Origin of the sequence: Ensifer sp. ENS09, assembly GCF_014852425.1 — a bacterium.
Taxonomy (GTDB): domain Bacteria; phylum Pseudomonadota; class Alphaproteobacteria; order Rhizobiales; family Rhizobiaceae; genus Ensifer.
In genome coordinates, this window is sequence record NZ_JACVBP010000005.1 from 114,442 (window position 1) to 170,051 (window position 55,610).

The 55,610-nt window shown below is 64.4% G+C and carries 54 protein-coding genes and 1 pseudogene (2 of these 55 only partly in view); 28 read left to right on the top strand and 27 right to left on the bottom strand.

What is annotated here, in order from left to right:
* Window positions 1-1,215, top strand: partial view of an adenosylmethionine--8-amino-7-oxononanoate transaminase gene (locus tag IB267_RS25110; RefSeq protein ID WP_192450139.1) — the 3' portion only. 54 nt of this gene lie to the left of the window's left edge; 1,215 of the gene's 1,269 nt are visible here — the last part of the coding sequence; its start codon lies beyond the left edge, outside the window; its stop codon occupies window positions 1,213-1,215.
* Window positions 1,212-2,201: a beta-ketoacyl-ACP synthase III gene (locus tag IB267_RS25115; RefSeq protein ID WP_192450140.1), complete on the top strand. Its 990-nt coding sequence runs from the start codon at window positions 1,212-1,214 to the stop codon at window positions 2,199-2,201. Before IB267_RS25110 ends, IB267_RS25115 begins: the two co-directional genes overlap by 4 nt.
* A 47-nt stretch (window positions 2,202-2,248) precedes the next feature.
* Here the strand turns inward: IB267_RS25115 and IB267_RS25120 are convergent, their stop codons facing one another.
* Window positions 2,249-3,250 (bottom strand): LacI family DNA-binding transcriptional regulator, encoded by a 1,002-nt coding sequence (locus IB267_RS25120; protein WP_192450141.1) that lies wholly within the window; start codon window positions 3,248-3,250, stop codon window positions 2,249-2,251.
* Window positions 3,251-3,544: 294 nt separating this feature from the next.
* On the opposite strand from IB267_RS25120, the gene IB267_RS25125 reads away from it, so the two are divergent.
* The 4 genes from IB267_RS25125 to IB267_RS25140 all read left to right on the top strand — a co-directional run bounded on the left by IB267_RS25125 (window position 3,545) and on the right by IB267_RS25140 (window position 7,793).
* Window positions 3,545-4,477: a sugar ABC transporter substrate-binding protein gene (locus IB267_RS25125; RefSeq protein WP_192450142.1), complete on the top strand. Its 933-nt coding sequence runs from the start codon at window positions 3,545-3,547 to the stop codon at window positions 4,475-4,477.
* A 117-nt stretch (window positions 4,478-4,594) separates the two neighbouring features.
* A complete protein-coding gene (locus IB267_RS25130) occupies window positions 4,595-6,157 on the top strand; it encodes a sugar ABC transporter ATP-binding protein (protein ID WP_192450527.1) in 1,563 nt (520 codons plus the stop codon).
* Window position 6,158: 1 nt separating this feature from the next.
* Window positions 6,159-7,172 carry an ABC transporter permease gene (locus IB267_RS25135; RefSeq protein ID WP_192450143.1) on the top strand — a complete coding sequence of 338 codons (1,014 nt, stop codon included), beginning with the start codon at window positions 6,159-6,161 and terminating at the stop codon, window positions 7,170-7,172.
* Window positions 7,173-7,316: 144 nt separating this feature from the next.
* Window positions 7,317-7,793: an RbsD/FucU family protein gene (locus tag IB267_RS25140; protein WP_192450144.1), complete on the top strand. Its 477-nt coding sequence runs from the start codon at window positions 7,317-7,319 to the stop codon at window positions 7,791-7,793.
* Window positions 7,794-7,835: 42 nt separating this feature from the next.
* Here the strand turns inward: IB267_RS25140 and IB267_RS25145 are convergent, their stop codons facing one another.
* The 4 genes from IB267_RS25145 to IB267_RS25160 form a co-directional block, all read right to left on the bottom strand.
* Window positions 7,836-8,882 (bottom strand): glutathione synthetase, encoded by a 1,047-nt coding sequence (locus IB267_RS25145; protein ID WP_192450145.1) that lies wholly within the window; start codon window positions 8,880-8,882, stop codon window positions 7,836-7,838.
* An 8-nt stretch (window positions 8,883-8,890) separates the two neighbouring features.
* Window positions 8,891-10,768 carry a flavohemoglobin expression-modulating QEGLA motif protein gene (locus IB267_RS25150; protein ID WP_192450146.1) on the bottom strand — a complete coding sequence of 626 codons (1,878 nt, stop codon included), beginning with the start codon at window positions 10,766-10,768 and terminating at the stop codon, window positions 8,891-8,893.
* A complete protein-coding gene (locus tag IB267_RS25155) occupies window positions 10,765-11,589 on the bottom strand; it encodes an N-formylglutamate amidohydrolase (protein ID WP_192450147.1) in 825 nt (274 codons plus the stop codon). The genes IB267_RS25150 and IB267_RS25155 overlap by 4 nt, the downstream gene beginning before the upstream one ends.
* Before the next feature lie 131 nt (window positions 11,590-11,720).
* A complete protein-coding gene (locus IB267_RS25160; RefSeq protein ID WP_192450148.1) occupies window positions 11,721-12,620 on the bottom strand; it encodes a LysR substrate-binding domain-containing protein in 900 nt (299 codons plus the stop codon).
* Window positions 12,621-12,726: 106 nt separating this feature from the next.
* On the opposite strand from IB267_RS25160, the gene IB267_RS25165 reads away from it, so the two are divergent.
* The 3 genes from IB267_RS25165 (at window position 12,727) to IB267_RS25175 (ending at window position 14,013) form a co-directional block, all read left to right on the top strand.
* Window positions 12,727-12,921: a hypothetical protein gene (locus IB267_RS25165; RefSeq protein WP_043612968.1), complete on the top strand. Its 195-nt coding sequence runs from the start codon at window positions 12,727-12,729 to the stop codon at window positions 12,919-12,921.
* 211 nt (window positions 12,922-13,132) lie between these two features.
* Window positions 13,133-13,348, top strand: coding sequence for a hypothetical protein (locus tag IB267_RS25170; RefSeq protein ID WP_371742633.1), 216 nt, complete (start codon window positions 13,133-13,135; stop codon window positions 13,346-13,348).
* A gap of 62 nt (window positions 13,349-13,410) precedes the next feature.
* The gene (locus IB267_RS25175; RefSeq protein ID WP_210336006.1) at window positions 13,411-14,013 is read left to right on the top strand and encodes a nitroreductase family protein; all 603 of its coding nucleotides are present in this window, start codon (window positions 13,411-13,413) and stop codon (window positions 14,011-14,013) included.
* A 49-nt stretch (window positions 14,014-14,062) separates the two neighbouring features.
* Here IB267_RS25175 and IB267_RS25180 read toward each other — a convergent pair whose 3' ends face one another.
* A complete protein-coding gene (locus IB267_RS25180; protein ID WP_192450149.1) occupies window positions 14,063-14,380 on the bottom strand; it encodes a potassium channel family protein in 318 nt (105 codons plus the stop codon).
* 415 nt (window positions 14,381-14,795) lie between these two features.
* Between IB267_RS25180 and IB267_RS25185 the strand changes: the two are divergent.
* Window positions 14,796-16,357 (top strand): annotated as a pseudogene (locus IB267_RS25185) (SulP family inorganic anion transporter).
* Window positions 16,358-16,516: 159 nt separating this feature from the next.
* Here IB267_RS25185 and IB267_RS25190 read toward each other — a convergent pair.
* A complete protein-coding gene (locus IB267_RS25190; RefSeq protein ID WP_192450150.1) occupies window positions 16,517-16,951 on the bottom strand; it encodes a GFA family protein in 435 nt (144 codons plus the stop codon).
* A 280-nt stretch (window positions 16,952-17,231) separates the two neighbouring features.
* Between IB267_RS25190 and IB267_RS25195 the strand changes: the two genes are divergently transcribed.
* The 10 genes from IB267_RS25195 (at window position 17,232) to IB267_RS25240 (ending at window position 29,389) form a co-directional block, all read left to right on the top strand.
* Window positions 17,232-17,756: an RNA polymerase sigma factor gene (locus tag IB267_RS25195; RefSeq protein ID WP_192450151.1), complete on the top strand. Its 525-nt coding sequence runs from the start codon at window positions 17,232-17,234 to the stop codon at window positions 17,754-17,756.
* A complete protein-coding gene (locus IB267_RS25200; protein ID WP_192450152.1) occupies window positions 17,753-18,694 on the top strand; it encodes a FecR family protein in 942 nt (313 codons plus the stop codon). The genes IB267_RS25195 and IB267_RS25200 overlap by 4 nt, the downstream gene beginning before the upstream one ends.
* 92 nt (window positions 18,695-18,786) lie before the next feature.
* Window positions 18,787-21,279 carry a TonB-dependent receptor gene (locus IB267_RS25205; protein WP_192450153.1) on the top strand — a complete coding sequence of 831 codons (2,493 nt, stop codon included), beginning with the start codon at window positions 18,787-18,789 and terminating at the stop codon, window positions 21,277-21,279.
* Window positions 21,280-21,584: 305 nt separating this feature from the next.
* Window positions 21,585-22,721: a transporter substrate-binding protein gene (locus tag IB267_RS25210; RefSeq protein ID WP_192450154.1), complete on the top strand. Its 1,137-nt coding sequence runs from the start codon at window positions 21,585-21,587 to the stop codon at window positions 22,719-22,721.
* Window positions 22,718-23,299 (top strand): ANTAR domain-containing response regulator, encoded by a 582-nt coding sequence (locus IB267_RS25215; RefSeq protein ID WP_192450155.1) that lies wholly within the window; start codon window positions 22,718-22,720, stop codon window positions 23,297-23,299. The genes IB267_RS25210 and IB267_RS25215 overlap by 4 nt, the downstream gene beginning before the upstream one ends.
* Window positions 23,299-24,147: an ABC transporter permease gene (locus IB267_RS25220; RefSeq protein WP_192450156.1), complete on the top strand. Its 849-nt coding sequence runs from the start codon at window positions 23,299-23,301 to the stop codon at window positions 24,145-24,147. Before IB267_RS25215 ends, IB267_RS25220 begins: the two co-directional genes overlap by 1 nt.
* A gap of 1 nt (window position 24,148) precedes the next feature.
* On the top strand, window positions 24,149-25,069 hold the full coding sequence (locus tag IB267_RS25225; protein ID WP_192450157.1) for an ABC transporter permease: 921 nt from the start codon (window positions 24,149-24,151) through the stop codon (window positions 25,067-25,069).
* Between the two features lie 29 nt (window positions 25,070-25,098).
* The gene (locus tag IB267_RS25230; protein ID WP_192450158.1) at window positions 25,099-26,718 is read left to right on the top strand and encodes an ABC transporter substrate-binding protein; all 1,620 of its coding nucleotides are present in this window, start codon (window positions 25,099-25,101) and stop codon (window positions 26,716-26,718) included.
* 59 nt (window positions 26,719-26,777) lie between these two features.
* On the top strand, window positions 26,778-27,722 hold the full coding sequence (locus IB267_RS25235; protein ID WP_192450159.1) for an acetamidase/formamidase family protein: 945 nt from the start codon (window positions 26,778-26,780) through the stop codon (window positions 27,720-27,722).
* The gene (locus tag IB267_RS25240) at window positions 27,719-29,389 is read left to right on the top strand and encodes an ABC transporter ATP-binding protein (RefSeq protein WP_192450160.1); all 1,671 of its coding nucleotides are present in this window, start codon (window positions 27,719-27,721) and stop codon (window positions 29,387-29,389) included. Before IB267_RS25235 ends, IB267_RS25240 begins: the two co-directional genes overlap by 4 nt.
* 70 nt (window positions 29,390-29,459) lie before the next feature.
* Here the strand turns inward: IB267_RS25240 and IB267_RS25245 are convergent, their stop codons facing one another.
* Both IB267_RS25245 and IB267_RS25250 read right to left on the bottom strand, forming a co-directional pair.
* Window positions 29,460-30,833, bottom strand: coding sequence for an ATP-binding protein (locus IB267_RS25245; RefSeq protein ID WP_192450161.1), 1,374 nt, complete (start codon window positions 30,831-30,833; stop codon window positions 29,460-29,462).
* Entirely contained in the window at window positions 30,833-31,495 is a 663-nt protein-coding gene (locus tag IB267_RS25250) for a response regulator transcription factor (RefSeq protein WP_192450162.1), read from the bottom strand. Before IB267_RS25250 ends, IB267_RS25245 begins: the two co-directional genes overlap by 1 nt.
* 115 nt (window positions 31,496-31,610) lie before the next feature.
* Between IB267_RS25250 and IB267_RS25255 the strand changes: the two genes are divergently transcribed.
* Window positions 31,611-32,369 carry a L,D-transpeptidase gene (locus IB267_RS25255; RefSeq protein WP_192450163.1) on the top strand — a complete coding sequence of 253 codons (759 nt, stop codon included), beginning with the start codon at window positions 31,611-31,613 and terminating at the stop codon, window positions 32,367-32,369.
* A gap of 185 nt (window positions 32,370-32,554) precedes the next feature.
* Entirely contained in the window at window positions 32,555-33,271 is a 717-nt protein-coding gene (locus IB267_RS25260) for a L,D-transpeptidase (RefSeq protein WP_192450529.1), read from the top strand.
* Window positions 33,272-33,319: 48 nt separating this feature from the next.
* On the opposite strand, the gene IB267_RS25265 is transcribed toward IB267_RS25260, so the two are convergent.
* From IB267_RS25265 to IB267_RS25280, 4 genes are all read right to left on the bottom strand, one after another.
* Window positions 33,320-34,159, bottom strand: a complete 840-nt coding sequence (locus IB267_RS25265; RefSeq protein WP_192450164.1) for a L,D-transpeptidase — start codon at window positions 34,157-34,159, stop codon at window positions 33,320-33,322.
* Between the two features lie 83 nt (window positions 34,160-34,242).
* A complete protein-coding gene (locus tag IB267_RS25270; protein ID WP_192450530.1) occupies window positions 34,243-35,232 on the bottom strand; it encodes a murein L,D-transpeptidase family protein in 990 nt (329 codons plus the stop codon).
* Between the two features lie 333 nt (window positions 35,233-35,565).
* Entirely contained in the window at window positions 35,566-35,820 is a 255-nt protein-coding gene (locus IB267_RS25275) for a hypothetical protein (protein WP_034805462.1), read from the bottom strand.
* 129 nt (window positions 35,821-35,949) lie between these two features.
* On the bottom strand, window positions 35,950-36,858 hold the full coding sequence (locus IB267_RS25280) for an SDR family oxidoreductase (protein WP_192450165.1): 909 nt from the start codon (window positions 36,856-36,858) through the stop codon (window positions 35,950-35,952).
* An 89-nt stretch (window positions 36,859-36,947) separates the two neighbouring features.
* On the opposite strand from IB267_RS25280, the gene IB267_RS25285 reads away from it, so the two are divergent.
* Window positions 36,948-37,520, top strand: a complete 573-nt coding sequence (locus tag IB267_RS25285; RefSeq protein ID WP_192450166.1) for a TetR/AcrR family transcriptional regulator — start codon at window positions 36,948-36,950, stop codon at window positions 37,518-37,520.
* A 97-nt stretch (window positions 37,521-37,617) separates the two neighbouring features.
* Entirely contained in the window at window positions 37,618-38,667 is a 1,050-nt protein-coding gene (locus IB267_RS25290) for a serine hydrolase (RefSeq protein ID WP_192450167.1), read from the top strand.
* A gap of 37 nt (window positions 38,668-38,704) precedes the next feature.
* Here the strand turns inward: IB267_RS25290 and IB267_RS25295 are convergent, their stop codons facing one another.
* From IB267_RS25295 to IB267_RS25315, 5 genes are all read right to left on the bottom strand, one after another.
* Window positions 38,705-39,517 (bottom strand): arginase family protein, encoded by an 813-nt coding sequence (locus tag IB267_RS25295; protein WP_192450168.1) that lies wholly within the window; start codon window positions 39,515-39,517, stop codon window positions 38,705-38,707.
* Between the two features lie 333 nt (window positions 39,518-39,850).
* Complete coding sequence (locus IB267_RS25300) at window positions 39,851-40,867, bottom strand: zinc-binding alcohol dehydrogenase family protein (RefSeq protein ID WP_192450169.1); 1,017 nt, start codon at window positions 40,865-40,867, stop codon at window positions 39,851-39,853.
* 41 nt (window positions 40,868-40,908) lie between these two features.
* Window positions 40,909-42,009: an alkene reductase gene (locus IB267_RS25305; protein ID WP_192450170.1), complete on the bottom strand. Its 1,101-nt coding sequence runs from the start codon at window positions 42,007-42,009 to the stop codon at window positions 40,909-40,911.
* Between the two features lie 59 nt (window positions 42,010-42,068).
* Window positions 42,069-42,740, bottom strand: coding sequence for an SDR family oxidoreductase (locus tag IB267_RS25310; RefSeq protein ID WP_192450171.1), 672 nt, complete (start codon window positions 42,738-42,740; stop codon window positions 42,069-42,071).
* Between the two features lie 2 nt (window positions 42,741-42,742).
* Complete coding sequence (locus IB267_RS25315; RefSeq protein ID WP_192450172.1) at window positions 42,743-43,135, bottom strand: glyoxalase; 393 nt, start codon at window positions 43,133-43,135, stop codon at window positions 42,743-42,745.
* 91 nt (window positions 43,136-43,226) lie between these two features.
* Between IB267_RS25315 and IB267_RS25320 the strand changes: the two genes are divergently transcribed.
* On the top strand, window positions 43,227-44,135 hold the full coding sequence (locus tag IB267_RS25320) for a LysR family transcriptional regulator (RefSeq protein WP_192450173.1): 909 nt from the start codon (window positions 43,227-43,229) through the stop codon (window positions 44,133-44,135).
* A gap of 141 nt (window positions 44,136-44,276) precedes the next feature.
* Here the strand turns inward: IB267_RS25320 and IB267_RS25325 are convergent, their stop codons facing one another.
* Entirely contained in the window at window positions 44,277-44,570 is a 294-nt protein-coding gene (locus IB267_RS25325) for a hypothetical protein (protein ID WP_192450174.1), read from the bottom strand.
* Window positions 44,567-45,589 (bottom strand): GlxA family transcriptional regulator, encoded by a 1,023-nt coding sequence (locus IB267_RS25330; RefSeq protein ID WP_246810836.1) that lies wholly within the window; start codon window positions 45,587-45,589, stop codon window positions 44,567-44,569. Before IB267_RS25330 ends, IB267_RS25325 begins: the two co-directional genes overlap by 4 nt.
* A 105-nt stretch (window positions 45,590-45,694) precedes the next feature.
* Here IB267_RS25330 and IB267_RS25335 point away from each other — a divergent pair, with 105 nt between their 5' ends.
* Window positions 45,695-46,312 carry an isochorismatase family protein gene (locus IB267_RS25335; protein ID WP_192450175.1) on the top strand — a complete coding sequence of 206 codons (618 nt, stop codon included), beginning with the start codon at window positions 45,695-45,697 and terminating at the stop codon, window positions 46,310-46,312.
* Between the two features lie 69 nt (window positions 46,313-46,381).
* Here IB267_RS25335 and IB267_RS25340 read toward each other — a convergent pair whose 3' ends face one another.
* From IB267_RS25340 to IB267_RS25365, 6 genes are all read right to left on the bottom strand, one after another.
* Window positions 46,382-47,398 carry a LacI family DNA-binding transcriptional regulator gene (locus IB267_RS25340; protein WP_192450532.1) on the bottom strand — a complete coding sequence of 339 codons (1,017 nt, stop codon included), beginning with the start codon at window positions 47,396-47,398 and terminating at the stop codon, window positions 46,382-46,384.
* Window positions 47,399-47,519: 121 nt separating this feature from the next.
* Window positions 47,520-48,800: a D-tagatose-bisphosphate aldolase, class II, non-catalytic subunit gene (locus tag IB267_RS25345; protein ID WP_192450176.1), complete on the bottom strand. Its 1,281-nt coding sequence runs from the start codon at window positions 48,798-48,800 to the stop codon at window positions 47,520-47,522.
* Between the two features lie 5 nt (window positions 48,801-48,805).
* Window positions 48,806-49,747, bottom strand: a complete 942-nt coding sequence (locus IB267_RS25350; protein ID WP_192450177.1) for a sugar kinase — start codon at window positions 49,745-49,747, stop codon at window positions 48,806-48,808.
* A 22-nt stretch (window positions 49,748-49,769) separates the two neighbouring features.
* Window positions 49,770-50,732, bottom strand: coding sequence for an ABC transporter permease (locus IB267_RS25355; protein ID WP_043622580.1), 963 nt, complete (start codon window positions 50,730-50,732; stop codon window positions 49,770-49,772).
* On the bottom strand, window positions 50,729-52,240 hold the full coding sequence (locus IB267_RS25360; RefSeq protein WP_192450179.1) for a sugar ABC transporter ATP-binding protein: 1,512 nt from the start codon (window positions 52,238-52,240) through the stop codon (window positions 50,729-50,731). Before IB267_RS25360 ends, IB267_RS25355 begins: the two co-directional genes overlap by 4 nt.
* 110 nt (window positions 52,241-52,350) lie before the next feature.
* On the bottom strand, window positions 52,351-53,241 hold the full coding sequence (locus IB267_RS25365; protein ID WP_192450180.1) for a substrate-binding domain-containing protein: 891 nt from the start codon (window positions 53,239-53,241) through the stop codon (window positions 52,351-52,353).
* A 257-nt stretch (window positions 53,242-53,498) separates the two neighbouring features.
* On the opposite strand from IB267_RS25365, the gene IB267_RS25370 reads away from it, so the two are divergent.
* Window positions 53,499-53,783, top strand: a complete 285-nt coding sequence (locus tag IB267_RS25370; protein WP_192450182.1) for an acylphosphatase — start codon at window positions 53,499-53,501, stop codon at window positions 53,781-53,783.
* Window positions 53,784-53,813: 30 nt separating this feature from the next.
* Here the strand turns inward: IB267_RS25370 and IB267_RS25375 are convergent, their stop codons facing one another.
* Window positions 53,814-54,482 (bottom strand): TetR/AcrR family transcriptional regulator, encoded by a 669-nt coding sequence (locus IB267_RS25375; RefSeq protein ID WP_192450183.1) that lies wholly within the window; start codon window positions 54,480-54,482, stop codon window positions 53,814-53,816.
* 189 nt (window positions 54,483-54,671) lie between these two features.
* Here IB267_RS25375 and IB267_RS25380 point away from each other — a divergent pair, with 189 nt between their 5' ends.
* Window positions 54,672-55,610, top strand: the 5' portion of a protein-coding gene (locus tag IB267_RS25380; protein ID WP_192450185.1) for a multidrug effflux MFS transporter. It continues 258 nt past the right edge of the window; the window shows 939 of its 1,197 coding nt (coding positions 1-939); its start codon is at window positions 54,672-54,674; the stop codon falls past the right edge of the window.

The following is a 55,610-nucleotide window of genomic DNA, read 5'->3' on the forward strand; positions in this document are numbered from 1 at the left end:
ATGCGCCGCATCGTCGGCACCGAGGGTGCCTATCTCGTCGACGAGGACGGCGCGTCGATCCTCGACGCGATTTCGTCCTGGTGGGTCATCACTCACGGCCACCGTCACCCCACCATCATGGAGGCGATCCGCAGGGCCACGGAGACGTACGACCAGATCATCTTCGCCGAATATACCCACGCGCCGGCCGAGGAACTCGCGCGCGGGCTGATCGAGATCGCGCCGCCCGGGCTCTCCCATGTGTTTTATTCCGACAGTGGTTCGACCGCAGTCGAGGTCGCGCTGAAAATGGCGCTCGGTTTCTTCCACAACAGCGGCCAGCCGCGGAGCCGCATCTGTGTGCTGGAGCATGGCTATCACGGCGACACGATCGGCACGATGTCGGCCGGCGAAAGAGGCGTCTTCAATGCCGCCTACGCGCCGCTGCTCTTCGCCGTCGATCGCCTGCCTTTTCCGGAGCCGGGCCGGGAGCAGGCAACGCTCGACGCCTTCGAACGGGCTTGCGCCTCCGGCGAGGTTGCCGCCCTGTTGATCGAGCCCCTGCTGCTTGGCGCCGGTGGCATGAAGACCTATCCGGCTTCCGTGCTGTCCGAGCTGAAACGCATTGCCGAACGGCATGGCAGCCTGCTGATCGCCGACGAGGTGATGACCGGTTGGGGGCGGACGGGCAGCCTGTTTGCCTGCGAGCAGGCCGGGATCACGCCGGATATTCTCTGCACCTCGAAGGGGCTGACCGGAGGCGCGCTTCCTCTGGCCGCGACGCTTTGCAGCTCGGAGATCTTTACGGCGCATCTTTCGGCCGACCGGCGCAAGACCTTCTTCCATTCGAGTTCCTACACGGCCAACCCGATCGCCTGTGCCGCGGCACTCGCCAATCTCGCCGTCTGGAGACAGGAGCCTATAGCGGCGCGCATCGAAACCTTGGGCGCGCACCAGCATCGGCATCTGGCGCGCTTCGCCGATGATCCGCGCTTCGCCGACGTCCGCCAGCTCGGCACCATTACGGCCCTCGATCTCGTGGTGCCGTCCGGCGGCTATCTCGCCGAGGTCGGCCCGCGGCTCCGGGCGTTTTTCCGTAAGCGCGGTTTGCTGATCCGTCCGCTCGGCAACGTCATCTATCTGATGCCGCCCTATTGCGTCACCGATGCCGATCTTGGGCGGGCCTATGACGCGATCGACGAGGCGGCGTCGGTCTTCGGGGCAGGGCAGCTATGAGGCCCGCTCGCTCCTCCCGGATTGTCGGCTTCGGCCATGCGGTGCCCGAACGGCGTGTCGCCAATAGCGAGATCGAGATGGCGCTGGGGCTTGAGCCCGGCTGGATCGAGCGCCGCACCGGCATTCGCGAGCGGCGCTGGGCCGCGCCCGACGACGCGCTTTCGGGGCTCGCGGCAAAGGCGGGCGCAATGGCGCTCGAGGATGCCCGCACCCCGCACGGCGATATCGCCCTGGTCCTGCTTGCGACCTCGACGCCGGATCACCTGCTGCCGCCGTCCGCTCCCCTGCTTGCCCACCATCTTCGCCTTTCGAATGCCGGCGCGATCGACCTTGCCGGCGCCTGTTCGGGCTTCCTCTACGCCCTGACGCTTGCCGACGGCTTCGTGCGGACGCAGGGAAAGTCGGTGCTGGTGGTGGCCGCCAACATCTTGAGCCGCCGGATCAACCCGGCCGAGCGGGCGAGCGCCGTGCTGTTTGCCGATGCCGCCGGTGCCGTCGTCGTCGCCCCCAACGATGATCCGAAAACCGGTCTGCTCGGCGTAGACCTCGCCGCCGATGGCAGCCGCTACGACCTGATCTCGATTGCCGCCGGCGGCAGCAACAGGCCGTTTTCTGCCGACACCAGGCCGCAGGATCTGCTGATGACGATGCGCGACGGGCGCGAAATGTTCGCGCAGGCGGTGGAGATGATGACGGCCTGTGCCGTCAACGCCATGGACGCCGTCGGCTGCAGCGCGACGGACATCAGTCGCTTCGTGCCGCACCAGGCCAATGCGCGCATCTTCGACGCCGTGTGCGACCGGCTCGGCATTGCGCCGTCGAAAACGGTGCGCACGATCTCGGACTACGGCAACTCGTCGGCCGCGACCGTCCCGCTGTCGTTATCCCTGTCGCACCGGCAAAAGCCCTTCATCGCCGGCGAAAAGCTGTTGCTGACGGCGGCCGGCGCGGGGCTTGCTGGAGGGGCGGCGGTGCTCGCGATCTGATGAGGCGCCGAGGGCAGCAACACCCCGTATCGCGAGGCGCCGTGATCTCAGCGCGTTGAGGGCGCAGCGCACGAGCCGCGTTTCATCAGCTTTGGCTGCAGCTTGTATTCTTCCTGCAGCGCATGGCTGCCGAGCACGCCTTCAAGCGCGAGCCGTGCGATCTCGTCGATCGGCTGGCGAATGGTGGTGAGCCGCGGCAGCACCAGCGAGGCCAGCGGAATGTCGTCGAAGCCAACGATCGAAAGGTCGTTCGGAACCCGAAGCCCCATGTCGTCGGCAGCGCGCAACAGGCCGATCGCCTGCTGGTCGCTGGCGGTGGCGATCGCCGTCGGGCGGGTTGCTTCGGACTGCGTCAGCAGCTGCTTACCAAGTTCTTCGCCCGAGCGGTAATCGAAGTGGCCTTCGACGATCTGCGGCTGAACGTAGTCGCCGGGGTGGCTCTTTCGGAATTCGTCGAGCCGTTGAACGAAGCCGCCGCGGCGCTCGCCGGAGACCTCGGTCGTGCCGGGACCGCTGATGTAGCCGAGCCGACGGTGGCCGAGCGAAAGCAGATGGTCCGCGGCCAGATAACCGCCCTGACGGTTGTCGACGGAGACGAGCGCATGGCCGCTCAAGGGTCGGTCGACGGTCACTGTTCGCGTGCGCGACGCCAGCCCGTCGGCAAGGCTGTTGCTGACCGGCACGAGGATCAACCCGGCCGGCAATCGTCCGAGCAGGGTTTCGATCTGCTGCTTCTCTGCGTCCGGGTCGTCATGGGTGTTGGCAAGCAGCACCGAGTAGCCCTCGGCGGACGCCAGCATCTCCACCTGTTTGGCAAGCTCGGCAAAGAAGGGGTTGGTGATGTCGGGCACGACGAGGCCGATGATGTCGGTCTTGGCGAGCCTGAGGCTGCGGCCGAGAATGTTCGGCCGGTAGCCGATCGCGTCGATTGTCGCTTCGACCTTTGCCCTGATGTCCTCGCTCACCGTCTTGTTCTTGGCAAGCACACGCGAAACCGTGCCGACAGAGACGCCGGCGCGCTGTGCAACATCCTTGATCGTCGGGTTCAAACGTTGTCTCCCACTTACGCATGTGCGACCGGCGACAAGCGAAAATCGCGCGCCAGATCAAAGTCTTGCACCAGCGACCGCAGGTTCGCCCGACGGCGCTGATCTTCCTCTTAAATCAGAGAATGCCGCGAACTGGTAGCAGCTTCCAGCACAATTTTCTTTTTGATGAAACGTTTCATATTGACAGCTATGCCGCCTTTCTATCTTCTAAAGCTCGAAGCGGACCACGCATACTCATGCGATGAAACGTTTCATTGGTGGTTGGAGGACCATCTTTTCACCGGAGGAGAACCCATGAAATTTTCCCTGTACGCATCTATCGTCGCACTTACCTTTGCCACCGCATTGCCGACGCTTGCCATGGCCGCCGATAAACCCGTCGTCGGCCTCGTCATGAAGTCGCTGGCCAACGACTTCTTCAAGAACATGCTGGAAGGCGCCGAGGCGCATGCCAAGAAGCGTGGCGACTACGAACTCAAAGCCATCGGCATGCAGAACGAGACCGATTTCGAGAGCCAGCTGAATGGTGTCGAGAACTTCATCACGCAAGGCGTCGACGCGATCGTGATTGCGCCGGCCGACTCCCGCGCCATGGTCGCGCCGCTGAAGAAGGCGATGGATGCGGGCATTGTCGTCATCAATTTCGACGTTTCGCTCGACGAGCAGGCAAAGAAGGACGCCGGCGTCGATCTGGCCTTCGTCGGCCCTGACAATCGCGGCGGCGCCAAGATGGTCGGTGATGCGCTCGCCAAGGATCTCGGCACCGGCGGCAAGGTCGTGATCCTCGAGGGCAATCCGGGCGCCGACAATGCGGCACAGCGCAAGCTCGGCTTCGAGGATGCGATCGCGGCCGGCAAGCTCGATCTTCTCGATTCCCGCACGGCGCATTGGGAAACGGAAGAGGCCAATTCCGTCTTCTCGACCATGCTGACGGCGCATCCCGATATCCAGGGTGTGCTCGCCGCTAACGATTCCATGGCGATCGGTGTCGTCAAGGCGCTCGACGCGGCAGGTCGCAACGACATCAAGGTCGTCGGCTTCGACAATGTGCCGGCGGTCGCGCCCATGCTGAAGGACGGCAAGCTTTTGGCAACGGTCGACCAGTTCGGTTCGCAGATGGCGGCGAACGCCATCGACAAGGCGCTCGAAGTCGTGGCCGGCGGGCCCAAGCTCGAAGGCTGGGTGAAGACCGACATCGAGCTCGTGACCAAGGACAACGTGAAATAGCCCTGAGACCGCGCGTGCGCACCGGGCAGCGCCCGGTGCGCTTCGGCAAGGACAGCATCCGCCGCAAGCCAATGGTTCGCGTGCGCGATTGCTGCGTTTCAAAAGGGCTAGGTCATGATGAACACGCAAACCGTGAAGGCGGAAGCGGCCGGCGTTTCGATGCCGCCGGTTCTGGAACTGCACGATGTTAAAAAGGCCTTCGGTGGCACCAAGGCACTGAACAGCGTCAGCCTCTCCATTCAGCCGGGCGAAGTGCACGGTCTCATCGGCGAGAACGGTGCCGGCAAATCGACTTTGATCAAGGTTCTCTGCGGTATCGTCCGTCCGGACGAGGGCGCAATCAATCTCGCGGGCCGGCCTTACGCGCCGGCAACACCGCGCGAAGCCAAGGCCAACGGCCTCCAGGTGGTGCACCAGGAATTCAACCTTCTGCCCCATCTGTCGGTGGCGGAAAACATCTTCATCGAGCATCTGCCGCGCAACGCCTTCGGCGTCGTCAGACGGCAGGAGATGCATGCCGGCGCACGGGCCGCACTCGACGCCATTGGCCTCAGCGACATAGACGTGCGTTGGCCGGTCTCGCGCCTCGGCATCGCCCACCGACAGTTGGTCGAGGTGGCGCGCGCGCTGATGACGGAAAGCCGTATCCTCATCCTCGACGAACCGACGGCGACGCTGACGTCGCGCGAAACCGAGCGGCTGTTCAATATCGTCAGCGACCTTCGCCGTCGCGGCGTCTCGATCGTCTTCGTCTCGCATCATCTCGACGAGGTCTTCCGCATCTGCGACCGGGTGACGGTGTTGCGCAACGGTGAGACAATGTTCTCGCGGTCGATCGCCGAGACCAATCAGGACGAACTGGTGCGCGCCATGGTGGGCCGCAAGCTGCAGCAGCAGATGGCGAGCGAAGTGGTCTCGTTTTCTCGGCCGGCACAAGCGTTGTCGCTTAACCGGTTTCGGCCGCTGAAATCGCCGCACGCCGAGGGCATTTCACTTGAACTGCACAGGGGCGAAATCCTGGGGATCGCCGGGCTTGTCGGCTCCGGTCGCACCGAGCTACTGCGGGCGATCGCGGCCGCTCAACTGCCGCTCTCCGGCGAGCTCTTCCTTGAGGGGAACCGCGCCTCCTTCCGTTCGCCGCGCGAGGCGATCAATGCCGGTATCGGCTTCGTGACCGAGGACCGGAAGGAGGAAGGTCTGATCCTCAACATGCCGATTTCGGCCAATGTCACGCTCGCATCCCTCTCGGACGTCTCGCGTGCCGGAATTCTCGACAGGAAGGCGGAAATCGAAGTGACGGAACGGCTCGGCGCCGAGCTCAAGCTGAAATATGGCGGCCCCGGCAAGAATGCTGCGACGCTCTCGGGCGGCAACCAGCAGAAGGTGGTGCTCGCCAAATGGCTGGCACGCAACCCGAAGGTCCTGTTGCTCGACGAGCCGACACGCGGCGTCGACGTCGGCGCCAAGGCGGAGATTTATGCCCTGATCCGCCAGTTCGCCGAACGCGGCTTGGCGTTGTTGATCGTCTCGTCCGAGCTGCCGGAACTGATGACCCTCTCGGACCGCATCCTCGTGATGTCGCAGCACCGTGTCGTCGGCGAGCTGTCGCGGCCGGAATTCTCCGAAGAACGTATCCTGCAATTTGCCTACCAGGGCGAGCAGCAACAGGTGAGGCAGTAAGATGCAAGCACTCGAAAAGACAAAATCCGGCGAAACCATCGACACGCGCCGGCTTTCGGGCTGGTCGCCGAAGGTGCTCCTGCGCGACGCCGGCATCGGCTTGGCGCTCCTGCTTCTGATCGTCTTCTTCTCGGTCTCGACCGAGCATTTCCTGACGGCCAACAACGTCTCCAACATCCTGACGCAGATCACCATCAATCTGATCCTCGCCGTCGGCATGACCTTCGTCATCCTGATCGGCGGCATCGATCTCTCGGTCGGCTCGATGCTCGCTTTCTGCGCCGTCGTCGGCGGCACGGTGCTGACGATTCCCGATCTCTCGGTGTTCCAAGCGGTCGCGCTGGCAACGCTCGCCGCTGTCGGCACCGGCGTCGTCTGTGGTTTCCTCAATGGCTGGATCAGCGCCTTCTGGGGGCTGCCTTCCTTCATCGTCACGCTCGGCATGCTCAATATCGCCCGCGGTGCAGCACTTCAGGTGACGGATGCGCGCACGATCTATTCGTTTCCGCCGAGCTTCAACGCCTTCGGCTCGCAGATGATCTTCGGCATCCCCGTCGTCTTCCTGATCGCGCTGCTGCTCGTCGCGATCGCCTGGTTCGTGCTGTCGAAGACGGTGTTCGGCCGGCTGCTCTATGGCATCGGCAACAACGAAGAGGCGGTACGTCTCGCCGGCCATTCGCTGATGTTCTACAAGGTGGCGGCCTTCACGATTGCCGGCGCGCTCGTCGGCATTGCGGCCATGGTCTATATGGCCCGTCTCAACATCGCGAGCCCGATCATCGGCATCGGCTTCGAATTGAACGCGATCGCCGCCGTCATCATCGGTGGCACCAGCCTCAATGGCGGCCGTGGTACTGTGATCGGCACGCTGCTAGGCGCCTGCATCACCGGGGTGCTTGCCAACGGCCTCATCCTGTTCGGGCTCAGCGACTTCATGCGCCAGATGATAACAGGCGTCGTCATCATCCTTGCGGTCATCATCGACAAGTATCGCGAGCGGCTGACCGGCATTTAGGACCGGGAGCCACCGTGCGGGCGGATCGCCGCCCGTCGCAACCGACGAGACACGGTGAAGGACAGGGTGGTCGGGTCGATAGACCCGCCCGCGGGGATCTCTGCGGCCTGGCTCCACGCAGAAGCAATTAGGAAGGTTAGGCTGATGCTCAAGAACATCGATCCGGCGCTGAACGCCGACGTGCTGCACGCGCTGCGCTCAATGGGACATGGAGACCGGATCGCGATCGTTGACGCGAATTTTCCCGCCGACACCATCGCCCGCCACACCCGGCTCGGTCTGCCGTTGCACATTGCGAATGTCTCGGCCGCGCGTGCGGTGCGCGCCATCCTCTCCGTCATGCCGCTCGACACGCCGCTGCAGCCTTCGGCGGCGCGGTTGACGCCGGACGGGGCGGCGGGCGAGCTGCCGGAGGTGCAGCGCGAGGTGCAGGCCGAGGTCGCGCGCGCGGATGGTCCTCTTTCGAAGATGTATGCGATCGAGCGTTTCGCCTTCCACGAGGAAGCCAAGCGCGCCTATTGCGTCATCGTCACGGGCGAGGCGCGCCGCTTCGGCAGCTTCCTCTTCACCAAGGGCGTAGTGTCGCCAGCCAGCCACTGGGACGAGGCCGTCGCCGAGTGAGAGCCACCTTGGGGAATAGTCGCCGGCGGCGGGCGCCGCCAATCAAAGGGTCGCAAGTTCCCGATTGGAAAGCACGCCATCATTGGCGCGCCTTATCTCGACCTTCCGTTCGAGCTCCGCGACGATGTCTTCGCTGAACTCGATCGAGGTCAGCTCGGCGATCTCCGGCAGGGCGCCGGGTGTGAAGACATTGACCTCCACCAGCTTGTCGCCGACGACGTCGAGGCCGACCAGGAACATGCCGTCGCGCACCAGCTTGGGGCGCATCTCCTCGGCGACGGCGAGCATCGCCGGGGTGACGACGGCGGCGACAGGCCGGCCGTTGACATGCATGTTGGAGCGTAGCTCGCCTTCCGCCGGAACGCGCCGCACGGCGGCGTAGGTATCGCCACGCTTGAGCGGCCGGCCGTTCATCAGGAACAGGCGGACGTCGCCTTCCTTCGCTGCCGGCAGGTACTCCTGCGCGATCACATAGCCCATCTCGCTGACGGCCTCGAAGATCTGGTTGAGGTTCGTTTCATGGCTGGAGCCGACCTTGAAGACGTTCTTGCCGCCGGAGCCCTGCAACGGCTTCAGGATGACGCCCTCGGGATGGGCGTCGAGGAAGGACCGGACCTCCTCCATGTGCTTCGTGATCAGCGTGGTCGGACGGACGACCTCGGGAAAACCCTGCAGATAGAGCTTGTTTTGTGCTGCGGCCAATCCGTCCGGATCGTTGACGACGATCGCGCCGCGCTCGGCGGCGAGCCGCCCGAAGATGATGCCGGCCTGGGCCGCCCAGGGCCGTGTGGCGGCGTCCTCCGAAGGGTCGTTGCGCAGAAAGAGGATCTGGATGTCTGTAATGTCCAGGACCTCGCGCCGGGTTGCGTCGCTCCGCAGCGCCGCGATAAAGGTTTCGGCCGTGCGCGGCTTTGCCGTTCCGAGAGAAAGCGCATGGACGATCAGTCGGCCGTCGGGTGCCAGAACGAAATCGCCGGGCGTGACGTAGGCGATCTCGTGGCCGCGGGCGAGGGCTGCGAGCGCCAGCGACGTCGTCGCATAGAACGTCTCTTCGCCCTCGATGGAGTTGACGAGAAAGGCAATGCGCATTCGGTTTCCTACTCTGCGATCAAGTCGAGCGGGGACAGTCCCCCTTGGGCTCGCTGAAGTCGGTCGCGCGCTTTGACCTCATCGAGAAAGATAGGGCGGAGCGCTGCGGCACCAAGGAGGCCGCGCAGGCTGAGCTCCTGGATCGCGCTGAAATGCGAGGCGGCGATCTTGCCCATCCAAAACGGTTCGAGACTGCCGCCGCGGGCCAGATGATCGAGAAGCTGCAACAGGCCGCGCAGGTAGATCGCGTCCTTGACCAGCCCGCCGCCGCGATAGATGCGCAGCGTGATGTTGAAGGCTTCGGCGGCGGTAAAGCCATGTCCGTCGACGAGCAGCCGGTAGGTCTGCGGAAAGGGTGCGCCGTCGAGCATGGCGGCGCAGCCGACGACCCGTGCTGCCAGCACGCGCAACCGGTCGATCGTCATGCCGGCGCTCAGATATTCGGCAAAAACAGCGAGCCCCTCCTGCATGCCTTCGTAACCGGCCAGTCCGGAGCGGAGGATACGCAGTCCCTGGGCAGAACCGTTGAAATAGGTCAGCAGATGCACGCCGATCTCGTGGTTGAGCAGCGCCTCGACGCGATCGGCGTCGAGCGCGGAACTCCTGGCAATCAAAAGCTGGCCGCGAGAAACGAGCAGGCCGGCCGGCAGGTCGTCGCGGATGTCGATGGAGGCGGAAAAATCGGCCGACTGGCGCCGATAGGCCGTTATCATCGCCTGGGCGCGCTCCCTTATGTACCCGCAATCGCGCCTGTCGGCGCTCGATGACGGGGCGTCGGGATCGGGCGCCGTGCGTGCCAGGATTTCGGAGGCGGCGTCATGAAGCGTGGCTTCCACCGGGCCGTACAGGGCGCGGCCGAACTCGACGAAGGTGCGGGTTTCCCGCGCCGAGATCATCGACAGCTGCAGGTCGACCTCCTGCTGCTTTTCCCGGTAGAGGGCATAGAGCAGCGGATCTTCCAGGTGTTCGAAATTGAGCGAGAAGAGCTTCCGTTTGGCCGTCTCGATCTGCAGCGTCAGCGGGCGGTAGTAGAGGCGCGGGCTCTTGGAGAAGCCGCCTGAGGCGAACTCCGCCCAGGCGGCTTCCGCGTTGATGGGGGTTACTGCCAGCAGGAAGTCGAAGCTCGACGCGATCTCGTCGATGCCGCGGTCGGCGCGCACGACGGCATCGACGAAGGCCTTTCGGCCGAAAGCGCGGTGCGTCGGCAGTCGAAAATCGTCCGATTTTGCGCGGGCGAAAGCGGCAACGGCTCTCAGCCCAGCGTCGAAGACGCTCGCGACCAGCCGCTCGCGCAGTTGCGGATAGATGCGGCGCGTTCCCGGCTCGCAGTAGATCGGCGCGAAGCGCACCGTCAGATGCGGATAGTCGGGCACAAGCGCCTTTCGGCCTGTCGTCGTCGGGCGCTCGACGAGCGTCACATGCGGCGTGCGGAACTTGCCTTCGATCGTCGCCGCCGTCTCGATCAAGGCCTTGGCGGCGACCTGTTCGGCGGCGCGCGCGCCGGCGACCACCTCGATCAAGAAGGGCGGAAGGAAGGGTGCGTCCTTGGCGGGCGGATCGTCGCTTTCGAGCTCGCCGAATTCGAGCACGATGAACAGGCCGAGACGCTGTTCGATCACCCGCCCGACGCGCTCGATGATTGCGGCGGCAGTATCGATGTCCGGCGCCAGCAGATAGGCGGCGTTCGCCTGGGCGATGTCGCGCGCCACCGGCTGCTGGTGCCCGGCGGCGATGTGCACGCAAAGGAAGGGAACGAGGCGGTCGATGTGCAGCCGCCCACCCTCGCCGAAGTCCCGCCGGACGGCGCGGCCCTCCGTCAGCCGGCCGATGGCTTCGTCGAGCCAGACCGGAGCCGAACTCGTGGGTGCCGCTTTCTCCTCCGTCATCGCTGCCTCGCCAGCGTTTCGGTCAGGATCGGGACGAGCGAGCAGACCAGCGTCCGCAGTGAACGAAGCGCCTCGATATCCGGCTTGCCGGTCCACTCGTCCATGAAGGTCTTCTTGAATTCGATCGCGATCGCACAGCCGGTCTCGGGAAAATGCTCGTGGATGAAGCGCGTCTGCTCTCCGCGCCCCTGGAAGGCGACGTTCTCGCGCACATCCACGGGTCGGCCGTCGATACGCGCGCCCCTGAGCACCGACATCAGCGTATCGATAACACCGGCCCACCTGGCTCGATCCATCGAGGCGGTGCCGATGTTGATTTCCGGGGCTTGGTCGGCGGCCGTGGGCGCCGCTTCCGGTCCCTGTCGCCGGTGGTTGTAGCTGTGCATGTCGAGCACGATGAAGCGACCGTGGCGGCGCTCGATCGCCGCCAGCATGGCATGCAGCATGGCATAGTATTCGTCGTGGACGGCGAGGGACGCCTCGATCATCTCGACGGGCGGATGTTCCCGCCAGACGGAAAGGCCCCAGGCTTGCGCCGGTTGAAGATAGACCGCACCGGTGCGGGCACGGTTGAGATCGACCTCGAAGCGGGACCTGTGAACGACGATGCGGTTGGCAAGATCGCGGATGACGAATTCCGTGTACGGATCCTCCTCGCGCAGCCGTTCCTCGTCCGTCAGGGCGGTGAGCGCGCGGGCGTCGCCGCGCATGGCATGCCCGTTGTGGATCGCGGTGCCGACGATTGGCCCGTCGCCGCGTTGCACGGTCCACCAGGTGGTTTCGCTGGCTGAGCGGAACTGTTCCGTCGGCTCGCTTGGCATCTTCGCTCCGGCACTCCCTCGCTCTGGTCGCTACGGGGGTGCAACTCCCCGGTGGCCCGAAGGGTTCCGGAGCCGAGGAAAATTCCCGGAGGCCGTCGAGACGCAAGATCACTCTGCTCCGACAGCGGTCTTCACCGTTTCTGCTGGCCGATCTCGCCGAGAATCCACTGGCGGAAGGCGCTGATTTTCGGGGAGTTTCGCCGGCTTTCCGGATAGACCAGCCAATAGGCCTGGCTCTCGTCGCAGAGCAGATCGAAGGGTTGGATCAGGCGCCCGTCGGCAAGTTCCGTGGCAAAAAAGGCCGGCGTCAGGATCGCCACGCCCTGTCCGGCGGTCGCCGCATTCCCCTCATAGACCTGGGCGCCCATGCTGGCGCCGGGCCGGCTCGCAAGCCCTTCCACCGGCACGTTGGCGGCGGCAAACCACCGCGCCCACCAGGGATCGCCGGGGTCGAGAAGCGGCAGCTGCAGCAGGTCGGCCGGTTCCTTCACGCCGCCGATGCTGGCCGCAAGGCCCGGGCTCAGCATCGGTGAAAAGTCGGCGTCGATCAGACGGTGGGCCGCAAGTCCCGGCCACGCGCCGCGGCCCGAGCGGATGCCGATATCGACCTCCTCGCGGCTGAAGTCGACGAGATGCGGCTCGGTCTGAAGGCGCACGGCAAGCGAGGGGTGGGCGATCTGAAACGAGCCGAGGCGCCGCGCCAGCCAGTTGGAGGCAAAGGTCGCGATCGTGCTGATGACCAGCGTTCCCTGGGCGCCGCCGCGCGCGTTCACATAGGCTTCGCTGAGCTGCTCGAAAACCTGCGTCACCACGGGGGCGAGCCGCTGGCCGACCTCGGTGAGCGCGATCTGGCGCGGGCGGCGCAGGAACAGCGGCGCGCCGAGCCGATCTTCGAGCACCTTGATCTGATAGCTCACTGCGGCTTGCGTCATGCCGAGTTCGCTTGCGGCGTTGGTGAAGCTTCCATGGCGCGCGACCGCCTCGAAGACGCGTATCGCCGTCAATGGTGGGAGCGGAAGTGTCTTATGCATTAAATGGCCTTATGCATGGTGACCGATATTCGATTGGAAGTTGATGCCGCCCACAACCATTTTCAAGGTCCGTCCATTAGACGGATTGATGAAGAGGATGACGGCTATGACAACCATTCAAGTACGTAGTTTTTCGTCGACAAACGATTTTTCCGTCGGTTCCTGGCTGGCGTTCCTGTTCGCGAGGAAGAGCCGGACGACCGATGTCGTCGACGTCAGGGATCTGTCGGATCACCTGAAGCGGGATATGGGCTTTCTCGACGGCAACCGCCCCGAGGGGCACGACCTCCCGACCACGTGATTTCGCCCTATCGCTTGATTTCGAAAGACCCGGGCGGCCCTCCCACCGCCCGGGTCTTTTCATGCCCGCGACGCGTCGTCGTCGTCGGGGAGCAGTTTTCCACGACCCGCCTGCTCTTTGGGTCAGAATTCCTTTAATCTACTAGTTAAGTGGATAATCTCGGTAATGTCCGGTCGACGCAGCTTTGCGGCGGCCGCCTGAGATGAGGTCCATGATGAGCATGCTGCGGCAATATGAGCGTTTGAGTGCGATCCGCGAGGTCCTGCAGGGCCGGCTGGAACTGCACGAGGCACGCGATTGTTTTGGTTTCGAGGATATCGAGGATGGCACGGTCCACGAACTCAAGGACCGTATCGCCGAACTCTCCGAGGAGATTTCGACCTTGAAAAGCCGCTGCGATCGCTATCAAAGCTTTGGCCGTCGGTGATCAAACCCGCCAACAATGACCCCAAGTGACGGCGGAACGCCGTCGATGAATGGAACATCCCCATGACATTGCATGTGAATTCCCGCGTCGCAGATTATGCGATCAATCCGCTTTTCCTCGAGCGCTGGTCTCCGCGCGCCTATTCGGGTGCCGAGATCTCCGAGTCCGAACTGTTTCAGATTCTCGAGGCTGCCCGCTGGGCGCCGTCCGCCTACAATGCCCAGCCTTGGCATTTCGTCTATGCGCGCCGCGGCGGCGAGGGCTGGGAGAGCCTGCTCGGCCTCCTCAACGAATTCAACCGGAGCTGGGCGGCGGAGGCCTCGGCGCTGATCTTCGTGCTGTCGAAGACCTCTCTGCTGCCACCGGGCGCCAGCGAGGAAGTGCCGTCCTACACCCATTCCTTCGACGCCGGTGCCGCTTGGGGTGCGCTGGCGCTGCAGGCCGCCCATTCCGGCTGGCAGGCGCACGGCATGGCCGGTCTCGACTATGAGCGAGCGCGCGCCGAGCTTGGCGTGCCGGAGAACTTCCGGATCGAAGCGGCCGTCGCGATCGGGCGCCTCGGCGACAAGGCGCTGCTGCCGCAAGCGCTGCAGCAGCGCGAGCAGCCTAGCCCGCGCAAGGCTCTGTCGGAGATCGTATCGGAAGGCCGGTTCGTCGCTGGCTGATCCTTAAAACCAGGTACCGCGGGGAGGTGGGGCTTGCCGGCCCGACCTCTCAGGGGTCGTCGCTCTCATCCCGACTGGTCTCGTTCAGCGCCTGCACGGTGACAGCTGCCACGAGGCCGGTCAGGACGATGCCGGAAAAGCCGATCACCAGTGCCAGCACCCGCGCGCTCAGATGCTTGGGCGTGATGTCGCCATAGCCGATGGTCAGGCCCGTGACGAAGGTGAAGTAAAGCGCCTCGTCGAGCCGCCAGTCTTCGATACGCCAGATGATGATACCGGCCCCGACCATCACGATCAGGATCGCCGAGAAGATCGGCCAAAGCAGCTGAAGCTGCTGGTAGAGATTGAAGAAAAACCGGCGTCGCATTCTTTTCGTCTGCCGCCGGCGTTGAGACTCTGCCACCGCATTCCTCCCTCTCGCGGGTAGGCCCGATGCGAACCAGCCACGCCCTCGTGACGCTCCACCCCTGGCCCGTTTCCCGTCGGCGAAATCCCCTCTCGACGCGAGCTGCCGCGATCAGGATAGACCTGAGTCGGGACGGCTTCCAGCGCCCGTTTTGCCAGTCGGCAGGTAAGGTACGATGCGGACAATTGCATTTCTTGCAACCGCTTTGGCCGAGTGTTATCGATTTAGAATAATCTCATGAATCTCCTGCCGAAGGACGATCCCGTTGGCATCGCATGAGCATTCACTTGCCGGCGACGGCCGCGGTCTCTCCGCTGGCCTGCGGCTCGACGTGATCGCAGGCCTGACGGCCGCCGCCGTTGTCCTGCCCAAGGCGATGGCCTATGCCACGGTCGCGGGCCTGCCCGTCAGCGTCGGTCTCTACACCGCCTTCGTGCCGATGATCATCTATGCGCTTCTCGGCACCTCCCGCGTCCTGAGCGTTTCATCGACCACCACCCTTGCGATCCTTGCCGGCACGCAGCTCGGCCTTGCCGTCCCCGACGGCGATCCCGCCAAGCTCCTGACGGCAACCGCGACGCTGACCGCCCTGACCGGCGCGCTTCTCTTCCTCGCATCGCTGCTGCGCTTCGGCTTCGTCGCCAACTTCATCTCGTCGCCGGTGCTGATCGGCTTCAAGGCCGGCATCGGCCTCGTCATCGTGCTCGATCAGGTGCCGAAGCTGCTCGGCATCCACATCACCAAGGAAGGCTTCTTCCGCGATATCCTCAGCATCGTCGGCCACCTGTCCGAGACCTCGATGCTGACGCTCGCGATTGCAGCCGCGGCGCTTGTGGTGCTGCTGGCGGTGGAACGGCTCTGGCCGCATTCGCCGGCGCCGCTTCTGGCCGTGGCCGCTGCCATCGCGCTTTCCTGGTTTGCCGGGCTGCAGGCGCTCGGCGTCTCCACCGTCGGCTTCATCCCGCAATCGCTGCCGTCGCTGACGCTTCCGAGCCTCGGCCTCGTCCAGGAGCTGTTGCCGGGTGCGCTCGGCATCGCGTTGATGAGCTTCACCGAAACCATTGCCGCCGGCCGCGCCTTTGCCGCGCCGTCTGATCCGCCGATCCGGGCGAACCGGGAATTGCTGGCGACGGGGGCTGCGAATTTCGCCGGTGCATTCTTCGCCGCCATGAGCGCCGGCGGCGGTACGTCGCAGACCGCCGTGGTGCGGGCTGTCGGCGGCCACAGCCAGATGGCGTCGTTGGTCACCGCGGCAGCCGCGGCGGCGACCATGCTGGTGCTGGCGCCGCTGCTCGGTCTCCTGCCGCAGGCTGTCCTTGCGGCCATCGTCATCGTCTACTCGGTCGGGCTCATCAAGCCGGCGGATTTCCTCTCCTTCCGCAAGGTCCGGCTGATGGAGTTTCACTGGGCGCTGGCCGCCTTCCTCGGCGTGCTCTTCTTCGGCACGCTGCAGGGCATCATCGTCGCGATCGTGCTGTCCTTCATCGGACTCGCCCGCCAGGCGGCCTCAGCAAAGGTCTATGTCGTCGGGCGCAAGCGCGGAACCGATCGGCTGCGGCCGCTCTCGCCCGAGCACCCCGATGATGAGACCTTCGAGGGGTTGCTGATCATCCGGCCGGAGGGCCGGCTCTTCTTCGCCAATGCCCAGCAGGTGGCGGACCAGGCGCAGATGCTGGTCGCGCAGCAGAAGCCAAGGGTGCTCGTGCTTGACATGAGCCGGGTGATCGACATCGAATATTCGGCGCTTCAGATGATGATGGAGGGCGAGCGGCGCATCAGCGGGCAGGGCGTTACCGTCTGGCTGTCCGAACTGAACCCGGATGTGCTCGCCTATGTGCGCGCGCATCCGGCTTTGCCGACCAACTCGGCCCCGACCGCCTGTTCGTCAACACCCGCACGGCGCTGCAGCGTTATCTGGCCGGCACCGCGCCGGCCTAAGCAATTCCAGGAAAAGTGCGCAGCGGTTTTCCGTCCGGAATTGCGGAGCAGGAAAACCAATTCCAGGAAAAGTGCGCAGCGGTTTTCCGTCCGGAATTGCGCGACAGGAAGGCCAATTCCAGGAAAAGTGCGCAGCGGTCTTCCGCGCGAATTTGCGCTCTATTCCGCCATCATCTCGCCCGTTCCGCCGAAGGCCGGCGGGAAGTCGCGATATTTCGGCAGGCCGTCCTTCATCGGCAGCACCGTTTCCTGATAGTTGACGTGCAGCATCGGCTTGAAGGCCAGCGACGGGATTGCCGCGGCAAAGACGTCGGTGACACCCCAGAGCGGATGCTCGGTCATGAGATGCCCGCCGCAGGCCTTGCACCATTTGCGTACGCTCGTCGCGGTCTTCTGGTAGCCGACGAGATTGTCCACACCCTTGACGATCTTGACCTTTTCCGGTGGCCAGAGCGTGAAGGCGTTGACCGGACCTGCCGACCAGCTGCGGCAGGAACTGCAATGGCAATAGCCCATGGCGGCCGGATCGCCGCTCACTTCGATCTCGACTGCGCCGCAGAAGCACTTTCCGTTGAGGCTGCCGTTTCCTGCCATGACTTTCTCCTTTCGGCTCTTGTCACCCGGAAATCTGGCTCTAGCGGATCACCGGCGTGAACCCTGACTGAGGGTCTCACTCTGAGCCCTGAGGTCAACGCCTCCTTTCGAGCTAGTTGCATTGCCGCCGGTTTCGGAAATAAAAGATGAGTACAATACTCATATTTGTTGTGTGTGCTGCGAGGACGCGCTAATGAACGCCGGCGCTGCCTCGTGCGCGCCGCGCCATGTCTCTCATCTTTGCTCTGCCGACGGCTCCGGATCGGCCTTGAAAATTGTCATGCCAGAGAAATCAGCTTCGCATTTGATGCTCGACGACGCGATCGTGGCCTACTACGACGAGCTCTGCGCGATGACGCGGCGACGTGGTCACCAGGCGGCAACCGCAAACGAGGTCGTGCACGAGCTTTATGTCCGGCTGGTCGATCGGCGCACGCCGCTTGAGGGCAAGTCTTCGCTGAGGGCGTTTCTGCGCCGCGCCTGCGCCAATCTCGGCATCGACCGGCTGCGGCGCGACCGTTTCGAGCTCAAGCTCTTCTCCGGCAGCGAAGAAGACGCGCTGGCGGTCGCCAGCGATATCGCCGCACCCGACGCCAACATCGATCTTCCCCGGCGGCTGACGATCCTGAAGAGGGCGATCATGGAGATGTCGCTGCAGCGGCGGCGCGTCTTTCTCGCAAGCCGCATCGGCAACCTCACCTCGGACGAAATCGCCATGCGCACAGGGATCAGCCGCAACATGGTCGACCGGCATCTGCGCAAGGCCTATCTGCATTGCCTCGACCGGTTGGAGGAGGTGTTGTGACGGCGCGCGACAGGAGGATGCGCGAGCAGGCGGTGGATTGGCTGGTCCGCCTGACGGGCGATCCCGGCGATGAAGCGTTGCGGCTCGCCTTCGAACGCTGGCGGGCGGAGGATCCTGCCCATGCCGAGATTTTTGCCCGCGCCCAAAGGGCGATCGGCGACGCATCGCTCTTGATCCGGCGCGAACCGGAATTTGCCCAAAAGGCTGTGACAGCGACCGGGACGCGGCGAAAAACCGTTACCGCGCTCGCGGCCGTCGTAACCATCGGCGCCTGCCTCTTTCTTGCGCTCGACGGCCCCATGTGGGTGCGGGCGGACGTCATCGCGGGCAAGGGCGAACGGCCGATCCTTGCGCTTGAGGATGGCTCGACCTTGCAGCTCAACGCCCAGTCGGCCGTCGCCTATCAGTTCAATTCCGCCGAGCGGCGGATCGTACTGCTGCGTGGCGAGGCCTTCGTCCAGGTCGCAGCCGACAGCAGCCGACCCTTTGTCGTCGAGGCTGGAGGCGGCACGACGACCGCACTGGGCACTGCATTCGACGTCAATCTTACCGACGACGGCACCAGCGTCACCGTGATCGAACACGCGGTATCGGTCGCGACCGACGCGGCGATGCTGCCGCGCCGCATCGCGGTCAACGAGCAGGTCCGCTACGACCATGACGGCCGGCTCGGCGATATCACCCCGATCGATCCGTTCGTGGCGGCAGCATGGCGACAGGGGCGCCTGGTCTTCGAGGAACGCACGATCGCCTCGGTCGTCGAGGAAATCGGGCGCTACGTTCCCGGCAAGATCCTGATCGCCGATGCCGGCGTCGGCGCCAGGCAGGTTTCCGGCAGCTTCGATCTCTCCGATCCTGTCGGCGCATTGCAAGGTCTTGCCGAAGCCTTCGACGTCAAGGTCACCCGGATTGGACCCTACGTCACGATCCTTCGCTAAAAAAATCGAGGACAGGTATCCCTGAACCGGCACCTCGTTCGTCCAGAAACCAGACCCCGGCCGTTTCGGCCATCTCTCTGTCTGGAACCATCATGCCATATTCGAATGCGACCGGCCGCCGCCGCCAATCCGGAATTTTCAACCTGCTGATGGCAGGCACCGTTTTTGCCCTCACCACGACTGTCGCGCTCGCGCAAGATGCGTTGCGGTACCCGGTCGACGTGCCCGCGGGCAAACTGACGACCGCCCTCAACCGCCTGGCCGCGCAGCTCAAGCTGCAGGTGGTGTTCGACAGTTCGGTCGCCTCAGGTGTCACCACGCCAGGCCTTTCCGGCGAGATGACGGCCGAAGAGGCGCTGGCGCGGCTGCTGAGCGGAACGGGTGTTCGCTATCGCTTCGTCGGCGGCTCGACGGTGAAGCTGATGGGTGCCGTGGAAGCCGCGCCGCCGGCAGACGGCGAAGGCACGAAGCTCGCACCCATCGTCGCCCGCGGCGACGCCAAGGACGGTGACCGTGCGCCGAACATCGCGGTTCTTGACGCCGAGGATATCGAAGAGGCACAGGCATCGAGCCTTCCGGAATTGCTGCAGAAGACGCCCGGCGTGTCGATGGGCGGTGGCGTGCGCCTCGAAGGACAGACGCTCGCCATTCGCGGTTTTGCCCGGCAGTCGGACGTTCGCATCATCCTCGACGGCGCGCCGAAGAACTTCGAGAAATACGATCAAGGCACCGTCTTCATCGAGCCCGAACTGCTCAAGCGCGTGGAGATCGAAAAAGGCGCGACGTCGGTGCGCTACGGCAATGGCGGCTTCGGCGGCACGGTGCTGATGGAAACCAAGGACGCGGCCGACATGCTCCGGCCGGGCGAAGAATGGGGCGTCTGGGCCAAGTCCGGTTTCCAGAGCGCCAACAAGCAGTTTCTCGAAACCGGCGCGCTCTACGGAAAGTCGGATTTCGGCGGCCCGATCACCTATGACGGCCTTCTGGCGGGCACGTGGCGCAAGAGCGACGACATGCGCGTCGGCGGCGGAGAGGTCTACAACTATTCCAACTCGAAGCTGACCTCCCTGCTTGCCAATGTCGGTGCCGTATATGACGGTCATGAGATCAGGGGCACGGTCGCCTACGGCCAGAACGACAACTGGGGACCCGTGGCCGCCATCCGCGGCCAGTCGGCGCCGTCGGACTACAACATCACCCGCTACGGCTACAAGGAAGCGATGCGCCGGCTGCTCACCTGGCGCGAAATCGAGGATTTCACCTCGACGCTCACCTACACCTACACCGGCGACAGCGACCTGGTGAACTACCGCATGATGGGAAGCTTCTCGTCGACCGGCCAGCATGCCAGGCGGCCCGACATTCCGGGGCTCAATCCCAGCGCATCCGTCGGCGGCTACGAAAACGACGCCACCTACACCGACATCAAGTTCGAAGCGGAGAACACCTCCAATTTCTCGCTCGGCGGCCTGTCGCACAGCCTGAACTATGGCATTCAGTACCTCGATCATGACCGTGATATCTGGATGTACGACATCGCCAACCGCACCCAGGCCCAGTACAACTACGGCTACTACGCCCCGTGGTTCATGCCGGAGGGCACGCAAAGGACCTTTGCCGCTTTCGTTCGCGACCGGATCGAACTGACCGACACGTTCACCGTGACGCCCGGCTTGCGCTATGACCATGTGCGTTCGAAGGGCGTGCCGAACGCGGCGCCGCGATTCAACAATCCGCTGGCCGGCCACGACTATTCCGCAGTCTCCCACCAGGGCGTGACGCCGGCGATCAGCCTGGCATGGGAAGCGACGCCGTCGGTGCGGTTCTTCGCCGACTGGGCCTATGCGATGCGCGTGCCCAACATCGACGAACTCTATTCGACCCAGAGCGCTCTCACCAAGGCGTCCGGCACCAGCCGCGGCCTGGAGGTCGAGCGCAACAGTACCTTCAACATCGGCGTCGACTTCAGCTTCAACGACGTGCTGACGACCGACGACATGCTGTCGACGCGCATCTCGGTCTACAATAACCACGTCTCAAACCCGGTAACGCGCCGGTTCGGCACGGCCAACCTCGCCGACGTTACCGGCAACGTGCCGTTCTACTGGAACACGCCGTCCTACGATATCCGCGGTATCGAGTGGCAGGCGCATTACGAGACCGAGCGCCTGTTCGGCGATCTCGGCGTGTCCTGGATGACCGGCGAGCGGACCGGAGCGGTCAACAACGTCTGGGGGCCGGACACCTATATCAACGATCTGGCGCCCCTGACCGTGATCGCGACGGCCGGGATCAAGGTGCCGGACCGGGATCTCGCCTTCGGCTGGACGGGCACCTTCGTCGACGACCAGAACCGCACGCCCTACAACCAGGGTGGACAGACCTATGCGCGGCCCCCGAGCGCCGGCTATGCGGTGCATGGCCTGTTCCTCGACTGGACGCCGACATCGGGCTTCATGGAAGGCGGCGAAGTGCATCTCGCCGTCGACAACATCTTCGACAAATATTACGAGCCCTACCTCAGCGACGGGATCTCGGCGATGCCCGGCCGCAACTTCAAGATCGCGATCAGCCGCAAGTTCTGACCGTCACGGAGGCTCGACCGGTTCGCATGCGGGCCGGTCGAATTTCTTCGTACGTCCCTCCACGCAGCAGTGGCGCTTGATTGCGAGGCTCCGCCCGGCTCTGTGTGTAAAGTTGCGCACAATCGCGTATGAGCTTGCCAATCCTTGCTTGACAGTCGTCGATTGCCCGTATCTTAATCATGCTCTCAGATTGAGCATGATCAATCCATTCACATGACCTCGATGGTCGACGGGCAGTTTGGCCCCATGATGCCCCCATCTTCGATGGGCACGGCGTCGTGGGGTTTTTGGTTTTTGGCGGGTACATGAGCGGCGCGGTAAAGATCGGCATCCTCTATTCGACCACCGGACCCTACGGGACGATGGGCCGCGACTGTCGCGACGGCGCGGAACTGGCGATCGAGGAGATCGCGGCAAGCCATCCGGGCCGGATCGAACCGGTTTTCATCGATCCGGAAGCCAATATCGACCGCTATCTCGAAGGCGCCAGATCGCTGCTGCGCGACCACGGATGCCGCCACATCATCGGCACCATAACCTCGCTCGCCCGCAAGGAGGTCATTCCGCTCGTCGAAAAGCACGACGGCCTGCTCTGGTACATGTGCCCCTATGAGGGCTTCGAAGCCAACGACAACGTCATCTATACGGGCGGCTGCCCGAACCAGCATTTGCTGCCCTTGCTCGACTATCTGCTGCCGCGCTTCGGCAACCGGCCCTATCTGATCGGCGCCAACTATGTCTGGGGCTGGGAAATGAACCGCCTGGCGCGCGAGCTGGTGGAGGAGGCCGGCGGTGCCATCCTCGGCGAGCGCTATCTGCCGCTCGAGGAAACCGCGGTCGAGCGCATCGTTGCCGAAATCGAGCAGCGTCGGCCGAGCTTCATCCTCAACAACCTCGTCGGCCCTTCGAGCTACGCCTTCCATGCGGCGATCCGGACGCTGGCCGAACGCAATCCCGCCTTCCGCCCGGAAAATTGCCCGGTTGTCAGCTGCGACCTGCAGGAATGCGAGTTGACGGATATCGGCCTCGGGGTTGCGACCGGCCAGCTGTGCGCCGCTTCCTACTTCGACACGGTGGTCTCGCCCGACAATGCGGCCTTCAAGCTGCGCGTCGCCAGTCGCTTCGGACCCGGGCGGCGCATTTCCAGCCTGTTTGCCAGCGCCTATGCTTCCGTCAAGCTCTGCGCCGAGGCGATCATCGAGGCGGGCGCCGACGACCCCGCGACGATCACGCAGCTCGTTTCGGCCGCGCCGCATCAAAGCGTGCTTGGCCCGCTCAGGATCGATCCGCAGACCCACCATGCGGCGTTGCCGTTCCATCTCGGCCGCATCAGCGACGACGGCGGCTTCGACATCGTCACGTCGCTGCCGTCGATTGCCGCCGACCCCTATCTGACCGGCCAGCGCAAGCGCAAGGCGCCCCAATTGCGGATCGTCTCATGAGGGAAACACCGAACTTCACCGGCTGGCGTGCGGCGATCCTGCACCGCGAAGACCAGACGACGGAGCGGCTCGTGCGACAGCTCAAGCTCTTCGGCTTCGACGTCACCGTGCAATGGCAGCCGCTTGATGCGCGCGACCTGCCCCACATCATCCTCGTCGACGCCGACCAGGGTTGGAGCGGGCTGTTGCCCTGGAAGGACGAACAGGCGCCGCGGCCACTGATCGCCCTGCTCGGCTCGGAAGCGCCGGGCCGAGTCGCCTGGGCGATGGGGCAGGGGGCTGCGGCCATCATCGCCAAACCCGTCGCCTCGTCGGCGGTCTATCCGGCACTGGTCATGGCCGTCGGCATCCACCAGGAACGCCGGGCCGTTGCCGACAAGGTCGCCCATCTTGAAGAACGCGTGCGCATGCGCCCGCTCGTTCATGCCGCCGTACAGAAGATCGGCCAGGCCTGCCATGTCGACGAGGAGCGCGCCTACGGCATCCTGCGCAATTGCGCGATGAAGAAGCGCCTGTCGATGGAGCAGGTCGCCGGTTCCATCCTCGGCGGTGCCGAGCCGCTGCCGGAGGCCGGTTGATGCAGGTTCTGAAATCCATGCTCAGGCAGCCGGCAGCGCTGTTCGGTCTCGTCGTCGTGGCGCTTGTCGTCCTGCTCGCTTTGGCCGCGCCGCTGATTGCGCCCTATAGCCCGGACGAGCAGATGTTCGACGGGCTGACGCTCGAGGGCGCGCCGCTGCCGCCGAGCGCGCAGTTCCTGCTCGGTACCGACACGCTCGGCCGCGATCTCTTTTCGCGCCTGCTCTACGGCGCCCGAACCTCGCTCGTCATCGGCCTCGTTGCCAACGGCGTCGCCGTCTCGATCGGTCTCATGATCGGCATTCTTTCGGGCTACATGCGGGGTCTGGTCGGCAATGCGCTGATGCGCTTTACCGATCTGATGATGGCGTTCCCGGCGCTGCTGCTGGCGATCGTTCTTGCGGCCCTGCTTCGCCCGAGCCTCTGGATCGTTGCCATGGTGATCGCGCTGGTCAATTGGGTCCAGGTCGCCCGCATCGTCTATACTGAGACCCGCGGCCTCGTCGAACGCGACTTCATCCTCGCCGAGCGCTCGCTCGGTGCCGGACACGGCCGCATTCTCTTTCACCACATCCTGCCGCATCTGGTGCCGACGGCGATCGTTTGGGGCACGCTCGGGATCGCGACGACGGTGCTGCTCGAAGCGACGCTCTCCTTCCTCGGTATCGGCGTGCAGCCGCCGACGCCCTCCTGGGGCAACATCATCTTCGAAAGCCAGAGCTACTTTCAGGCTGCCCCCTGGCTGGTCTTCATCCCCGGCGCCGTCATCCTCTTGACCGCGCTCTCCTTCAACCTGGTTGGTGATGCCCTTCGCGATATCCTCGACCCGACACAGCGCGGGAGGGGTTGAGATGGCATTTCTCCTGCTGCGCCGTCTCGTCCAGACCGCGCTCATCCTGCTCGGCGTTGCCGCGATCACCTTCCTGCTGCTCTACGCGCTTCCGGCCGATCCGGCCCGCATGATCGCCGGGCGCAGCGCCACGGCGCAGACGGTCGCCAATATCCGCCGCGAACTCGGGCTCGACCAGCCGCTGCTCGTGCAGTTCTGGAGCTATCTGCAGGGGCTGGTGCAGGGCGACCTCGGCCGCTCCTATGCGCAGAAGACCGATGTCGGCACGCTGATCGCGGCGCGCCTGCCGGCAACGCTGATCCTGATGGCGGCTGGCATCTTCGTCGAAGTCCTGCTTGGGGTGTTTCTCGGTGTCGTCGCGGCCATCCGGCGCGGCAGTTTCGTCGATCGGCTGGTGATGATGGCGTCCTTCGTCGGTGTCTCGGCGCCGCAATTCGTCGCTGCGCTGCTGCTGCTCTATGTCTTCGCGGTCACGCTCGCCTGGTTCCCGATGAGCGGCTTCGGCAGCTTCGCCCATGTGGTCCTGCCGGCCCTGACGCTCGGCATTCTCGGCGCTGGCTGGTATGCACGCATGGTGCGCTCGGCGATGATCGATGTCTTGAACCAGGACTATGTGCGCACCGCACGCGCCAAGGGTCTATCGTCGTTCCGCGTCATCTTTCGCCATGCGCTGCCGAACGCGCTTCTGCCCGTCATCGCCATGATCGGCATCGATATCGGCCAGTTCATGAGCGGGGTCGTCGTCGTCGAGGCCGTCTATGGCTGGCCGGGCATCGGACAGCTCGCCTGGCAGGCGATCCAGCAGGTCGACATTCCGATCATCATGGGGGTGACGCTCGTCTCCGCGCTGGCGATCGTACTCGGCAATCTCCTTGCCGACCTCGTCGCCCCACTCATCGATCCGCGCATCCGCGCCCGCTAATCCGAAACCAACCAAAAAGGGGAACAACAATGTTCAAAAGCTGGCTTCGTACTTCAACCGTCGCTGCGGCACTGCTCGCAGCACCGCTCTCGGCCCTCGCACAGGACGCGCCGAAACAGGGTGGCGACATCGTCATCACCTACAAGGACGATATCGCCACGCTCGATCCCGCCATCGGCTACGACTGGGTCAACTGGTCGATGATCAAGAGCCTGTTCTCGCGCCTGATGGACTATAAGCCGGGCACCACAGAGCTGGTGCCGTCGCTCGCCGAAACCTTCGAGGTCGCGCCGGATGGCCTGACCTATACGTTCAAGCTGCGCAAGGGCGTGAAATTCACCAACGGACGCGAGATCGTCGCCTCGGACGTGAAGTATTCGATCGAACGCGCGGTCGATCCCAAGACCCAAGGTCCGGGCGCCGGCTTCTTCGGCGCGATCAAGGGCTTCGACGACCTGTCGGGCGGAAAGGCGGCAACGCTGGAAGGCATCGAAGCGCCGGATGATCAGACCGTTGTCTTCCACCTGTCGCGTCCGGACGCGACCTTCCTGCACGTGCTCGCCGTCAACTTCGCCTCGGTCGTGCCGAAGGAAGCGGTCGAAGCCGCCGCCGGCGACTTCGGCAAGAAGCCGGTCGGTTCCGGCACCTTCATCCTCAAGGATTGGACCGTCGGCCAGAGCCTGACCTTCGAGCGCAACCCCGACTATTTCGTCAAGGACATGCCGCGCATCGACAAGTTCACGGTCGAGGTTGGCCAGGAGCCGCTGGTGGCATTGCTGCGCCTGCAGAAGGGCGAGGTCGACATTGCCGGTGACGGCATCCCGCCGGCCAAATTCCTCGAAATCAAGAACTCGCCGGAGGGCGCGGAGATCATCGTCGACGGACAGCAGTTGCATACCGGCTATGTCACGCTCAACACCAAGGTGAAGCCCTTCGACGACGTCAAGGTTCGCCAGGCCGTCAACATGGCGATCAACAAGGAGCGTATCACCCGCATCCTCAATGGTCGCGCGACGCCCGCCAACCAGCCGCTGCCGCCGCTGATGCCGGGTTACGACAAGGCGTTCACCGGCTATGGCTATGACGTCGAGAAAGCGAAGGCCCTGCTTGCCGAAGCCGGGCATGCCGATGGCTTCGAGACGGTGCTCTATTCGACCAACACCGACCCGCAGCCGCGCATCGCCCAGGCGATCCAGCAGGATCTGGCCGCCATCGGCATCAAGGCGGAAGTTCGGGCGCTCGCCCAGGCCAACGTCATCGCCGCTGGCGGCACGGAAGGCGAGGCGCCGATGATCTGGTCGGGCGGCATGGCCTGGATCGCCGACTTCCCGGATCCGTCCAACTTCTATGGCCCGATCCTCGGCTGCTCCGGTGCGGTCCAGGGCGGCTGGAACTGGTCGTGGTACTGCAACGAGGCGCTCGACAAGCGTGCGGTCGCAGCCGACTCCATGTCCGATCCGGCAAAGGCTGCCGAACGCCAGGCGGAGTGGGGGAAGATCTTCACCGACATCATGGCCGATGCGCCCTGGGTTCCCGTCACCAACGAGCGCCGCGTCGTCGCCAAGTCGCCGCGCATGGGCGGCGAGGGCGAGATCTACGTCGATCCGACCCGGGTCATCAACTACGACGCCATCTTCGTGAAGCAATAAGCGGCGGGCTCCCCGGGACGCGTTTTCGGGGAGCCTTTCTTACGTTTGGGAGAGAGTCCATGTGCGTTGCCTGCACACACACCATCCATCGCGCCAAGCACCATTTCGGCTGGAACCGCGACTTCAAGCCGACGCTGATCGCCAAGCCCGGTGAGACCATCCATTTCGAATGCCTCGATTCCTCCGGCGGCCAGCTTGGCGCCGGCTCGACGCTGGAGACTTTGGCCTCGCTCGATTTCGACAGGATTAACCCGGTGACGGGTCCTGTTTATGTCGAGGGCGCAAAACCCGGCGACGCACTGAAAGTGACGATCCGCCGCTTCGTTCCCTCGGGTGTAGGCTGGACGGCCAATATTCCGGGCTTCGGCCTGCTCGCCGATCAGTTCACCGATCCGGCGCTGCACATGTGGTCCTATGATGCCAACACCATGGCGCCGGCGCTCTATGGGCCGGGCGGGCGCGTGCCGCTGAAGCCGTTTGCCGGCACGATCGGCGTGGCACCGGCAGAACCCGGCCTGCATTCCGTCGTGCCGCCGCGCCGGGTCGGCGGCAATCTCGACATTCGCGATCTGACATCGGGCGTCACGCTCTATCTGCCCGTCGAGGTCGAGGGCGCGCTGTTCTCGATCGGCGACACGCACGCGGCGCAGGGCGATGGCGAGGTCTGCGGCACGGCGATCGAAAGCCAGATGGAGGTGGAAGCCACGATCGAGCTCGTCAAGGACGCGCGTCTCGCAAGCCCCCGCTTCACAACGCCGGGTCCGGTGACCCGTCATCTGGATGCCGCCGGCTATGAGGTGACAACCGGCATCGGCCCGGATCTGATGACCGGCGCGCGCGAAAGCCTGATGCGCATGATCGACCTGCTTGGCGCCGAACACGGCTTGAGCCCGGTCGATGCCTATCTGCTCTGCTCGGTCTGCGGCGATCTCAGGATCAGCGAAATCGTCGACCAGCCGAACTGGGTCGTTTCCTTCTACTTCCCGAGGATCGTCTTTTCGTGACAACGGCAGTACCCGTGCTCGGCATCGATGGCCTCTGCGTCGATGCACTGACGCCGCAAGGACCGCGAAGGGTCCTTGATGCGGTCAGCTTCAACCTCATGAGCGGCGAGACGCTGTGCATTGCCGGCGAGAGCGGCTCGGGCAAATCCGTGACGTCGCTTGCCGTCATGGGGCTGCTACCGAAAGCCTCGCTCAGGATCGCCTCCGGCAGCATCAAGCTCGAAGGGCGCGAACTCTCGAAGCTCTCCAACAGCGCAATGCGCAGCGTGCGCGGCGGCGATGTCGCCATGGTCTTTCAGGAGCCGATGACATCGCTCAATCCGGTGATGTCGATCGGCGAGCAACTGACCGAGGCCATCCGCGAACATCAGGGATCCGAGGGAGGAACGGCGAGCGCCGTCGCCCTGCGCATGCTGGATGCGGTGCACATCACCGAGCCGGCGCGGCGCATGACGCAATTTCCGCACGAGCTTTCGGGCGGCATGCGGCAGCGGGTGATGATCGCAATGGCGCTCTCGTGCCGACCCAAGGTGCTGATCGCCGACGAGCCGACGACGGCGCTCGACGTCACCGTGCAGGCGCAGATCCTGACGCTGATGAAGGAGCTGAAGCGCGAATTCGGTGCCTCGATCGTACTCATCACGCATGACATGGGCGTGGTCGCGCAGATGGCGGACCGCGTGGTCATCATGCAGCAGGGCCGCATCGTCGAGCAGGGCGACGTGCTGCCGATCTTCCGCTCGCCGCGCGAGCGCTACACGCAGGAGCTATTGGCGGCCGTGCCGCGGCTCGGGGCGCATGCCGGCACCGACGGCCCACCGCGTATCGCCGCCGCGGCTGCGGCAGCGGTCCCGCGCACCGCAAGCCCGGTCCTCTCGGTGCGCGACCTTGCCGTCTTTTACGGCAAGAAACCGGGCGGCCTTCTGGGCGGAAAGAAACAGGCGGCCGCCGTCAGCGACGTTTCCTTCAACATCTTCCCCGGCGAAACGTTGGGGCTCGTCGGCGAAAGCGGATCGGGCAAGTCGACCACCGGCAAGGCAGTGCTCGGCCTCATTCCATTCGATGGCGATGTGGCGATCGACGGCCAGCAGATCGGCGCGCTGTCGCAGCGCCAGATGCGTCCGGTGCGCCGGTCCGCGCAGATGATCTTCCAGGATCCCTATGCCTCGCTCGATCCGCGCATGGCGGTGGGTGCTGCGATCGCCGAGCCGCTGCTCATCCATGGCATCGGCAATCGCAGCGAACGCACGGATCGCGTTGCCGACCTGTTGCGCCGTGTCGGCCTTGGGCCCGATGCCGCCAGCCGCTATCCGCACGAGTTCTCGGGTGGACAGCGCCAGCGCATCTGCATTGCCCGCGCGCTGGCGGTCAATCCGAAGGTGATCGTCGCGGACGAAAGCGTGGCCGCCCTCGACGTTTCTGTTCGGGCCCGCGTGCTCGACCTGATGCTCGAACTGCAGGAGACGATGGGCCTTGCCTATCTCTTCGTCTCGCACGACATGGCCGTGATCGAGCGGATGTCACACCATGTCGCCGTCATGCGCGGCGGCCGCATCGTCGAGATGGGAACGCGCCGCGCCGTGTTCGAGGATCCGCAGGACGCCTATACCCGGGCGCTGATGGCCGCGGTGCCGCTGCCGGACCCGCCGATGCGCAAAAGCGCCTAGAGCGATATCAGAAGAAGGTGGGTGCGGTTTTCGCCCGCATCCCGCTGCTGCTCGAAACAATCCGGCTCGCTCATTGCGCGAGGGCCTGCGGCAACACGATGCGGGCCGAGAGCCCAGCGCTCGGTCGATTGCGCAGTTCGAGTTCGGCGCCGGTGCGGTCAAGCGCCCGCTCGACGATGCTGAGGCCGAGCCCGCTGCCGGCGGCCGCCTTGAACCGGCCGCGGAAGAAGCGCTCGGTCACGCGCGGCATTTCCTCTTCGGGGATTCCGGGGCCCTCGTCGTCGATCGCGATCACCAGATACTGGTCCCGACGCTCGGCGTGGCAGCGAACCGTTGCGCCCGGTGGCGAATGGTTGACGGCATTTTCGAGCAGGTTGCGCGCAGCGAGCCGAAAGAGGTCAGGATCCATGTTGATGCGCAGACCGGACATCGCCGCGTCGATGACGACATCGGCGCGATGGGGCTGACCGGCAAGTTCGGTCCTGAGACTTGCCAGCATCTCGCCGACATCGAAGCCGGCTGCCGGCCTGGCGCTCTCGGTGGCTTCGACCGAGGCGATGTCGAGCAATTGCCGCACCAGCTTGCCGGTGCGGTCCACCCCGGCGACGATCTGTCCGAGCGCCTTTTCGCGGATTTCTCCGTCGTCGCTGGCGAGCGCCACCTGCGCCTGCGTCTTCAGGCCGGCGAGCGGCGTGCGCAGTTCGTGGGCGGCAAAGGCGATGAAATTCTGCTCGCGCTCGCGGGCGCCGGCGACACGGGCAAAAAGGCCGTTCAGCGACTTCAAGACTGGGCTGATCTCGCGCGTCGTGCCGGTGTCCTCGATCGCGTGCAGGTCGGAGGCTTCACGCGCGGCAAGGTCGCCGGCAAGCTTGCGCAGCGGCGCGAGGCCACGCCCGACACAGAGCCAGATCAAGACGGCCAGAAGCGGAATGATCAGCAGCGCCGGCAGCAGCAGCCCCTTGACCAGGTCGTTGACCAGCCGGTCGCGGATGCGCAGGTTGTCGCCAACGAGCACGCGCACGCCGAGGCTCGCATTCTCCACCGCAAAGACGCGCCAGGTCTCACCGTTGATGACCGTTTCGGAGAAGCCCATCGCATGGGGCGCAAGCGTCGTGTCGGGCGCGCTGTCCGATTTGCCGATCAGTGTTCCGTCCAGCGACCAGATCTGGCAGGAAAGCTGGCGGTCGTAATGCGGGTGCTCGAGCAGCGGGATCCGGATCGCGCTCTGCGCCGGGCGGCTGACGGGGGTATCGCCTTCCTCCTTCATCATGTCGGGGCTGACGATCAGCGAATTCACCATGCGCGCCGCCTCCATTAGCCGCGCGTCGAGCACGCGCTCCACTTCGGCGCGGGTGCTGAGGAAGATCCAGACGGTGGCCGACAGCCACAGAAGGCCCGTCGTGATCAGGAGGATGGCGAAAAGCCGGGCGCGCAGCGATTGCATCAGCCGGCTCCGCCCAGCCGGTAGCCGATGCCGCGGATGGTTTCGATCAGTCCCGGGCCGAGCTTGTTGCGCAGATGGTGGATGTGCACCTCGACGGCATTGCTTTCGATTTCCTCCTGCCAGCCGTAGAGTTTGTCCTCCAGCTTGGTCTTGGAGAAAATCACCCCCGGGTGCGCCATCAGCGTATGCAGGATGGAGTATTCGCGCCGCGACAGCTGCACCGGCTTGCCCGCCTGTTCCACCGATTGCTTGGCCGGATCGAGCCTGAGCGTCGACCATTCCAGCGCGGCGGTTGCCCGGCCGCTCGAGCGTCGCGCCAGCGCCCGAAGCCGGGCGGCGACCTCGTCGAGGTCGAAGGGTTTGCCGAGATAGTCGTCGGCACCGGTATCGAGGCCGGCGACGCGGTCGCGCACGGTGTCGCGTGCGGTCAACAGCAGCACCGGAATGTCGCTCTGCCTGGCGCGCAGGTCCCGCAGGATGTCGAGGCCGGAGCCGTCGGGCAGCATCAGGTCGAGCACGACCGCGTCGAAGCCGTTGGCGGCAAGCGCCGTCGCGGCCGCGTCGCAGGTGCCGACGGCATCGGTGGTGAAGCCCGCAAGCGCCAGGCCGACCTTCAGGCCGTCTCTAAGGATATCGTCGTCTTCGACGATCAGGACTCGCATCGCTTCTCCTAACATTTCTGAGAGCGTGATCCTTTAACCGCTCCCTTAAGGCAGCCTTAAGGTAGGACTTCCCTCTGAGGCGGCATTGCAACAATCGAATCGTTGAATGCCCGATATGACCGAAGCACACGAGCCTTCTTCTTCCACGGCCGATCACAAGACCGGCATCACCCTGACCCGCCGCAGCCTCGTCGTCGGCGTGGCCTCGCTGTTTGTCACCGGCTGCGCGACCGCCCGCCCGACGCCGGCGGTGGTGCCGGCAGCCGTAACGCCCGTCCGCCCGGCAGCCGGGCGCACGGTGCCGCCGATGTACTATGCAATGCCCGACGAGCAGTTTCCGATCCCCGAGGTGAAGATCGCCGAGGTCGATCCGAAGTTCTGGCGGCAGGAGGTGGACTATCCGACCAGCGAGCGGCCCGGTACGCTGATCGTCGATACGCCGGCGAAGTACCTCTATCACGTACTGCCGGGCGGCCGGGCGATGCGCTACGGCATCGGCGTCGGGCGCGAAGGCTTTGCCTGGTCGGGCCGGGCGATCGTCGCCTACAAGCGCAAATGGCCGCGCTGGACGCCGCCCGACGAGATGGTGGCGCGTCAGCCGAAGCTCGAACCCTACAGCATCGCCAATGGCGGCATGCCTCCGGGCATCAAGAACCCGCTCGGCGCCCGGGCGCTCTATATCCACAAGGACGGCAAGGACACGCTCTACCGCATCCATGGCAGTCCCGAGGCGTTTTCGATCGGCAAGGCGGTCTCTTCCGGCTGTATTCGTCTACTCAACCAGGATGTCGTCTACCTTCACGATCAAGTCCGCGACGGCAGCACCATTGTCGTCATTCCGGATCCGACCAAGGGCGACATGGCGATCGGTTAGGCGAGCGCAGGCGGCGAGCGCGGGAATTCTGCAACACTTCGAAGATGAGTCCCGCCTCGCGCAAGCGATCCACGCCAAAGAAAGATTTTCACCACATTTCGGTCACGGTTCGGCCCAACAGCCTTGGGCCTCCCCTCGGATCCTCCCAACCGAAATCTCCAACCCTGGAATGAATTAAAGTGTCGATGAATTTGTCCCGCCGGTCGCTGCTCGCGGTGGTCGCCAGCTCTGTTTTGAGCGCTTGCACGCAGATCCCGAAACCCGAACCGAAACCGAAGCTGATAGAGCCGATCGCCGGTGACGGCGGCTCGCCGGAGAAGGCGGCGGATGCGGCGGGCGTGCCGACGAAGACCTTCGACTATGCGAAGGTCTACGCCCCGGTGAAGGACGAAGGCTACGACGTTCCGGGCATCCAGTACACCGAGATCAAGTCACAGTTTCTGCGCCAGGAAGTGGCCTACGCCACCAACGAACCGCCCCATTCGATCGTCGTCGATACCAACACGATGTTCCTCTACTACGTGCTGCCGGGCGGCCGTGCGATCCGCTACGGCGTCGGTCTCGGCGCTGCCGGCCGCGCCTGGAAGGGACGCGCCGTGGTGCAGTGGAAGCGCAAATGGCCGCGCTGGACCGTGCCGGACGACATGGTCGCGCGCCAGCCCCATCTCAAGAAGTACGGCATCGATGCCGGCGGCATGGATCCGGGCCTCAAGAACCCGCTCGGCGCCCGCGCCATGTATATTTTCCAGAACGGCCAGGACACGCTCTACCGCATCCACGGCTCGCCGCAGTGGCGTTCGATCGGCAAGAATGCGTCGGCCGGGTGCGTGCGCATGCTGCAGCAGGATGCGATCGACCTCTATGATCGCGTCAGAGGCAAGACGCCGCTGCTCGTCCTGTAACGGGCGACACTCCGGCGGAATTTCATCGCCCTTGCCGGACGGATTGCCTCAGAGCGGCTGCGGAAGCGGCAGCCCGTCCGGTCCCATCAGCATATAGTCCGGCGACCGCCGCACCGGCTGGGAGTCCGGCAACGGTTGCCCATCCGGCAGGGGCTGCGCGTCCTGCATCGGCTGCGATTGCACCATGCCACCGCCCGAAAGGTCTGTGACGACGATCGGCGTGCCGTTCGGCACGCGGTTGTAGAGATCGACGACGTCCTGGTTGATCATGCGCACGCAGCCCGACGACACTGACTTGCCGATCGTCCACCATTCCGGCGAACCGTGAATGCGGTAGAGCGTGTCTTCGCCGTTCTGGAAGATGTACATGGCGCGGGCGCCGAGCGGGTTCTTGAGGCCGGGATCCATGCCGCCCGCCTCGATGCTGAATTGCTGCAGTTCGGGCTGGCGCGCCACCATCTCGTTCGGCGGCTTCCAGCGCGGCCATTCGCGCTTGTACTGGATGACGCCGCGGCCGGCCCAGGCGAAACCGGCGCGCCCGAGGCCGACGCCGTAGCGCATGGCCTGGCCGCCTTCATAGACGCGGTAGAGAAAGTGGCTGCCGACGTCGACGACCAGCGTTCCCGGCTTCTCTCCGGTCGGGTCGGCGACCATCTGGCGATAGAAGCGCGGATCGATCTTCTCGTAGGGAATGGCCGGCAGCGGGTAGGTCTCGTTCGGCTTCTCGCCGTACATGTCGGCCAGGAACGTATTGGTCTCGGGGACCGGTTCCGGCGCGTAGGAGCGCGTCACCGTGGGCCGCGGCGAGGCGCAGCCGGCGAGACCAGCGGCCGCCAACCCGGCGGAAAGCTGCAGGAAGGCGCGGCGGCGGATCTCTCTTTCGGGCATGGAATCCTCGATCGTCCTCTATTCGCTATCGGCGATGCAACCGACCCTTTAAGTCAATTGTGCGTCGCCAGCCGACGGAACGATCACAGGCCGGCGTAAGGGTCCGCCAGCGCCGCTTCGGGTCGGCTGATAGGATACTTAGTTCCCGAGATCTTCGCGGCCAGCTTTTCAGCGCCGTTTTTCTCAAGAAGCGCCCGGAAGCTCGGATGCATGCCGCCATCGACATAGGCGTTGATGGGCGCCGACGTCTGATTGGCCATCATGCCAGCGAGCTTCGCGTCCTCCGATCGCAGCCGCGCCACCAGTCCGGCATCGGGCGCGGAGATCGCCGCCGGGCAGGCGGCAAGCGGGTCGGACGGTTCGCCATCGGCAAAATCGGTGTTGAAGACGTAGCGGCGGCCACATGCCGCAACCTTCGGCTGGCGCTTCGTCGCCTCGAAGATGTCGTAGCCCTGCTTGATGTTCTTCCAGAAATCGAAGTTCGGGTCGCCGCGGTGCTTGGCCATGTTCTCCGCCGTCATGCGGAAGGGATAGGCCTGCACCTGGAACGTGCCCTGGCCGCCGGCGAGCGCGCGCTGCACCACGGCATAGATTTCGCCGACGCCCTGGTCGGTCATGGCGTAGCAGCCGGACGACGAACAGGCGCCGTGCACCATCAGCGCCTCACCGGTGTAGCCGAGCGCCGATTCCAGCCGGTTCGGGTAGCCGAGGTTAAACGACAGGAAATATTGCGATTTCGGGTTCAGCATGCCGGCCGAGACGTGGTAGAAACCTTCCGGCGCCTGGCGATCGCCCGACTTCGTCTTCGGGCCGAGCTTTCCCGACCAGCGGCACATGGGGTAGCTCTTCAACAGGGCGTACTGTCCCTGCTTGTTCTGCTTCCAGACCTCGAGTTCGCTTTCCTGCTTGAAGATGCGGATCAGCACCGGGCTTTCCGGCTTGCTGCCGTTCTTTGCCATCGCGGCGATCAGCTTCGCCGGGATCGGCGGCGGCTCGCGCACGTCGTCGGCGTCGAGCGCCATGCAGCCGGACAGCGCCAGAGCCATCGCGCCGATCGCCAGGGCGTGCCGCATCCGACGCAGCTGCGCGAATATCCCGCCGGCCTGGAGTGTCTCGGAAGAAGGGCTCTTGATCGTCTCGCGCCGCATGCGGGCTCCTGGAAATGCTTCCGCCACCAAGCGTCCTTCGTGTGGCGCGGGTGCCGACCCGAAGCGTTCGACGCAGTTCGGTTCAGCCTTGAGTTCAGCGATTAAGCGGTGACAGCCCTGGCTGCAAGCCTTTGTCCCTGGCGCTCGCGATCAAAAATTCTTGAACGCGCGCTGCCATAGCTGACCGCCGATTGGGTCGATGTTGAGACAAGATGGTGAATTTTTTCTCAACGCGGGCGCCGGAAAAGTCCCGATGCGTCAGTCCCGCGGCTCACTGCCGGGCGCATAGACGGTCTTCTGCTTGAAGGCAAAGACGTTGCCGCAGCGGCAGCGCACCATGTGCTTGGCGGGGTCGGGAGAGGTGCGTTCAGTCGAGAAGCCCTTGGGCATCACGTCGATGGTAAAGCCGCGATTGCTGCCCTTGCCTTTGTCGTTTTCCGACGCTTCGGCGAAGCCGGCGGCTCCGCATTTGGCGCATTCCAGCTTTCTCGAATACCGATCCCGCGATGCCATGTTCAATCACACTCGATAGCGCTGCCACATCCGGATGGCGGGCGGCGGCGCTTGGTTGCCCGAAACACCGAACTATAGGAGGCCGTCCGTCGTTTCAAGTTTGCCGGTGACGGGTTTTGGCGGCAACGCCTAACGATAGCCGGTTGCGTCGGCCGGCTTGTTCGCCTCCATCACCTCGCGCATGTAGCGCCAGCAATCGGGCCGCGAGCCGTCGAGATCGGAAAACCCGTAGACCTGCGCCAGCCCGCCGCTCGACAGCGACTGGCCGTTCCAGCGGGCCTTGTCCGGATCGGCCGCGAGCGCCGCAATGGCGCGACCGACGAAGCGCGGCGTTTCCGAAATGACGAAATGCGGCTGGTTTTTCGTGGCGTCGTGCCAGTTGTCTTCCCCGACCTCGAAATGTTCGAGCATCATCTCCGAGCGCATCCACCCGGGCGTGATCGAAACCGCGGTGGCGCCGTGCGGCGAAAGGTCCTTGGCGTGAGCCCAGGCCATGCGGTTGGCCGAAACCTTGGCGAGATCGTAGAAAGGCGACAGCCGGTAGTTCTCGGCATTGTATTCGGCGGTGCCGTCGGTCACCTCGACCAAGAGGCCGCCGGGTTTCTCGATCATCAGCGGCAGGGCGTAGTGGGCGGTGATCAGGTGGGTATCGACACCCAGATGCAGAAGCTTCAGCCCGTTTTCGAGATTGTGCTCCCAGACCGGCTTGTTCCACTCGAACAGCAACTCTCCGCCCCAGACGTCGTTGACGAGGATGTCGAGCCGTCCCTGTTCATTGCGGATGCGCTCGACGAGCGCCTTGACCTGCTCCGGTTGCAGATGGTCGACTTGGACGGGAATGCCCTTGCCGCCGAGGCTGGTAACGATCTCGGCGGTTTCCTCGATCGTTTCGGGACGCCTGTAGTCGGACTGCTGTTGCCGCGTCGTACGACCGGTCACGTAAACGGTGGCGCCGGCGGCGCCCAGTTCGGTCGCGATGCCGCGCCCGCCGCCGCGGGTCGCGCCAGCGACGAGTGCGACTTTGCCTTCTAGCGTCATGATTTTTCTCCTTCATGGACGATTGCCAACTGGCGTTTCCCGGCTCGTATGATATATAAATGATTGTTCGGTTATAAATGAGAGTCAAGATGCCTCGCCCAAAAACCATGCCAGACGAAGAGGTGCTGGCCGCCGCCTTCACATTGATGCGGGCCGATGGTCCCGATGGCCTGACCTTCGCGGCGCTGGCCGCGCGCACGGGCCTTTCCGGCGCAACGCTGGTGCAGCGCTTTGAAAACAAGGCAAAGCTGATCCAGCGGGCGCTCAGCCAGGCCTGGGACGGGCTGGACGGGCAGACGGCGGAGCTGATGGCGAGCGTACCGCGGACGCCGGAGGGCGCCATCGCGCTGCTCGTCGGGCTCTCGGGCGATTATGGCGGTATCGACAGCTATGCCGACGACCTCAGGATTCTGCGGGAAGACCTGCGCGATCCGTTGCTCCGTGCCCGCGGCGCAAAGTGGCGCGACGTGCTCTCGGGCGTGCTCGACGAATGCCTCGCCGGCCTTCCCGCTGCGAGCCCGGGGCTCGGTCTGCTGATGGCGTCGCAATGGCAGGGATCCTTGCTCTGGTGGAGCTTCGACCCGCAGGTGCCGGTCACGGCCTTTGTCGAGCAGAGCCTGACGCGCTTCGTCGAAGCCTTTGCGAGACGGCCGGCAGGCTGACAACTGCGGCAGTGGCGTGCTCACCGGTCTGTCAAATCGCCGTGAGATGGCCGTGCGGTGGATGACGGCGGCGCAAGCTGGTCTTAGATGCTGATCCATGATCAGATTTGTCGCAGTCCTCGTTGCCCGCATCGCCACTTTGGCACTCGTCGTCTCGACGCTTGTCGCCTTGCCGGTCGCGGCTCAGACGCCATCGCCGATTTCGGCCTTGCTGGACGAACTGGCCTCACGGTCAGAGCTTGATCCCCTGAAGACCGTGATCGTCGCCCGCGACGGCAAGATCGTCGCCGAGCGTGGTTACGGCCGCAACCGCGTGACGGACTCGACCAACATCAAGTCGGCCTCGAAATCGATTATCTCGGCGCTGGTCGGCATCGCCATCGACAAGGGGCTGCTCGACGGGCCGGATCAGAAGGTCGCGCCGATCCTGAAGGCGGACCTGCCGGCCTCCCCGGATCCGCGCATCAACGACATCACCGTCGGTCACTTGCTTTCGATGCAGGCGGGACTTGGCCGTCTCTCGGGGCCGAACTACGGTCGATGGGTCGCCAGCCGCAATTGGGTGCGCTCCGCGCTCGCCCAGCCCTTCGACGACGATCCGGGCGGCGAGATGCTCTATTCCACCGCCTCCACCCATCTGCTTTCGGCGATCCTGACGAAGGTCAGCGGCAAGTCGACCCTGACGTTGGCGCGCGAGTGGCTGGGGCCGCTCGAAGGCTTCCGCATCGGGGCCTGGGATCGCGATCCGCAAGGCATTTACCTCGGCGGCAACCAGATGGCGATGAGCCCGCGCTCGCTGCTGGCCTTCGGTGAACTCTATCGCAATGGTGGCCGCACCGCGTCAGGCCAGCAACTGGTCTCGACAGGGTGGATCGCGGCCTCCTGGCAGCATCGCACCAATTCGCGCTTCTCCGGCGACGAATACGGCTATGGCTGGTTCGAGCGCCAGATCGCCGGCGAGGAGGTGCATTTCGCCTGGGGCTATGGCGGCCAGATGCTCTACATCATCCCGAGCCTCGATCTGACCGTGGTGATGACCTCGGCCGAAAGCGGACCGTCGGCCCGCAACGGCTACCGCGACGCGCTGCATCTGGTGCTCGGCGAGATCATCACGAAGGTGAAAGCCGAACCGGAAACGGATGGGTGACGAGGCGTCGGCCGCGCTGGCTCGACGCTGATCTGCGTCAGGCCAGCAACGGTTCCACGATGCCGAGCAGGCATTCGATCGCAGCTTCATCTCTTCGCGCGTCCTCGGACGCTTCGAATTCCGCGAGTTCGATGCCGGCGATCTGTTCCTTCGGGATCGCCGCGAAGATGGCGCGCAGGGTCCGCGGATAAAGGCCGTCGCCGATGGCATAGGCGGCCGGCACATGGTTCGGCTCGAGCACGTCCCAATCGACATGGATCCAGACCGGCGCATCGCCGATCAACGAAAGAATGGCCTCCGGCGTCGCTTCCGCGGGCGATACGATGCGCACGCCCGCCTGCTGCAACAGATCCATCTCCGCGGGATCGATGTCGCGCGCGCCGACGATGACAACCTGTTTCGGGTCCAGCCCGCTGCCGTGGCCGCTTTCCCAAAGCCCGCAGGCGGCGGCCAGCACCATGCCGCCGAGATAGCCGCTTTCGGTTGTCTGCGGCGTGTTGAAATCGCCATGGGCGTCGATCCAGAGCAACACCGCGTCGGCGCGTTCCCGCGCGACGACAGGCAGTGTCGCAAGGCTGGCGGAGCAGGTATTGGCGATGAGAAGCGGTTTGTCGCCACGTTGCAGTGTTGCGGCAATCGCCGCCTGCAAGCCGGCCAGGGTCTCCCCGGCCTCGGGCAGGCTTGCCGACCAATCGTCTTCCTTCGCCGGCGACGGAATGCCGATAGTGATCGGCTGCAGCCCGGTGCGCTTGCCCAGAGCTTCTGCCGTCAGGGCCGCCCCGGGGATGGCGCCAGGCGTTCTGTCGGCGATGCGTCCCTGGGAGACGACGAGTTCGTAGGGTACGGGCATTCTCCTTGCATTTTCTTCGGGCGTTTACGCCGGCCTTTTCGCGCGCCGCGAGGCCGCCTGTTCGGGCGTTTTTGGGCAAATGTGTTGGGATTGGCCTGAAAGGAAGCCTCGAAGAATCGATATATCTGTTTGGATATATCGAGTTCGCGCCGCGGTCGCAATTTCATTGGGGCGAGCGTTGATGCGATTGCTGCGCACGGGGCGCCGCGATCGCCAAAGTTGCCCGGCGGTTTGGCGCGGCGCGGTATGCTGCCGAAATTTCAGAGATGAGGGGGCGCTTGCCGCAATTTGTGTCGCGGCAAGCGATTTCACTTGGATCGCCGACCGCGGCGGTTAGCCGCCAAAGCCTTCGATGACGATCTTGCCCTTGGCGGCCCCGGTCTCGATACGGCGATGCGCTTCGCGCAGGTTTTCCGCATTGATCGGCGAGAGCACCTCGGCAAGCGTCGTCTTCAGCCGTCCGGCGTCGATCTCGTCGGCGACGAAGCTGAGCAGACGATGCTGCTCGATCATGTCGGGCGTCTGGTGCATCGGGCGGGCGAACATGAACTCCCAATGCAGGCTCGCCGCCTTGGTCTTCATGCCGGCCATCGGCATCGGCACGTCGGTGTTGTCGATCGAGACGATGCCGCCTTGCGGCCGGATCAACTCGACGGCGTCGTCCCAGTGGCGCATGTCGTTGAAGATGGCGATGTGATCGACATGGGTAAAGCCGAGCGCCCGGACCTGCGCGACCAGCGGTTCACGATGGCTGACCACGTGGTCGGCGCCGAGCTCCTTGACCCAGGCGATGGTTTCCGGCCGCGATGCGGTGGCGATGACGGTGAGGCCGGCGCGCTTTGCCAGTTGGATGCCGATCGAGCCGACGCCGCCGGCGCCGCCGACGATGAGGATCGACTGTCCTCGGTCGGCGCCGTCCCGGTCGATGCCGAGCCGGTCGAAGAAGGCCTCGTAGGCGGTGATCGTCGTCAATGGCAGGGCGGCCGCTTCCGCAAAGGACAGGTTCTTCGGCTTGCGCCCGACGATGCGCTCGTCGACCAGTTGATACTGCTGGTTGGATCCCGACCGCGTCAGGTCGCCGGCGTAGTAGACGGCGTCGCCAGGCCGGAACAGCGTCACGTCAGGACCGACGGCCTCGACGATGCCGCTTGCGTCCCAGCCGAGCACGCGCGGGGTTTCCTCGACCTTGTCCTTAGGGGCGCGCATCTTCACGTCGACGGGATTGACCGCGACGGCGTGGACCGCGACCAGGATGTCGTGCCCCTTGGGTTCCGGCTTCGAGAGCTCGACATCGACGAAACTCTCCGGGTCGGAAACCGGGAGATAGCGGGTGAGGGCGACAGCTTTCATGAGTTGCTCCTTTGTGGGCTGAAGAGGTGTGATTGCCGCGGTCATGCCACGCGCTCGAGTGTCGGATAGCTAGAGTAGCCTTCGGCGCTACCGCCGAAAAGCGTGGCCCCGTCGAAGGTTGCGAGCGGCAGCCCGTCTTTCAGCCGGCGCGGCAGGTCCGGATTGGCGATGAACGGGCGGCCGAAGGCGACGATGTCGGCAAGACCGGCGGCAAGGATCGCCTCGGCCTTGTTACGATCATAGCGGCCGGCGACGATGATGCGGCCGGAATAGGCGGCGCGCAGTTCGCGGCGGAAGTCGTCGGGGATAACGGGCGCATCATCCCAATCGGCTTCCACCAGATGGATATAGGCAAGGCCGACGCGGTCGATTTCACGCGCGGCTTTCAGGATCGTCGGGATGATCTCGTCGTCCTCCATGTTGCGCTGGGTGATATAGGGCGAAAGCCGGATGCCGACGCGGGAGGCGCCGATCTCGCCTGCAACCGCCTCGGCGACCTCGACCAGGAAGCGGATGCGGTTCTCGGCCGGGCCGCCATAGCGGTCGTCGCGTCGGTTGGACGAGCGGCGCAGGAACTGGTCGATCAGGTAGCCGTTGGCGCCATGGATCTCGACGCCGTCAAAACCGGCTTCGATGGCGTTTGCTGCCGCCTGGCGGAAATCCTCGATGATGCCGGCGATCTCGCTCAGCGCCAAGGCGCGCGGCACGGGGCTGTCGACCATCGCGCCGATGCCGGTTTCCGGATCGGCCACCCACACCTTTGCGTCCGGTGAAATCGCGGACGGTGCGACCGGGCTGGCGCCGTCGTGGAAACTCTCATGGCTCATGCGGCCGACATGCCAGAGCTGCAGCACGATGCGGCCTCCGGCCCGGTGCACGGCGTCGGTGACGAGCCGCCAGCCGGCGATCTGCTCGGAAGAGTGGATGCCGGGCGTAAACGAGTAGCCCTGGCCCTGCGCCGAGATCTGGGTGGCCTCGGTGACGATGAGCCCGGCCGAGGCGCGCTGGGCATAGTACTCGGCCATCAGGGCGTTGGGCACGTTGCCCGGCTGGCTGCTGCGCGCCCGCGTCATCGGCGCAAGCGCAATACGGTTGGGCAGGGTCAGCGATCCGAGCGAGATCGGAGAAAAGAGCGATGGCATGGTGAGATCCTTGGTGAGGGGCGGTCGCCGAGCAACCGGGCAAAGTGTGGGGAGGCGCGTCAGTTGATCAGCGCGCCGCCTTCGATGTCGATCACCGAGCCGGTGACGAAGGGGTTGTCGATGGCGAAGAGATAGCCGCTGGCGATATCTTCGGGTTGCCCGGCGCGGCCGGCAGGGAGGGTCGCTGCAGCGCGATCGAACATCGCGTCGCGCGCCTCGCCGGCCATGCCGGCATAGGCTTCCGTCCGCGTCAGGCCGGGGCTGACGACATTCACCCGCAGCGGCGCCAATTCCTTGGCCATGACCTTGGCGGTCGCTTCGAGCGCCGCGTTCATCGCCGTCTTGACGAAGGTGCCGGGGACCGTTCGGCGGGCGAGGAAACCCGAGGTGAAGGTGATCGTACCGCCGGCGCGCATGTATCGGGCAGCCTCCCGGGCGAGCACGACCGATCCCCAGAACTTGACGTCGAAGGCAGCCTTGGCGGCATCGAGATCGACATCGCTCACCTTGCCGCCGGGCGCGGCGGAGCCGGCGGTCATGATCAGGTGGTCGATCGGCCCGAGCCTGCGGAAATAGGCAGCCACTGCTGCGGTATCGGCAAGATCGAGACCGGTGGCGCGGCTGGCGATCTCCACCCGGCCCGGGCGTTTCGCAAGTGCCTTGGCGACGGCCGCGCCGATGCCGCTGGTGCCGCCGATGACGACGGAGACGGTGGTGTCAGTGAAGGTCATGGTCATTCTCCGGGGGGAAGGGTGGGAACGGGTTCGGAAAAGACGGCTTCAAGCAGCGGTCCGCCGGGTGCGCGCAGGAACAGCCGGCGCTCGCCGATATCGGCAAGGTCCATGGTAGAATAGGGAATGGCGAGCCGGTCGAGCCTGGCGCGAAAGGCGGCGTAGCCTTCGAGCCGAAAGCCGACATGGTCGATGGCTTCGGGCGCCCACGCGAAGCCAATGCCTCGGCTGCCGATGATGTGCACGATCGGCTTGCCTTCGGCATAGAGCCAGCAGCCGGGGATGTTTCGGATCGCAGCCGGACGTTCGCCGATGGTGAGATCGAAGACCGTTTCGAAGAACGCGCGCGTTCCATCGATATCGGCAGTACGAATGGTGACATGGTCGAGCTGCATCACGCGTCTCCTTTCGCTTTGGAATTTAGCGCTTGCGGTGCATCCGGATAATTGGCTTAGTTCCAAAATTATATTTCGGAGAAATCGAAAGATGTTGCTCGACAATCTGGCACTGTTCCTTCTGATCGTCGAAAAGGGCGGGCTTTCCGCCGCCGGTCGCGAGAAGGGGTTGTCGCCAGCCTCGGTGTCCGAGCGGTTGGCTGCGCTGGAAGCGCACTATGGCGCTGCACTTCTGAAACGGACGACGCGGGCGATCAGCCTGACTGAGGAGGGGCGCCTGCTGGTGGACGGAGCCCGCCGGTTGCTGGCGGAGGCCGACGAACTGGAAAGCGGCATCCGTTCGGGCACGCGCACGATCTCCGGACCGATCCGGCTGAGTGCGCCTGAGGATATGGGGCGGCGCTATATCGTGCCGATCCTCGACCGATTTCTCGCCGAGCACCCCGACGTGACGGTCGATCTCAATCTCACCGACGGGTACCTCGACCTGGTCGGCCAGGGCATGGATTTTGCAATCCGCCACGGCGTGCTTGCCGACAGCACGCTGCGGTCTCGGCCGCTCGGGGAGAACCGACGCGTGGTGTGCGCGGCGCCGGCCTATCTCGATGCCGTGGGGAGACCGGAGCACCCCGACGATCTCTCCCGCCACAACTGCATCATCATGCGCTTCGGCGCCAATCTCGATCGCGAATGGGCCTTTCAGGTGGACGGCAAGCCGCACAGGGTGATGGTGCGCGGCCGGCGCGTCGCCAATGACGGCGGGCTGGTGGCGCAGTGGTGCCGCGAGGGCCATGGCATCGCGCTCAAGTCCGTCTGGGACATCGCCGAGGATCTGGCGTCCGGTGCCCTCATCGAACTGCTGTCCGAATTTGCGGTCGGCGAGACCGGGCTCCAGATCGTCTATCCGCCGCTGAGCGTGCAGCCGCGGCGGGTGCGGCTATTGATCGAGCGGATTGCTTCGGAACTGAGCGCCGTCGAGCATACGGCAAAACGTGCCTAGACCGGCCGGTTGCTGGATCGCCGAGCGTTTCGGCTAATCGGCCTTCTTCCTCTGCGTGGCCGGGGTTTCGCCGGTTGCGGTGCAGGTGATGGCGATCCTGTTGCGGCAGCCGAAGACGCGGCCGCTGCTGGCTTGATGTCCTCAGCGCTGGATCACACGTAGGTAGAGGATCGGCTGCCCGTCGCGAACGAGGGCGACGCCCTCATTGCCATGGAGCACGCCCCGGTGCCTGCTGCGGCACAACCACAAGGAATCCCCAGCCGCCATCGCGTCCAGCAGCGGTGAGAGCAGGACGTGCGGGGCGGGAACCCGCTCCAAGAATTTCGGGGCGCCGAATTCGCACTCAATCTTCTGGGCGATCCAGTCGCCGGAGCCTTCTGGCGTGGTTTCCCGCACCAGTTCGACGTCGTCCGGGTCGCAATCCAGTCTGGTCATGTCACTGCTGCTTCCGAAGGTTTGCGATCTGAGACGACCCTATTCGACGACTTTTTGTTCTGGAACTGCCGGCGATAGCTCGCCGGCGAAATGGAAAACGCCCGGGTGAAATGCTGGCGGAGCGAGACGGTGGAGCCGAAGCCGGCCATGCCTGCGATGTGATCGACGGAACAGGAACCGGTCTCGAGCAGGCGCTGCGCCACCGCGAGACGCTGCGCCAGCAGCCATTGCGTGAAGGTCGTTCCGGTCTTCTTGCGGAAGTGACGGGTGAAGCTGCGCAGACTCATGCCGGCGTGATCGGCGAGGCGCTCGAGCGCCAGTGGCTCGTCGAGATGTTCGATGGCCCAGGCGATTGTTGCTCCGAGCGGGTCGCCGCTGCCGGGGGCGGGGAGCGGCGCTTCGATGTATTGCGCCTGGTCGCCCTGGCGATGCGGCGCCACGACCAGCCGGCGGGCGACGCGGTTGGCGATCTCGGCACCATGGTCGTTGCGCACGATGTGCAGACAGCAGTCGATCGCGGCAGCGGTTCCGGCCGACGTCAGGACGTCGCCCTCGTCGAGGTAGAGCGCGTTCCGATTGAGCGCGACTTGCGGGTACGCGCGCTCGAATTCATCGGCCCAGGCCCAGTGCGTCGAGGCCGCCCGCCCGTCGAGCAGGCCGGCTTCGGCCAGCACGAAGGTGCCGAGGCAGAGACCGACAAGCCGGGCGCCACGGGCGTGGGCGGCGCGCAGGGCCTCAAGCAGCCTTTGCGACGGACGGGTGTTCGGATCTTTCCAGGCAGGCACGATGATCGTATCCGCCTCAGCGAGGCGCGCGAGATCGTGCTCCACCGCGATGCTGAAGCCCGACATGGTGCGGATGGAACCGGTCTCCTCTCCGGCAATCAGCAGGCGGTAACGCGGCGCGCCGAGCTTCAGGAGGTCGTCGCCGAAGACGATGCAGGGCACCGAGAGGTGAAACGGGCTGATACCCTTAAAGGCGACGATGGCGATGGTGTGCATGTCCTGGCCGATACTCATTCACTCAATTGGCTGGAACCTATCACATATTGTCGTTCAGGCCACTTTCGCGTGGAGGCCGCTTTGACGATCTTCGCGGGCGTCGAAATACGAAAGGAACCTTTGATGACACAACACCCGACCATCCGCACGATTGCCGGCGCTCCGGCGCCTAAGAGCCTCGATCCCCAGACGACGGCGCTTTTGGTGATCGATTTCCAGAACGAGTATTTTGCCGGCCGTATGCCGATCCCGGACGGCGAAAAGGTGCTTGCCAATGCAAAGCGGCTGATCGCGCGCGCCGATGCCGAGGGCATGAAGGTCTATCATGTCAAGCATGTCACGCCAGCCGGCAGCCCTGTCTTCGCCGAGGATAGTGAGACCTCTGCGTTTCACCGGGACATTCAACCGGCTGCGAACCATTCGGTGGTGCGCAAATCGTCGGTCAGCGTTTTTGCCAGCACGGATCTCAGCATCCAGTTGAAGCAGGCGGGCGTCGATACGCTCGTCATGTCAGGGCTGATGACCCATGCCTGCGTTGCCGGCGCGGCACGCGATGCCGTACCGCTCGGCTTCAGTGTCATCGTCGCTTCGGATGCCTGCGCCACGCGCGATCTCGATACGGGTGATGGCGAGGTCGTTCCGCATGCGGTGCTGCATCGCTCGTCGCTGGCGACGATCGATGACACCTTCGGCGACATCCTGACGACCGATCAGGTTCTGGCGCTGGCGCGCCGATCCTGATTGTTGGGCGTCTGCCTGGACGGGCTTTTCCGAAGGGTCGCAGTCCGGGAAATTGCTGGTCGATGTCTATTAGGCCGAACCGCGCAGCATGATCTCGGCGCTCAGGAGAATACGTTCGTCCTCGGGGAAGGCGCCGCCGTCGTCGGTGGTCTCCCCGAGCTTGAACAGCAGCAGCTCGATCGCCAGCCGGCCGATCTCGTTGTAGTTCTGCGCCACCGTCGTCAGCGGCGGGCAGGTGTAGCGTGACAGCGGGTGGTCGTCGTGGCCGGCGACCCTGATATCAGCATCGGCATCGCGGCCGACCTTGAGCCCGGATTGGAAGGCGGCGGCGATGACGCCGAAGGCGACGCGGTCGTTGGCGCAAAGCACCGTCTGGGTCGGAAAACCGCCAGAGCCGAGGATGCGCAGCGTCTCGTCGAAGCCGAATTTTTCAAAATCCCAGGCGGCGTTTGGTGTGGTTTTGACCAGCGCCGGCTCCATCTTCAGCTGCTGCATCGCCTCCAGATAGGCGTCGCGCCGGGCGATCGCGTTGTTGTTGACCGGTGGCATGCCGAAGTAGCAGGGCGCGCTGCCGGAACGGCAGAGATAATCGACCATCAGGCGGAAGCTCTGGCGGTTGTCGGTGCCGACGAAGGAGGAGCTGTCGTCGAGCGGCGAGTCCACGTAGATCAGCGGAATGCTGGCGCCGAGCGTTGTCAGCGTCTTGTGGTGCGATTGCACGCCGAGCGGGGCGATGATGGCGCCGGCGACGTTCATCGACTTGAAAGTCTCGATCGCCCGCTCCTCCATCTCCGGCCGCCCGTCGGAGGAGAGCACGAAGGCGAGGAAACCCGCCTGGTTGGCGATGTGCTCGATCCGGCGCGTCAGCGCCATGTAAAAGGGGTCGGTCGAGTTCGGAACGATGACGCCGAGGATGTTGGTGCGGCGGCGGTTCAGGTTGACGGCGAAGATGTTCGGGCGAAAACCCGACTGCTTGATCGCCGCCTCGATGGCATCGCGGGTCTTCTTGCGAACCGAGCCTGGATCATTGAAGTATTTTGAGACCGTCGGGCGCGACAGGCCGACGAACTCCGAAAAATCCTCCATGGTCTTGATCTGTCTGTCCACGGTCGCTGTGCCCCATATTGTTTTGATTTCGTTTATAGGTTCATTTCGAGGGGATAGGCAGTACCGGCTCGCAAATATTCACCGAACATCCGACCTGCCGCTAAGCGCGACAGGCCACAAAGTAATCCTTGAGAACCCGGTCGACGGCAGCAAGTGCCAACGGTTTTGCTTGAGCGGCCACCTTGCCGTCGCGCACTCGCTCGTAACTGCCGGGGAGATACTGGCTGATCAGCGTTTCCGGGATCGTCACGCCGTCGAGTAGTGCCAGAAGTTCTTCGACCGCTGCTGCGACCTTCGGATGCGGCCAGTAATAGCGGATGCGGTCGCTATAGGAAAAATGCCGCTGCAGCCGCTGAGCTTCCGCCGAGCCGTGGTAATACTTGCCCCAGTTGGCCGGCTCCTCGCGCATCACGTCCTCGGTGACCGCCGCCAGCGTCTGCTTGCGGGCGTCCGGAAAGAGGAAAGCGGCGATCTGGTCGAGGCCGTAAAGCGCCTCGCGCAGCGCGAAGGTCAGGCCGGGGCCGACCTTGAGGATCGCAAAACCATCGGAGACGAGATCGCGCAGCGCTTCCGGTGTCTGGTAGTCGGTCGAATGTGCCTCGAAGACGACGCCGTCGAGCTGTTTCAGGCTGGCGCTGAGCTTGGCGGCCTTTGCCCTGTCATAGGCGATGACGTTCTCGTTGCCGAATTCGACTCCCGGCTGGACCACTGCGCCGACGACACGTCCGAAGGCGTCGGCAGCGCCGGCTTTCTCGAAAGCCTGGCGATGGATGAAAATGGTCTCGATCGCCGCGTCGGGGGCGGTGACTTCCAGCGTGTCGAGTTCTTCCAGCGCGCCGCCCGGAACCGGCACTTCCGTGCCGATGATATAGACGGGAGCGGTGTGGCTCTCGCCACGAAGGGCAGCTTCGGCGGCGGCCGCCAGACGCGCAGCACGTTCTGCGGTCATCGCATCGGGCAGAGCCACCGGCTCGCCGGCGCAGCCCATGCTGGTGTCCAGATGCAGCTTGGTGAAGCCGGCCTTCGCATAGGCCTTGATCATCGTCTCGGCCTTGTCCATCGCTTCCGCAGCCGGCAGGTGCTTCCAGGGATTGGGGCCCAGATGGTCGCCGCCGAGGATGATCTTTTCCTTGGGGAAGGCGACGCGATCGGCGATCTCGGCAACGAAGCGGGTGAAGTCGGCGGGCGTCATGCCGGTATAGCCGCCGTCCTGGTTAACCTGGTTGCAGGTCGCCTCGATCAGGAGCGCCGCGTCCTCCTTGAGTGCCCGCAGCATGGCGGCTTCGATCACCAGCGGGTGGGCCGAGCAGACGGAGGGAATGCCGCGCGGGCCGGGACGTTCCGACCAGCGGGCAATGTCGATCAGAAGGTTCTGTTGCATGGCGGTCAGCCCTTTTTCGCAGTGATGAAGGTTTCGAGATCGGTGCGCGTCGAGGCGCCTTCCATCGGGCCGGAAATCATGACGGCGCGTGCGCCCGAAGCATTGGCGAATTCCAGCGCTTCAGCGGGCTTGGCTCCGTTCAGCCAGAAGGTGACGAAGGTCGCGCCAAAGCAGTCGCCGGCGCCGGTCGGGTCGATTTCTTCGACGGCAAAGCCCGGATGCGAGAGCGTCGTCTCACTGTCGAAGTAGCTCGCGCCCTCGGCGCCGCGCTTGACGACGATCACCTTGATGCCGGCGGCGAGCAGTTCCGATACGGCTTCCGCTTCGGTCTTCGCCTTGGTGAACAGGAAGAGTTCCTGTCCGCTCGGCAGGAAGAGGTCGGTCTTGGCGAGGACCGTCTGCAGCGCCTCGCGCATGCCCGGGCTGTCGAGGATTTCGGGGCGAAGGTTCGGGTCGAAGGAGACCGTGCCGCCGGCCGATTTGATGATCTCGATTGCCGCGATGATGCTCTCGACCACGCTTGGGGCGTAGAGCGACGAGCCCATCACATGCAGGTGGCTGCAGGTTCTGACCAACGCGCGACTTGCCTCGTCGAGCCGGATTGTGCCGCAGGCGCTGTGGCGGATGTTGAAGACGAAGGCGCGGCTGCCGTCGGGACGATAGCGCACGAAGGCGCTGCCGGTGGTGCCGAGCGGGTCGAACGTTATGCCCGAGATATCGACGCCATCTGCTTTCAACCGGTCGAGGTTGACGTGGCCGAAATCGTCGTTGCCGACGCGGGAGATCATGGCCGCTGCCTGGCCGAGCTTGCCGACCTGGTCGATGAAGATCGCCGGCGCGCCCGAGGGGTAGGGACCGATCAAAGGGGTCGCCTGGCGAAAGCCGTAGCCCTTTTCGGTGGCGATGATCTCCACGAGGATTTCGCCGATCGTCAGTATCTTGTGCATGGGTGTGTTCTCTTCGGAAAGATCAGCGTTTTGCCTGCTTGGCGCGCACGTCGAGCCAGACGGCGATCAGGATCACCAGGCCCTTGACGATGAGCTGGTAGAAGTAGGGGACCGACAGCATGTTCATGCCGTTGTTCATGACGCCGATGATGAGGGCGCCGATCAACGTGCCGACCATTGTGCCGACGCCGCCGGCAAGCGAGGTGCCGCCAAGCACGGCAGCCGCGATCGCGTCGAGCTCGTAGCTCATGCCGGCATTGGTCTGGGCGGAGAACAGGCGGGACGAGAGCAGCACGCCGCTGATCGCCGCCATCACGCCGGAGATCATGAAGATGGTGATCTTCAGCCGGTCGACCTTGATGCCGGAATAGACGGCCGCCTCGCGGTTGCCGCCCGTCAGATAGGCGCGGCGGCCGAAGCTCGTCTTGCTCAACAGGATGTGGTTGACGAGAAAGAGCACGGCGACGACCCAGATGATGATGGGCAGGCCAAGGAAGCTCTCGGTGCCAATCGCGGTCCAGGTCGAGTTCTCGATCATCGCCGGCGCGCCGTTGGTCGGCAGGCTGACCATGCCGCGGTAGATGCCCATGGTCGCGACGGTGACGATGAAGGAGGGCAAAAGCAGCTTTGCCGTCAGCACCCCGTTCAGCATGCCCATGAGGGCGCCGGCGAGAAGCGTGACGACGAGCGCCGGCGCAAAGCCGAGGCCGAAGGCGAAACATTGCGCGCCGACCATGCCGGCGACCGCAATGATCGAGCCGACCGAAAGGTCGATCTCGCCGAGCAGGATCACCCAGGTCATGCCGAAGGCGGCGATCGCCACCACGGCCACCTGCTGCAGGATGTTCATGAAGTTGACGACCGACATGAAGCGCGGGTTGAGGAAGGAGAAGATGACGCAGAGCATCACCAGCGACAAAAGGATGCCGCCATATTGTTTCAGGGCACGCAGGAAGGCGGCCTGGACTTCGGATTGCTGTGTCATGATTGGAATCCCGTTGCGTGCGCCATGATCGTTTCGGGGTTGAGGTCGGCGCCGGAAAGCGTTGCGCCCATGACGCCTTCGTGCATGACGACGACGCGGTCGCTCATTCCCAGAACCTCCGGCAGCTCGGAGGAGATCAGCAGGATCGCCGTTCCCTCGGCCGCCAGCTGGCGGATGATCTTGTAGATTTCGAACTTGGCGCCGACGTCGACGCCGCGGGTTGGCTCGTCGAGGATCAGCACCTTGGGTCGGGTCAGCAGCCACTTGGCAAGCACGATCTTCTGCTGGTTACCGCCGCTCAAGGAACCCGAGGGCGTATCGAGCGAATGGGTCTTGATCGCCAGCCGGCCGACTTCCTGGGTTGCAGCCGTGCGTTCGGCGCGGCTGCGGGTGAAGCCGAGCGGGCCGGTGAAATCCGAGAGGGCGGCCATCGAGATGTTCCAGCCGACGCTGTGGCTGAGCACGAGGCCCTCTTCCTTGCGGTTTTCGGTGACGAAGCCGATGCCGCGGGCGATCGCCTCTGCCGGCGAGCGGAAGCGGACCGGTTGATCCTCGAAGCGCACGGTGCCGGTCGCAGTCTTCATGCCGAACAGCGCGTTCATCACCTCCGAGCGGCCGGAACCGACCAGCCCGAAGAATCCGAGGATTTCGCCGGGCCGGATGTCGAAGGAGATGTCCTCGAATTCGCCGTCGCGGGTGAGGCCATCGACGGCCAGAACCGGGGTAGCATCCGCCTTCTGCTCGTGCGCGGGCGGCGGATAGATTTCGTCCATGCGGCGGCCGACCATCAGCGCGATCAGCGCCTCGATGGTGACGTCGTCGCGATCATGGGTGGAGACATATTCACCGTCGCGGATGACGGTGATGTCGTCGCTGAGCCGCATGATCTCTTCCATGCGGTGCGAGATGTAGATGACGGCGACGCCGCGGCTCTTCAGCCGCCCGATGATCTCGAACAGGATCTCGGCTTCGCTGTCGCTGAGCGATGACGTCGGCTCGTCGAGGATGACGACCTTGGCCTCGTGGCTGAGGCCCTTGGCGATCTCGACCAGCTGACGCTGGGCGATCGAGAGATTGCCGACCTTCTCGCTGACGTCGATCGGCAGGCCGAGATCGGCAACGATCGCGCGGGCCCTTGCGACCAGCTCCTTGTCGTTGATGAAGCCGAAGCGGCGCGGCTCGCGGGTGGCGAGAATGTTCTCGGCCACCGTCAGGTTGCTGCAGAGGCTGAGTTCCTGGAAGACGATGGCAAGCCCGAGGGCGGCGGCATCCTGCGGGTTGCGCGGCTGGTAGGGGCGCCCGTCGAGTGCGATCTCTCCCGAGGTCGCCGCGTGCACGCCGGCAAGGATTTTCATCAACGTCGATTTGCCGGCGCCGTTTTCGCCGAGCAGTGTGTGTACCCGGCCGCGCCGGACCTTGAGGCGCATGCCCTTCAGTGCCGCGACCTGGCCGAAGGATTTGGTGACGTTGTCGATTTCGAGAATGGTATCGCTGGTCGAACCAAACATGGCGGCCTCCTTCAGGTCAGCCGAGAGCAGCGTCTCCGGCCAGAGGACGGAAACGGACCCTGATGGGTGCCGCCGCCCCTGAGGTGAGGCGGCGGCTGTCCTGGGAGGACTTATTTCGCGGTGTAGACGCCCGGAACGATCGGCTGTTCGGCCGGGACGGTCTCGCCGGCGGCAACCTTGACGGCGGTGTCGACGGCCTGCTTGCCCATCTGGTCCGGGAACTGCTGGATGACGCCGACCATGACCGGGTTGGTGTCGACGGCGTCGCGGGCTTCCTTCATGCCGTCAAAGCCGATGACCTTGACCTGGGATTCCAGACCAGCAGCCTTGACTGCGACGGCGGCAGCGAGCGCCGCATCGTCGCCGAAGCCGAAGATGCCGGTGATATCGGGATTGGCCTGCAGCATGTTCTGGGCAGCGGCCAGCGCCTCGGCGCGGGTAATGCCGGTCTGGATCGCGACGATCTCCATGTCGGGATGCTTGGCGATCGCTTCCTTGAAGCCGTTGACGCGGTTCACCACCGACTGGACCGTCGGGTAGTCGATGACGGCGACCTTGCCCTTGTTGTCAAGGACTTTGGCCATCAGCTCGCCGGCCTTGACGCCGCCGGTGAAGTTGTCGGTGCCGATGTGCGAGGTCACGGTCGCGCCGTTGGCCGGAACGTCGACGGTGATCACCTTGATGCCGGCCTTTTCGGCCTTCTCGATCGCGGCGCGTACGCCCTGGCTGTCGACCGGCGAGATGACGATGACGTCGACGCCCTTGACGATGAAGTCCTCGACGTCGGCGAGCTGCTTGTTCAGATCCTGGTTGGCGATCGAGACCTCGAGCTTGACGTTCTTGGCTTCAGCCTCGGCTTTCATCGCGTCGGCGAGCTCGATGTAGAACGGATGCTGCTGGGTCAGCAGCGATGCGCCGATGCCATCGGCGAAGGCGGTGGAGGCGAGGAGCGACAGCGCCGTGCCGGCGACGAGCGACTTCAGAATGCGGGACATGTTCATGGTTTCCTCCCTGGAAACGGCGCGGGCCTTCTTGTGTCTCAGCCAAGCTGGCGAGGCCCTCCCATCGCCGTCTTGGTGAGGCCGTAAAAACCACAAAAGTTTTCGCGCGTCAACTTTTAAAAAGACACGAACAAAATATTTGAAATGTAGCGTGGAAATTTTTTGGTTGCAGTGGTCGCCTCTAGTCCTTTTGCGGGTGGCTTGTCTTTCCACCGGGCTGCGCCAGATTGCGTGATAGACGACAAGGGAGACGAGTCATGGCTGAGGCTGATAAGACGGCGCTGGTCCGGATTCTCGGGCGGGTGCAAGGCGTTAGCTTCAGGGTCTGGACGCGCGACGAGGCGCGCAAGCTCGGTCTCGTGGGATGGGTTCGAAACGAAGCGGATGGCTCGGTGGCTACATTGATCAGCGGCCCGGAGGCGGCGGTCACCCTCATGCTAGAGCGCCTGCATGACGGCCCGCCGGGTGCGTGGGTTTCGAAGGTCGTTGCCGAATTTGTCGACCCGCCCGAGCACATCGGTGATTTTCGCATCACCAGATAGGTCGGGATTGGTTTCTGGCCCCGGGTGGCCTCAGCCCGCCGAAACCGCTGCCGGCCGGCCATAGGCGCGCAGGAACGTCTTCACAGCCCTGCGGGCGCTGATCTCCAGGTCTTCTTCGCTCGGCGTTTCACCGAAGAGCCCGCCCATCTGCAGGTCCGCCTTGATCAGCGCGATGAACTGGCGCGCTGCGAGGTCGAAGTCGTCGATGTCGAGCGGTGCCACGTGGGCAAGGCGCGCAAACAGCGCCGCCAGCGCCCGGTCGGTCTTGCCCGGTCCCTGCTCCCGCCAGAACTGGAACAGATGCGGATAGCGATTGCCCTCGGTCGAGATCAGCTTCTGGATGAACTTGGCGTCCTGGTTGCAATTGCAGTTCTTGTTGAGGCGCACGGCAAATTCGACCAGGTCTTCCTCGAGGTTGTCGGCGTTTTCGGGAAAGGTTGCGAGGATGGAGAAAAGCACGCCGTTCACGCGATCCATGATGTCCTGGATCACCGCCATGAACAGCGTCTCTTTCTCGCGGTAGTGATTGTAAATGGTCTGGCGCGAGACCCCGGCCACGACCGCGATCTCGTCGATGCTGGCGCCGGAAAAGCCTTCCCGACAGAAAACATCGGCCGCGGCCTCCAGGATCGAGAGGCGTTTCGCGAATTGCCCTTTCTGGGGGCGAGCGTCAGCCGAGGCCAAATCAAATTTCTTCATGGATCGAAGATAGGCCCCATTGACGATTTAGACAATACTGTCTAATTTTACAGTTGTGTCCAAATTAATGGACGAAATAGTCAGCGCAGGATGCGGTTCCCCAACGCTCAATCCTGGCACGACGATGTCTTTGAGTTTCAATCCGGGCGGCAGCGGTTCGGCTGGCGCGATTTCTGAAAGTTCATTGCCATGACAACGTCCTTCCTTCGCACGGCGATCGTGCTCGGCCTGATCTCGGCGATCGGCCCCTTTGCAATCGACATGTACCTGCCGGCCCTGCCGTCGATCGGCAAGGATCTGGCGGCCGAAAACGGCGTGGTGCAGCTTAGCCTGCTGGCCTTCTTCATCTCCTTTGCCATCTCGCAGCTGATCTACGGTCCGCTCTCCGATATCTGGGGCCGCAAGGCGCCGCTCTACCTCGGCATCGGCCTCTTCACCGTCGCCAGCATCGGCTGCGCGCTTTCGACCGACATTGAAACCCTGATCGCCTTCCGCTTCCTGCAAGGCATCGGTGGTGCCGCCGGCATGGTCATCCCGCGCGCCGTGGTGCGCGATATGCACACCGGCGTTCAGGCGGCGCGGCTGATGTCGATGCTGATGCTGGTCTTCAGCATTTCGCCGATTCTGGCGCCGCTCGCCGGCAGCGCCGTCATCGGCTTCTACGGTTGGCGCGGTGTGTTCTATGCAGTGACCATTGCCGCCTTCATCGGCCTGATCCTGCTGTCAACGCAACTGCAGGAAACCCGGCCGAAGAAGGATCGCGCCGACAGCAGCATCGCAAGCGCGCTTGCCGCCTATCGCCTGCTTCTGTCCGACCGCAATTTCCTGACGCTCACCTTCATCGGCGGGCTTGGGATCTCCGGGTTCCTCGTCTATCTCGCCAACTCACCTTTCGTGCTGATCGACCACTATGGGCTGACGCCGACGCAATATAGCCTGGCGTTCTCGATGAACGCCGTGTCGTTCTTCGCGGTGTCGCAGGCGACCGGCTGGCTCGGCGAACGTTTTGGCCTGGTGCGCGTCATGCATCTTGCCGTCGGCGCCTTCGCGCTCACCATGGTCACGATGTTCATCGTCATGAGCCTCGGCTTCAACCAACTGCCTGTCATGGCCGCCTTCCTGTTTGTC

Bases quoted from the DNA above. Each gene is read 5' to 3' on its own strand.
- IB267_RS25340 (WP_192450532.1), bottom strand. From the start codon at position 47,398: ATGGAGGATTTTTCGGAGTTCGTCGGCCTGTCGCGCCCGACGGTCTCA.
- IB267_RS25205 (WP_192450153.1), top strand. From the start codon at position 18,787: ATGCCATATTCGAATGCGACCGGCCGCCGCCGCCAATCCGGAATTTTC.
- IB267_RS25375 (WP_192450183.1), bottom strand. From the start codon at position 54,482: ATGAAGAAATTTGATTTGGCCTCGGCTGACGCTCGCCCCCAGAAAGGG.
- IB267_RS25320 (WP_192450173.1), top strand. From the start codon at position 43,227: ATGTTGCTCGACAATCTGGCACTGTTCCTTCTGATCGTCGAAAAGGGC.
- IB267_RS25345 (WP_192450176.1), bottom strand. From the start codon at position 48,800: ATGCAACAGAACCTTCTGATCGACATTGCCCGCTGGTCGGAACGTCCC.
- IB267_RS25215 (WP_192450155.1), top strand. From the start codon at position 22,718: ATGAGGGAAACACCGAACTTCACCGGCTGGCGTGCGGCGATCCTGCAC.
- IB267_RS25135 (WP_192450143.1), top strand. From the start codon at position 6,159: ATGCAAGCACTCGAAAAGACAAAATCCGGCGAAACCATCGACACGCGC.
- IB267_RS25365 (WP_192450180.1), bottom strand. From the start codon at position 53,241: ATGAACATGTCCCGCATTCTGAAGTCGCTCGTCGCCGGCACGGCGCTG.
- IB267_RS25235 (WP_192450159.1), top strand. From the start codon at position 26,778: ATGTGCGTTGCCTGCACACACACCATCCATCGCGCCAAGCACCATTTC.
- IB267_RS25265 (WP_192450164.1), bottom strand. From the start codon at position 34,159: ATGCCCGAAAGAGAGATCCGCCGCCGCGCCTTCCTGCAGCTTTCCGCC.
- IB267_RS25335 (WP_192450175.1), top strand. From the start codon at position 45,695: ATGACACAACACCCGACCATCCGCACGATTGCCGGCGCTCCGGCGCCT.
- IB267_RS25230 (WP_192450158.1), top strand. From the start codon at position 25,099: ATGTTCAAAAGCTGGCTTCGTACTTCAACCGTCGCTGCGGCACTGCTC.
- IB267_RS25290 (WP_192450167.1), top strand. From the start codon at position 37,618: ATGATCAGATTTGTCGCAGTCCTCGTTGCCCGCATCGCCACTTTGGCA.
- IB267_RS25360 (WP_192450179.1), bottom strand. From the start codon at position 52,240: ATGTTTGGTTCGACCAGCGATACCATTCTCGAAATCGACAACGTCACC.
- IB267_RS25180 (WP_192450149.1), bottom strand. From the start codon at position 14,380: ATGCGACGCCGGTTTTTCTTCAATCTCTACCAGCAGCTTCAGCTGCTT.
- IB267_RS25140 (WP_192450144.1), top strand. From the start codon at position 7,317: ATGCTCAAGAACATCGATCCGGCGCTGAACGCCGACGTGCTGCACGCG.
- IB267_RS25280 (WP_192450165.1), bottom strand. From the start codon at position 36,858: ATGACGCTAGAAGGCAAAGTCGCACTCGTCGCTGGCGCGACCCGCGGC.
- IB267_RS25330 (WP_246810836.1), bottom strand. From the start codon at position 45,589: ATGAGTATCGGCCAGGACATGCACACCATCGCCATCGTCGCCTTTAAG.
- IB267_RS25225 (WP_192450157.1), top strand. From the start codon at position 24,149: ATGGCATTTCTCCTGCTGCGCCGTCTCGTCCAGACCGCGCTCATCCTG.
- IB267_RS25275 (WP_034805462.1), bottom strand. From the start codon at position 35,820: ATGGCATCGCGGGATCGGTATTCGAGAAAGCTGGAATGCGCCAAATGC.
- IB267_RS25250 (WP_192450162.1), bottom strand. From the start codon at position 31,495: ATGCGAGTCCTGATCGTCGAAGACGACGATATCCTTAGAGACGGCCTG.
- IB267_RS25210 (WP_192450154.1), top strand. From the start codon at position 21,585: ATGAGCGGCGCGGTAAAGATCGGCATCCTCTATTCGACCACCGGACCC.
- IB267_RS25285 (WP_192450166.1), top strand. From the start codon at position 36,948: ATGCCTCGCCCAAAAACCATGCCAGACGAAGAGGTGCTGGCCGCCGCC.
- IB267_RS25310 (WP_192450171.1), bottom strand. From the start codon at position 42,740: ATGACCTTCACTGACACCACCGTCTCCGTCGTCATCGGCGGCACCAGC.
- IB267_RS25175 (WP_210336006.1), top strand. From the start codon at position 13,411: ATGACATTGCATGTGAATTCCCGCGTCGCAGATTATGCGATCAATCCG.
- IB267_RS25125 (WP_192450142.1), top strand. From the start codon at position 3,545: ATGAAATTTTCCCTGTACGCATCTATCGTCGCACTTACCTTTGCCACC.
- IB267_RS25255 (WP_192450163.1), top strand. From the start codon at position 31,611: ATGACCGAAGCACACGAGCCTTCTTCTTCCACGGCCGATCACAAGACC.
- IB267_RS25115 (WP_192450140.1), top strand. From the start codon at position 1,212: ATGAGGCCCGCTCGCTCCTCCCGGATTGTCGGCTTCGGCCATGCGGTG.
- IB267_RS25295 (WP_192450168.1), bottom strand. From the start codon at position 39,517: ATGCCCGTACCCTACGAACTCGTCGTCTCCCAGGGACGCATCGCCGAC.
- IB267_RS25165 (WP_043612968.1), top strand. From the start codon at position 12,727: ATGACAACCATTCAAGTACGTAGTTTTTCGTCGACAAACGATTTTTCC.
- IB267_RS25270 (WP_192450530.1), bottom strand. From the start codon at position 35,232: ATGCGGCACGCCCTGGCGATCGGCGCGATGGCTCTGGCGCTGTCCGGC.
- IB267_RS25155 (WP_192450147.1), bottom strand. From the start codon at position 11,589: ATGCCAAGCGAGCCGACGGAACAGTTCCGCTCAGCCAGCGAAACCACC.
- IB267_RS25370 (WP_192450182.1), top strand. From the start codon at position 53,499: ATGGCTGAGGCTGATAAGACGGCGCTGGTCCGGATTCTCGGGCGGGTG.
- IB267_RS25145 (WP_192450145.1), bottom strand. From the start codon at position 8,882: ATGCGCATTGCCTTTCTCGTCAACTCCATCGAGGGCGAAGAGACGTTC.
- IB267_RS25170 (WP_371742633.1), top strand. From the start codon at position 13,133: ATGATGAGCATGCTGCGGCAATATGAGCGTTTGAGTGCGATCCGCGAG.
- IB267_RS25350 (WP_192450177.1), bottom strand. From the start codon at position 49,747: ATGCACAAGATACTGACGATCGGCGAAATCCTCGTGGAGATCATCGCC.
- IB267_RS25220 (WP_192450156.1), top strand. From the start codon at position 23,299: ATGCAGGTTCTGAAATCCATGCTCAGGCAGCCGGCAGCGCTGTTCGGT.
- IB267_RS25245 (WP_192450161.1), bottom strand. From the start codon at position 30,833: ATGCAATCGCTGCGCGCCCGGCTTTTCGCCATCCTCCTGATCACGACG.
- IB267_RS25325 (WP_192450174.1), bottom strand. From the start codon at position 44,570: ATGACCAGACTGGATTGCGACCCGGACGACGTCGAACTGGTGCGGGAA.
- IB267_RS25130 (WP_192450527.1), top strand. From the start codon at position 4,595: ATGAACACGCAAACCGTGAAGGCGGAAGCGGCCGGCGTTTCGATGCCG.
- IB267_RS25305 (WP_192450170.1), bottom strand. From the start codon at position 42,009: ATGCCATCGCTCTTTTCTCCGATCTCGCTCGGATCGCTGACCCTGCCC.
- IB267_RS25355 (WP_043622580.1), bottom strand. From the start codon at position 50,732: ATGACACAGCAATCCGAAGTCCAGGCCGCCTTCCTGCGTGCCCTGAAA.
- IB267_RS25315 (WP_192450172.1), bottom strand. From the start codon at position 43,135: ATGCAGCTCGACCATGTCACCATTCGTACTGCCGATATCGATGGAACG.
- IB267_RS25195 (WP_192450151.1), top strand. From the start codon at position 17,232: ATGCCAGAGAAATCAGCTTCGCATTTGATGCTCGACGACGCGATCGTG.
- IB267_RS25150 (WP_192450146.1), bottom strand. From the start codon at position 10,768: ATGACGGAGGAGAAAGCGGCACCCACGAGTTCGGCTCCGGTCTGGCTC.
- IB267_RS25300 (WP_192450169.1), bottom strand. From the start codon at position 40,867: ATGAAAGCTGTCGCCCTCACCCGCTATCTCCCGGTTTCCGACCCGGAG.
- IB267_RS25260 (WP_192450529.1), top strand. From the start codon at position 32,555: ATGAATTTGTCCCGCCGGTCGCTGCTCGCGGTGGTCGCCAGCTCTGTT.
- IB267_RS25160 (WP_192450148.1), bottom strand. From the start codon at position 12,620: ATGCATAAGACACTTCCGCTCCCACCATTGACGGCGATACGCGTCTTC.
- IB267_RS25190 (WP_192450150.1), bottom strand. From the start codon at position 16,951: ATGGCAGGAAACGGCAGCCTCAACGGAAAGTGCTTCTGCGGCGCAGTC.